The following is a 54,496-nucleotide window of genomic DNA, read 5'->3' as shown; positions in this document are numbered from 1 at the left end:
ATCGTGGTGATGGCGCTGGTCATCGCCGACGTCGAGGAGTACGGCGACGCCATCCCGGTGTGGGTCAAGATCGCCTGTGCGCTGATGCTGTCCCTCGGCACCTACGCGGGCGGCTGGCGCATCATGCGCACCCTGGGCCGGAAGATCATCGAGCTGGACCCGCCGCAGGGCTTCGCCGCCGAGACCACCGGCGCCTCGATCATGTTCGGCTCGGCGTTCATCTTCCACGCGCCGATCTCCACCACCCACGTGATCACCTCCGCGATCATGGGTGTGGGGGCGACGAAGCGGGTCAACGCCGTGCGTTGGGGCGTCGCCAAGAACATCGTCCTCGGCTGGTTCATCACCATGCCGGCCGCCGCGCTGGTGGCCGCGGCCTGCTACGGGCTGGTCTACCTGTTCGCGTTGTAGACGCCGTCCCCGTGTGACAGCACATGGAAAGGGCCCGCCCCCCGTTGAGTGGGGTCGGGCCCTTCCTGCCTCGCGGCGGCACCGCCATGCAGCGCCGCGAGGGGCATCGGTCAGCCGAAGCGGCCGGAGATGTAGTCCTCGGTGGCCTGGACCGACGGGTTGGAGAAGATCCGCTCGGTGTCGTCGATCTCTATGAGCTTGCCGGGCTTGCCGACCGCCGCCAGGTTGAAGAACGCCGTGCGGTCCGAGACACGCGCCGCCTGCTGCATGTTGTGCGTCACGATGACGATCGTGAAGCGCTCCTTCAGCTCGCCGATCAGGTCCTCGATGGCGAGGGTGGAGATCGGGTCCAGGGCGGAGCAGGGCTCGTCCATCAGCAGCACGTTCGGCTCGACGGCGATGGCCCGCGCGATGCACAGGCGCTGCTGCTGGCCGCCGGAGAGGCCCGAGCCGGGCTTGTTCAGCCGGTCCTTGACCTCGTTCCACAGGTTGGCGCCCCTGAGCGACCGCTCGACGATGTCGTCCAGCTGGGACTTCTTGTACGTGCCGTTGAGGCGCAGGCCCGCCGCCACGTTGTCGTACACCGACATGGTGGGGAACGGGTTCGGGCGCTGGAAGACCATGCCGACCTCGCGCCGCACCGCCACCGGGTCGATGCCCGGGCCGTAGAGGTTCTCGTCGTCGAGCATGACCTTGCCGTCGACCCGGCCGCCGGGGGTCACCTCGTGCATGCGGTTGAGGGTGCGCAGGAAGGTCGACTTGCCGCAGCCGGAGGGGCCGATGAAGGCGGTCACGGAGCGGGGTTCGACGGTCATCGAGATGTCCTCGATGGCCAGGAAGGATCCGTAGTAGGCGTTGAGGCCGCTGACGTCGATGCGCTTGGCCATGGGTATCACTGCTTCTTTCGGGTCGCCGACGACTGTGTGGGGGGCCGGTCAGCGACCGGTCTGCGGGGCTTTCCAGCGGGCGATGCCGCGGGCCACCAGGTTGAGGATCATGATGAACGCGATGAGCGTCAGGGCCGCTGCCCAGGCACGGTCGTACGCCGCCTCGGAGCCGTTGGTGTACTGCAGGTAGATGTACATCGGCAGCGACGCCTGCGGGTCCTGGAACGGGTTGGCGTTGATGAAGTTCGTGCCCCAGACCAGCAGCAGCACGGGCGCGGTCTCACCGGTGATGCGGGCGATCGCGAGCATCACGCCGGTGGTGATGCCGCCGACGGACGTCGGCAGGACCACCTTGAGGATGGTGCGCCACTTCGGGACACCGAGGGCGAGGGACGCCTCGCGCAGCTCGTTCGGGACGAGCTTGAGCATCTCCTCCGTGGACCGCACGACCACCGGGATCATCAGGATGGCCAGCGCCATCGAGCCGGCGAAGCCCGAGTAGCCCATGTCGAGGATGAGGATCCACAGGCTGAGGACGAACAGGCCCGCGACGATGGACGGGATGCCCGTCATGACGTCGACGAAGAAGGTCACGGCCTGGGCGAGCCGGCCGCGGCCGTACTCGACGAGGTAGATCGCGGTGAGCACGCCGACCGGCACCGAGATCAGGGTGGCGAGGCCGACCTGCTCCAGCGTGCCCAGCAGGGCGTGGTAGATGCCGCCGCCGGGTTCGGTGTCGGCGACGACGCCCATGGAGTGGGTGAGGAAGTAGCCGTCGAGGACCTTGATGCCCCGCTTGACGGTCTCCCAGGTCAGCGACGCGAGCGGGATGACGGCCAGCAGGAAGGCGACCCAGACCAGGCTGGTCGCGGTGCGGTCCCGGGCCTGCCGGCGCCCCTCGACCTTGGCGGAGACGGCGTACGAGCCGACGACGAACAGCAGCGCGGCGATCAGCGCCCACTGGATGTCGCTGTGCAGCCCGGCCGCGGTGCTGACGCCGAACCCGAGGGCGGTGGAGGCGGCGGCGACCGCCCAGGGGAACCACTTCGGGAGGGTGGCCCCGCGCAGCGAACCGGACGGGCGGGTGTCGTGGACGGCGTGGCTCATGCGTTGGCCCCCGAGTACTCCTTGCGGCGGGCGATGATCAGCCGGGCCGCGCCGTTGACCAGCAGGGTGATGACGAACAGCACCAGACCGGAGGCGATCAGCGCGTCCCGGCCCGTCTCGGTGGCCTCGTTGAACTTGCTGGCGATGTTCTGCGCGAAGGTGCCGCCGCCCGGGTCGAGCAGGCTGGCGTCGATGGTGAAGCTCGGGGAGAGCACCATGGCGACGGCCATCGTCTCGCCGAGCGCGCGGCCGAGGCCCAGCATCGAGGCGGAGATGACGCCGGAGCGGCCGAACGGCAGCACCGACATGCGGACGACCTCCCAGCGGGTGGCGCCGAGGGCCAGGGCGGCCTCCTCGTGCGTCCGCGGTACCTGGCGGAAGACCTCACGGCTGACGTTGGTGATGATCGGCAGGATCATCACCGCCAGCAGGATGCCGACCGTGAACAGCGAGCGCGGGGCGCCGTCGTTCCAGTCGAGGATCCCGGTCCAGCCCAGGTAGTCGTCGAGCCAGCCGTAGAGGCCGTCCAGGTGCGGCACGAGGACGAGGGCACCCCACAGGCCGTAGACGATGGACGGGACGGCGGCGAGCAGATCGATCACGTACGCGACGGGGCCCGCGAGGCGGCGCGGTGCGTAGTGGGTGATGAAGAGGGCGATGGCGACGGCGACCGGCACCGCGACGACCATGGCGATCACCGACGACACGACCGTGCCGAAGGCCAGGACCGCGATGCCGAACTCCGGCGGGGAGCCGCTGGGGTTCCACTCGAAGGTGGTGAAGAAGTTGGCCTCGTCCGCGGCGATCGCGAGTGAGGCGCGGTAGGTCAGGAAGGCCGCGATGGCGGCCATCAGGACCAGGACGAGGATGCCGGACCCCCGGGACAGCCCGAGGAAGATCCGGTCGCCGGGGCGGGTGGCGCCGCGCGCGGCACGGGTGTCGGGGGGCGCGGCCGGGCCGGGTGCCGGCGGCGCGGCGGGTTTCTGCGTGGTGGTGTCCATCGGGTTCTCCGGTCTGCGGAGCCGCCGGGTCGGGCGGCTCGGTCGGAGCCGCCCGGGGGCCGGGGGCTCCTGTTGGCGGTGCACCGGACGGTGCGGCCCGGCCCGGGTGGGGTGCGGGCCGCACACTCGGGTCAGCTGAGGCCGGCGACGGTCTCGCGGACCTTGGTGATGATCTCCGTCGGCATCGGGGCGTAGCCCGCGTCGGCGAGCTGGCCCTGACCCTGCTCGGAGGCCATGTAGCCCAGGAAGGACTTGGTGGCGGGCAGGGTCTCGGCCTTGTTGCCGGTGTCGCAGACGATCTCGTACGTCACCAGGACGATCGGGTAGGCGTTCGCGGCGGTCGGGGTGTAGTCGAGCTTCAGGGCGAGGTCCTTGCCGGTGCCGACCACCTTGGCGGCGCCGATGGCGGCGGTGGCGTTCTCGATGGTCGCCTTGACCGGCTCGGCGGCCTCGGTCTTGATGTCGACGGTCTTGACGCCGTCGGCGGCGTAGGACAGCTCGAAGTACGAGATCGCACCCGAGGTCTGCTTCACCTGCTGGGCCACGCCGGAGGAGCCCTGCGCGGACTGGCCGCCCTCGGCCGCCCAGGACTTGGCCGGCTCGTACTTCCAGTCCTTGGGCGCGGCGGCCTTCAGGTACTTGGTGAAGTTGTCCGTGGTGCCGGACTCGTCGGAGCGGTGGAAGGCCTGGATCTTCAGGTCGGGGAGGTCGGCGTCGGCGTTGAGCTTGGCGATCGCCGGGTCGTTCCACTTGGTGATCTTGTTGTCGAAGATCTTCGCGAGGGTGGGGGCGTCCAGGGCGAGGGTGTCGACGCCGGGGACGTTGAAGCCGACCGCGATCGGGCCGCCGACCATCGGCAGGTCGATGCCCTGGCCGTCGGCGCAGATCTTCTTCGACGCCTCGACCTCTTCGGGCTTCAGCGCGGAGTCCGAGCCGGCGAACGCGGTCTGGCCCTGCGTGAACGCGGTGATGCCGGCGCCCGAACCGGTCGGGTTGTAGTTGATCTGCACGTCCTTGCAGGCCGCGGTGTACTGCCGCACCCAGGCGTCGATCGCGTTCTTCTGGGCGGAGGAGCCGGAGGCCTGGAGCTGGCCCTTGGCGTCGCCGCAGTCGATGGTGCCGGCCTGCGCGGTCGCCGAGGCGTCGGTGCCGCCGCCGTTGCCGCCGGTGTCGTCGGAGCCGCACGCCGTGAGCGCCAGGGCGCCGGAGACGGCGAGAGCACCGAGAGCGAGGGCCCGCCGGTTCATGCGCTGAAGCTTCACTTGTGTTCCTTCCAGTGGCCGCCGTCCTGAATTCGGCGGCGTGCGAAGTGTGGGGAGGCGGTCGCCTCCTCTGTCAAAGCGTTCGTGTACGGGCGAACCGCACCGCGTAAGGCCGAAATTAGGCAGAAGAGGTGAAGCGGCCGATGGCCGTACATGAACGAGGGGTGAACCCCTGAGGACGGTGCGGTGAGGTCGCGGCGCGTGGGGCCGCAGGGGTGTGTTCCGTGGTCAGCGGGCCGGGCGGAGGACGGCGAGCAGGGCGTCCACCAGACCGGCGTCCATCGGTGAGGTGAGACGGCGGCGCGCGGCGTCCGGGGGGAGCCAGAGGATCCGGTCGACCTCGTCGCTCGGGACGAAGGCGCCGGACACGGCCTCGGCCGCCCAGTAGCGGACCCGCTTCGGGCGGCCCCGCGCGAGGTAGCGGGTGCCGGGCAGCTCGGCGGACGGCGCGGCGGTGTGGCCGGTCTCCTCGGCGACCTCGCGCAGCGCGCCGGCCAGCGGGTCCTCGCCGCGCTTCAGTTTGCCCTTGGGCCAGGACCAGTCGTCGTACTTGGGGCGGTGCACCAGGCACAGCTCCAGCTCGCCGGTGACGGGGGAGGGGCGCCACAGGACACAGCCGGCGGCCTGGACGACGAGGGTGCCGCTCCGGGCGGGACGGGGTGTGCGCACCGGGTGCCTCCTGGGGGTCGTGGCGGTGGCCTTACGGCGAGTCCCCGGCCGGCTTCTGCCAGGCCCGCTGGAACGCGTACCGGGCCGCCTCCACCTCGTGCCGCTGGTCGGCGTGGAGCACGCCCAGGGCGTACGCGGTGGCCGGCGCGATCCGCGGGGTACGGGCCGCCTGCGCGGCGGCCGCCGCGGCCTCGGCGGCGTCGCGGTGCCGGTCCAGCGCCTCGCCTGCCGCGAGCAGCCGGGGGCTGTCGCCGGGGCCGTCGCCGGGGCCGTCGCCGGACCCGTGCAGCACCTCGCGGGCGTAGCGGTGCAGGCGCAGCAGCAGGCGGACCTGGTGCCAGGGGGCGTCCTGGGGGTGTGGCGCGAGGTCCGGGGACAGTCCGTGGACCAGCGCCTCGGCGTTGTACGGGCTGCCCGCGGTGAGCAGGGGCAGCGCGGCGACGGCGTCGGCGAGCCGCTCGCGCGCGGCGTCCGCCAGCGGGCGCAGGTCGGCGCCGTCGGCCGCCGGGGCCAGCGGTACCTCGCTGGCGAGCACGGCCACCTGGTCGGCGAGGGCGTGGAACCGGGACGACCCGAGCGCCTGCAGCGCGGTGGAGTGCGCCCGCGTCCGGGCCAGCGTGAGCTGCCGGTCCAGCAGCGCCCCGGCCTTGGCCGCCCCGACCGTGAGGTTGCCCCGGCCGGGGGAGGGCCGGGGGGCGCGGGAGTCCCCGGGACGCGCGTTCCCTTCGGGACGCCGGTCGGCGGCGTGACGGTCGTCCGGGGCCGGGACGGTGGCGGTCACGGTGCCGGTGCGGCGGGCCGCGGCGGGCTGGGTCCCGGTCGCGCGGGGGGCGGGGGCGCCGGATGCCGAAGAGGCGGTACGGGGCACGTCGGGCGGGGTGCCGTCGGCGGGCGTGGGCGCGCCGGAGGCGTGGGGTGCGGGCGGGGCGGCGGATGTGCCGGTGCGGCGGGCCGCGGCGGGCTGGGTCCCGGTCGCGCGGGGGCGGGGGCGCCGGATGCCGAAGAGGCGGTACGGGGCACGTCGGGCGGGGTGCCGTCGGCGGCGTGGGTGTGGGAGCGCCGGCCGGGACCGGGGGTCCTCGGGGGTGGCCGTGGACGTGGGTGTTCGGCGTGTGGGCCGGGGCGGGGGAGCCGGACGCCGGGCGGGGTGTCCGGGGTGCCCGAGAGGCGGTGGAGGGCGAGGAGGAGCTGGTCCAGGCGGGACGCGCAGGCGTCCTCCAGGGACAGCGTGCCGGACACCCACGCCAGTTCGGGCCCCAGCGCCTGCGACCAGGCGGGGTCCAGCACCGGCTGGAAGGTGTACAGCCCGGCGCTGATGCGGCGGGCCGCACGCCGCAGCGCGCGGGCCGCCTCGGCGGAGTCCTCCGACGCCGCGCCCGCACCGGACTCCCGGTGGAGGCGCAGCGCGCGGAGGAACTCGGTCGCCCGGTCCCGCAGATGGCGGGCCAGGACGTCCGCCGGTACCGGACCGGCCGTCGGATCATGGTGCTGCTGTGCCACGCCGGCGCCTCCGGGCGTCTATGAGCATCTCCTGGATGTTGCGCAGCGGCTGGCCGTCCGCGTCGGTCGAGTGCCGGGTCCACTCGCCGTCCGCACCGAGGTGCCAGGACGACGTGGTGTCCGACATCCCCGTCTCCAGCAGCCGGTTCAGCGCGGCCCGGTGTGCCGGGTCGGTGACCCGCACCAGCGCCTCGATCCTGCGGTCGAGGTTGCGGTGCATCATGTCGGCGCTGCCGATCCATACCTCCGGCTCACCGCCGTTGCCGAAGGCGAACACCCGGGAGTGCTCCAGGAAGCGGCCGAGCACGGACCGCACCCGCACGTTCTCCGACAGGCCCGGCACCCCGGGCCGGATCGCGCAGATGCCGCGCACCCAGATGTCGACGGGGACGCCCGCCTGGGAGGCCCGGTAGCAGGCGTCGATGACGGCCTCGTCGACCATCGAGTTGACCTTGATGCGGACGTAGGCGGGCCGCCCGGCACGGTGGTGCTGGGCCTCCTTGTCGATCCGCGAGATCAGGCCGTCGCGCAGCGACTTGGGGGCGACCAGCAGCCGGCGGTAGGTCTCGCGGCGGGAGTAGCCGGAGAGCCGGTTGAACAGGTCGGAGAGGTCCGCGCCGACCTGCGGGTCGGCGGTGAGCACGCCGAGGTCCTCGTAGAGCCGGGCCGTCTTCGGGTGGTAGTTGCCGGTGCCGACGTGGCTGTAGCGCCGTAGCGTCTCGCCCTCCTGCCGGACCACCAGCGACAGCTTGCAGTGGGTCTTCAGGCCGACCAGGCCGTAGACGACGTGGCAGCCCGCCTCCTCCAGCTTGCGCGCCCACTTGATGTTGGCGTGCTCGTCGAAGCGGGCCTTGATCTCGACCAGCACCAGGACCTGCTTGCCGGACTCGGCGGCGTCGATGAGCGCGTCGACTATCGGGGAGTCGCCGGAGGTCCGGTACAGGGTCTGCTTGATGGCCAGCACGTCCGGGTCGGCCGCCGCCTGCTCCAGGAACGCCTGCACCGACGTCGAGAAGGAGTCGTACGGGTGGTGCAGCAGCACGTCCCGGCCGCGCAGCGCGGCGAAGATGTCCGGCGCGGAGGCCGACTCCACCTCGGCCAGGTCGCGGTGGGTGCCCGCGACGAACTTCGGGTACTTCAGCTCCGGCCGGTCCAGGCTGTGGATGCGGAACAGGCCGGTGAGGTCGAGCGGGCCGGGCAGCGGGTACACCTCGGCCTCGCCGATCTTCAGCTCCCGCACCAGCAGGTCCAGGACCTCCCGGTCGACGGACTCCTCGACCTCCAGGCGCACCGGCGGGCCGAAGCGGCGCCGCATGAGCTCCTTCTCCAGCGCCTGGAGCAGGTTCTCCGCGTCGTCCTCCTCGACCTCCAGGTCCTCGTTGCGGGTGAGCCGGAAGGCATGGTGCTCCAGCACCTCCATCCCCGGGAACAGCTCCTCCAGGTGGGCGGCGATGACGTCCTCGATGGGGACGTAGCGGCCGGGGGAGCTCTCCAGGAAGCGGGACAGCAGCGGCGGGACCTTCACCCGGGCGAAGTGCCGGTGCCCGGTGACCGGGTTGCGCACCACGACGGCCAGGTTCAGCGACAGGCCCGAGATGTAGGGGAAGGGGTGCGCAGGGTCGACCGCGAGGGGGGTCAGCACCGGGAAGATCTGGTGCCGGAACAGGGTGAACAGGCGGGCCTGCTCCTTCTCCGTGAGCTCGTTCCAGCGGACCAGGTGGATGCCCTCCTCCGCGAGTGCCGGGGCGACGTCCTCGTGGTAGCAGGCGGCGTGCCGGGCCATCAGCTCGCGGGAGCGGGCCCAGATCATCTCCAGCACCTCGCGCGGCTGGAGGCCGGAGGCGGAGCGGGTGGCGACGCCGGTGGCTATGCGGCGTTTGAGTCCGGCCACCCGGACCATGAAGAACTCGTCCAGGTTGCTGGCGAAGATCGCGAGGAAGTTCGCCCGCTCCAGCAGCGGGGTCTCGGGATCCTCGGCCAGTTCGAGCACGCGCTCGTTGAACGCCAGCCAACTGCGCTCACGGTCGAGGAAACGGCCCTGCGGCAGCGGGGCGGCACCGTCGGTGTGCGCCTCCTCGTAGCCGTCCAGGTCGGCGTCGATGTCGGGTTCCAGGTCGGAGACCACTCCGGCCACGGTGTGCGGCCGGTGCGCGGCGATGGAGCCCACGGAGGGCTGCGAGTGCTGTACCTGTGCCTGGGCGTTGGGCTGGCTCATGACCCCATTCTTCCGCGCGAGGGGCGTCCCGGGCGCGTCGGAGAGCGCGGGTGGGAGCGGTGGTGGCCCTGAGGCGTTCCCGTTCCTCCCGTTCACCCGGCGGGGTGAGGGCTGGGGTGCGGCGGGATGCATTCACCGAGCGTGGCAGCGCCGTCTGAATCCGTGGTTACGGCGACATGACGTCCAAGGCAGCGGGGGGTGGCCCGCGGGGGCACGGCGGAGGGGGCGTACCCCGTGCGGGCACGCCCCCTCCGGCTGCCGGAGGACTCAGCCGCGCGCCGTCCCGGTGCTGTGGCGCACCGCCCGGAAGGCTGCGTACGTCAGCAGGCAGGCGACAGCGAGCAGGATGCCCGAGGCGACCAGCTGGAGCGGCCAGTAGTGCGAGGCGGGGTGCAGGTCGCGGTAGAAGGCGGTCGCGCCCATGTCGGCCAGGGTGTCGCGGCAGCCGTACAGCTGGCTGGTGTGGCACGGGGCCGTCGCCCGGCCGCCCCCTGCGGTCAGTACCCCTTCGCCGACCTGGAGGCCCTTGCCGAGCGGCCCCTCTCGCAGGCTGCTGACCCGGGTCACGGACGGCCACAGGTACGGCAGGGCCGCGTGGACGCCCGCCCACAGCACCCCCACGGTGACGGCGGCGGCGGCCAGGGCGGCCATCGCGCGGCGCAGCAGCAGTCCTGCCAGGGCGCCCGCCGCCAGACCGGTCAGGGCGAGTGTCACGGGAACGATGCCGTTGGCGTGGAAGGTGGCCGGGTCGTACCAGAACTTGGTGTTGTCGATGCGCTCCCTGCCGGTCGCCCAGGCCCAGTGGTGCAGTCCCGCCAGCAGTCCGGTCCCGGCGGCGGTGAGCACGGCCGGGAGGACCAGCCGGGAGGCCAGCCAGCGGGCCGGGGACACGCCCTGGGTCCAGGCCAGGCGGGCCGTGCCGGATTCCGTCTCGCGGCCGACGAGCGCGCCGCCGGCCCAGGCGGCCACCAGGAACGGCACGGCCAGCACGGCGAACGTCGTCCAGTTGTAGACGTCCTTGTAGAGGAGGATCGCGCTCTGGTCGTAGGAGCAGACCGGGGTGAACCCGCAGGCGTTGTACGCCTTCCAGGCCGCCGCCGAGCCGTCGGTGAGCGGCCCGCCGAGCCACAGCAGTGCCGCCGCGGTCAGCAGGACGAGTACGCCACCGCAGATCAGGGCCGGGCGGTGCAGCCGGGCCAGCCAGCGCCACTGGCGGGGGGCGCGGGCGGGGCGGCCGGCGGCGGCCGGGGTGGTGAGGGCGGCGGTCACGCGGCGGCCTCCGTGGTCTCGGGCGCGGCGGCCGGGGCCGTGGCCGCCGGGTTGCGCAGGTAGGACAGGACGAGTTCCTCGAGGGACGGGGTGCCGGTGCGCCAGTCGGCGGGCAGCGGGCCGGCCGGGCGGAGCAGCGCGCTGAGCTGGCGTCCGGTGGTGCGGGACTCGACCACCTCGTGCGGTGCGAGGCCGGTTCCGGCGGGGGCCACCACCCGGGTGTGGGCGGCCAGCAGGTCGTCGATCTCACCGGCCAGCCGGACCCGGCCGCCGCCGACCAGCAGCAGGTGGTCGCAGGAGTCCTCCAGTTCGGCGACGACGTGCGAGGACATCACGATGGTGGTGCCGTGGGCGGCGGCCTGGCTCATCAGCACGCCCATCAGCTCGTGCCGGGCCAGCGGGTCGAGGTCGGCCATCGGCTCGTCCAGGAGCAGCAGCTCGGGCCGCTTGCCCAGGGCCAGGGCGAGCGCCACCCGGGTGCGCTGGCCGCCGGAGAGGGAGCGGATCCGCTTGCCCGGGTCCAGGTCCCCGCCGTCCACGACCCGCCGCGCGGTGTCCGGGTCCCAGCGGCCGGGGTTGAGGTCGGCGCCCATGCGCAGCGTCTCGGCGACCGTGAGCTGCGGGTACAGCGGCTTGTCCTGGTCGACGAAGCCCACCCGGGGACGGGCCGTCGCGGGGTCGGTGCCGAGCACGCGGACCGTGCCCTCGGTGGGCGCGAGCAGGCCGGTGGCGAGCGCGAGCAGCGTGGACTTGCCCGCGCCGTTCGGGCCGGCGACGGCGCACACACGGCCGGCGGGCAGCCGGAAGGAACAGTCGCGCAGTGCCCAGTCGGCGCGCCGGCCGAAGCGCTTGCCGAGCGCCTCCGCCTCGAGGGCCGGGACGGTCATGACGGGTCTCCCTGGGGGGTCTTCGAAGGAACGGGGTGCGGGGCCGGGGCGTCGTCCGGCGCGGCCTCGGATGCCCGCGCCGGGTAGTGCGTCTCGAGTACGGCGGTGAACAGCGCGGCGACGTCCTCCCGCTCCAGGCCGGCCGCCCGGGCCCGGGAGGCCCAGTCCTCCAGCTCCGCGCGCAGCGGGGAGTCGGCGGGGGCGGCGCCCAGCGAGCGGCGCACGAAGGTGCCGAGGCCGCGCCTGGCCTCCACCAGGCCCTCGCGCTCCAGCTCCCGGTACGCCTTCAGCACGGTGTTCGGATTGACGGCGGTGGCCTCCACGACCTCGCGGGCCGTGGGCAGTCGGTCGCCCGGGGCCAGCAGCCCCAGACGGAGCGCCTGCTTCGTCTGCTGCACGATCTGGACGTAGGTGGCCACGCCGCTGCGCCGGTCGATGCGGTAGTCGACCACTCGACAACCACCCTTTCACTAATTGAGTAGTGAAAGGGTGGTGCAGGGGGGTGTAAAAGTCAACTCAGGATCCGTGAACCGATCGGCCGGGCCCGTCCGATGAGGAGACGTGAGCGAGAAGAGAAGCGACGGCGAGCTGCTGCGCGCCGTCACGGCCGACGGCGACCGGGGCGCCTTCGAGGAGCTGTACCGGAGGTACGCGCCGTGGCTGACCGCGCGCATGCGCGGCCGGTGCGCCGACGCGGCCCTCGTCGACGACGTCGTGCAGGAGACCTTCCTCGCCGTGTGGCGCGGCACCGCCCGCCACCGCGAGGACACGGCGGGCGCGGACGCCGCCGGCTGGCTGTGGCGGATCGCCTCACGCCGGCTGGTCGACGCCCTGCGCGGCGCCGGTGCACGGGGGCGGCTGCGGCAGGCGCTGGCACGGCTGCGGCACCGCGACGAGGTGTCGGCGGAGGAGCGCGTGCTCGCGGGGGTCGAGCACGGGGACCTCGCCGGCGCCCTGGTCCGGCTGTCGCCGGAACTGCGCGCGGTGCTCCAGGCGACCGTGGTCGACGGGCTGACCACGCGCGAGGCCGCGGTCCTGCTCGGCATCCCGCCGGGCACGGTCAAGACGCGGGCGATGAGGGCCCGCAGGCAACTCCGGGAGGCGCTGGCATGACGTACGAGGACAAGCGCTGGCACGTCCCCGAGGACGACCTGCGGGCCTACGCGCGGGCCGAGCTGGAGCCGCCCGCGCTGTGGTCGGCCGACACCCACCTGACGGCCTGCGCGCACTGCCGTGCCGTCCTCGCGGCCCTCGGCGACCCCGTCTCCCTCGACACGGCCTGGGAGCGGCTGGACGCCGAACTCGACGCGCCCCGGCCGGGCCTGCTGGAGTCGCTGCTGCTGCGGATCGGCGTGGCCGACCACACCGCGCGGCTGCTGGTCGCCACCCCGGCGCTGCGCCGCTCCTGGCTGGGCGCGGTGGCCGCCGTGCTGGTGCTCACCGTGGCCGTCGCGGTCGGCAACGCCGGAGGCGGCCGGGTCATGCTGTTCCTCGCCCTCGCGCCGCTGCTGCCGCTCGTCGGGGTCGCGCTGTCGTACGGGCCGGCGGTCGACCCGACGTACGAGATGGCCGTGGTCGCCCCGATGCACGGCTTCCGGCTGCTGATGATCCGCACGGTGGCGGTGCTGACCGCCGGGCTCGGTCTCAACGGCCTGGCCACCCTCGCCCTCCCCGGGTACGGGCTGCTCGCCCTGAGCTGGCTGCTGCCCGCGCTCGCGCTCATCACCACGGCACTCGCGCTGTCGGCCCGGCTCGGACCCGTCCTGGCGCCCTCGCTCGTCGGCGGCGGCTGGATCGCGCTGCTGCTCACGGCGGACGCCGTCCGGGACGGCGGACAGCAGACGCTCGCCCCCTTCACCGCGGCCGGACAAGGCGTTTCGGCGGCCGTCGCCGTACTCGCCGCCGGACTGCTGGTCCTGCTCCGGGACCGCTTCGACCTGCACCGGGACCCCGCGGTCTGACCGCGCCCGGCTCCTCACCGGCCGGGGCGCTTCACCGCCCCGGCCCCCACCACCTGCCACGGGAGTTCCCCATGTCCCCCACCGTCTCGGCCTCCGGGCTGAGCCTCCACTACGGCCGCACGCGCGCCCTGGACGACGTGTCGCTGCGGCTGTCCCCCGGCGTCACCGGGCTGCTCGGCCCCAACGGCGCGGGCAAGACGACCCTGCTGCGGGTCCTCGCCACCGCCGTACCCGCCGACCGGGGCGCGTTCACCGTGCTCGGCCACGACCCGGGCACCGCACGCGGCCGTCAGGAGGTCCGGCGCCGGCTCGGCTACCTGCCGCAGACGCCGGGCTTCCACCCCGACTTCACCGCCTTCGAGTTCGTCGACTACGTGGCGATCCTCAAGGAGCTGACCGACCGCACCGCCCGCCACACCGAGGTGCGGCGGGTGCTGGAGGAGGTCGGACTCGGCGACGTGCGCGGCAAGCGCATCCGCAAGCTGTCCGGCGGCATGCGGCAACGGGTGGCGCTGGCGGCGGCACTGGCCGGCGACCCGGCGTTCCTCGTCCTCGACGAGCCCACCGTCGGTCTCGACCCCGAACAGCGCATGCGGTTCCGTGAGCTGATCGCGACCGCCGGCGAGGGCCGCACCGTGCTGCTGTCCACGCACCAGACCGAGGACGTGGCGATGCTCTGTCACCGGGTGGTCGTGCTCGCGGGCGGCACCGTCCGCTTCGACGGCACCCCCGCCGAGCTGACCGCACGGGCCGCCGGACGCGTGTGGAGCAGCGACGGGCGCGACCCCGGGGCCAAGGCCGGCTGGCGCACGGGCCTCGGCACCTTCCGCAACGTGGGCGACCCGCCCGCCGGCGCGGATCTCCTCGAACCGACGCTGGAGGACGGCTACCTGCTCACCCTGGACGGCGCGGGCGCGGAGGTGACCGCATGAGCACGACCACCACCACGGCCCCCGCCCCGGCCCCCGTGACACAGGCGCCCGGCGCCTCCTCGGCGGCCGTTCTCGCCCTGGCCCGCTTCGAGACCCGCAGGCTCCTGACCCGCGTGCCGGTGCTGGTCGCCTTCGCGGCGTACCTCGCCTGGATCGTGTGGCACACCCGCGACTCCTTCGACGGCTTCCCCGCGCTGCAGGACGCCGACCGGGCCACGCAGGACGGCCCGCTGCTGGTCGGCCTCGCGGTGCTGCTGAGCGCCAACCAGGCCGTGCTGCGCTCCCGGCGCCACGACACCGAACGGCACCTCGCCGTGCTGGTGCTCCCCCGGTGGCAGCGCACGGTCGCGCATCTGCTGTCCGTCGTCTCGGCGGCGCTCCTGACCGGGGCGTGCGTGGGCGCGCAGTTCGCCTGGGAGGCGCTCAAGCCGGGTGCCGTCGGGCACGGCTCACCGGGTGAACTCCTCGTCGGCCCGCTGTCGGTGCTTCTCCTGGGCGGGTTCGGAGTGCTGCTGGCCCGCCTGCTCGCCGCGCCCTTCGCGGCACCGCTGCTGATCGTCCTCCTGCTCTTCCTCGCCATGTTCCTCACCGGCTCCGCCACCGACGGCTGGACCCGGTGGCTGGTGCCGTCCGTCACCGAGTACAGCCTCATCACCCTCCCCTCCGACCTGATCGGCCGCCCCGCCGCCTGGCACGCGCTGTACCTGGGCGGGCTCGCGCTGACGCTGATGCTCGCGGCGCTGCTGCTGTCCGGCGGCGCCCGGCTGCGGACCGTGCAGGCGGCCGCCGCCGGCGCGGTGGCGCTGACCGTGGTCGGCGCGGTGGGACAGTCCCGCGGGGTGCCGGAGGCGACGACCGAGGCGCGGGTCCGGGCCACGGTCACCCCGGAGAAGCTCCAGACCTGCGCCGAGCGGGACACCACGACCTACTGCGCCTTCCCCGAGTGGGAGTCGCGCACCGGCGACTGGGCGGAGACCGTCGACGAGGTGCGCGCCCTGGCCGGGGGCGACGCGCGGGAGCGGCCGCTGCTCGTGCGGCAGCGGGTCGAGGCGCGCTACGGCCTGGACTCCGACGGGCCGATCCCGCCGGCCACCCGCCCCGGCGAGGTCACCGTCGGCACGGCCTGGGGCGGCAACCGTGTCCCGGAGTTCACGGTCGCCGTCGCCGGGGTGCTGGTCGCCGGCACGGAGACGGAGATGGGCGAGATGTGCGACGGCCGGATGGTCACCGTCATGTGGCTGGCCCTCGCCGGCCGCCCCGACCCGGTGGCGGACCTGCGCCGGGTGCGGATCGACGACAGCGACACCGGCTCGGCGATCGTCATCTCGCAGACCGAGCCGCTGCAGATGACCGCCGCCCACACCGAGGTGCTGCGGGAACTGCTGGCGCTGCCCCGCCAGGAGGCCGAGGCCAAGGTGCGGTCCGGCTGGAAGGAACTGACCGCGCCCAAGGTGTCGACGGACCGCGTGGCGCAGGTGCTGGGCCTGCCGAAGCCGGAAGGTGACGACACGTGCGGGTGACCGGATCCCGGGCGGGTGACGCCCCGGTGGGTGAGGCGCGGGCGGCGGGCACCGTCCTTCAGTTGCTGCGGCCCGTCGCCCGCACCGTCCCCTGGCGGGCGGTGGCCGCGGCGAGCGGCCTGGGGCTGCTGGCGGCCGCGCTGCCGAGGCTGTCGGGCGGCGAGGTCACCGCGTGGGCCGCCATCACCGCGCTGCGGGCCGCCGCCCTGTCCTTCGCGCTGGGCGCGGCGTTCCTGCTGGACGACCCGGCCCGGCACACCACGGCCGCCGTGCCCGTCCGGCGCGGCCTGCGGCTCGCGCTGCGCTGCGCGCCGCTGGTGCCGTTCGCCGCCCTGTGGTGGACCGCGGCGCTGCTGCTGGTCCCCGAGGACGCGCGTCCCCCGGCCGGGGACGTCACCGTGGAGGCGGCGACGGCCCTCGTACTCGCCCTGGCCGGCGCGGCGTTCGCGGTGCGCCGGGACAGCGCGCGGCCGGGACAGGGGGTCGCCGCGCTCCTGCTCGTGTGCGCGGTCCTGGCGCCGCTGCTGAGCCCCGCCGACTGGGGGATGTTCACCGAGCCGGCCGACCCCCACTGGGCGGCCGCCCACGACCGCTGGGCGGTGCTGCTGTGCGCCCTGCTCGTGGCGCTGGCGGTGAGCTGCGCCGAACCGGTCCGGCGCCGCACGCTCCGGGCGCTCAGGTCTCCGTCCGGTACATCAGGTCCGTCTCGTGGGTGACGAAGCCCAGCCGCTCGTAGACGGACACGGCCGCCTTGTTGTCGGCGTCGACGTACAGCATGGCGGTGGGCAGGCCCTGGTCCGCGAGGTGGCGCAGCCCGATCGTGGTCAGTGACTTGCCGAGCCCGCCGCCCTGGGCGTCGGGGCTGACCCCGAGGACGTACACCTCGCCGAGGCCCTCCCGCCGGTGCACCTTGGTCCAGTGGAAGCCGACGAGCCGGCCGTCTCGCTCCGCGAGGAAGAAGCCCTCCGGGTCGAACCACGGCTCGGCCTTGCGGTCGTCGAGGTCGCGCTGGGTGAGGGAGCCCTGTTCGGGGTGGTGGGCGAAGGCGGCGGCGTTCAACGCCAGCCAGGCCGCGTCGTCCCGGCCGGGCTCGAAGGCGCGCACCTCCACACCCTCCGGCAGCACCGGGTCGGGCAGGTCCAGCCCGGACAACGGCCGCCGCATCTGCCGCAGTTCACGGAACAGCGTCAGCCCGAGCACCTGGGCCAGGTGCCGGGCGGCGGAGTGGCCGCCGTGCGCCCACACCCGCAGCCGCTTGCCCGACGCGGCGAGCAGCGCGGTGCCGAGGGCCCGCCCGTGGCCCTGGCCCCGGTAGGAGGGGTGCACCACCAGCTCGGCGGCCGGCGGCTCCACCGGGTCGGTGTCCTCCAACTGGGCGTAGCCGACGAGCTCGTCGTCGACGGTGAGCAGCAGGTGCGAGACACCGTCCCGCTCCCCGCCGCGCAGGCTCAGCCGGCCCTGCTCGGACACGGCCTGCTGCCCGTCGGCGCGCGCGGCGTCGGCGAGCAGGGCGAGGACCGCCTCGACCTGGTCGGTGTCGAGCACGGTGTACGTCTGGAGCGAACGGGGGCGGCCGGGCCGGGAGAAGGCGTCGCTGGTCATGCGTACGAGGGTAAGGGGACGGCCGGGTGAGGAGGCGGCAGCGTGCCGCGCGCACCCCGCCGCGACGGCACCGGCGAAAGATAAACCAGGTCGTAACCCGGAAGCCCCTGTCGCGCTACGCGCGTTGACTCTAGGCTGCGCCGGTACCCACTCGCACCGACAGGGGGGCGTATGCCAGCCACATCCCCGGCGCACCCGCGCCGCAGACGCCGTACGAACCGTCTCCTCGCGACCGCCGCCGGTGTCCTCACCGTCGGTGCGCTGGCCGCCGCGGCCCTGCCCGGGTCGGCGAACGCGGGCGAGCAGCACGACAAGGGCAAGGGCCACCAGCACGGCCGCTACCAGGACGTGCAGCTGCTGTCCTTCAACGACCTGCACGGCAACCTCGAACCGCCCACCGGTTCCTCCGGCCGGGTCACCGAGGTCCAGCCGGACGGCACGGTGAAGACGATCGACGCGGGCGGCGCGGAGTACCTGGCCACGCATCTGCGCCAGGCCCGCAAGGGCAACCCGTACTCCATCACCGCGGCCGGCGGCGACATGGTCGGCGCCTCCCCGCTGATCTCGGGCCTGTTCCACGACGAGCCCACCATCGAGGCGCTGAACAAGCTCGAACTGGACGTCACCTCGGTCGGCAACCACGAGTTCGACGAGGGTGCCAAGGAACTGAGCCGCCTGCAGAACGGCGGCTGCCACCCGACGGACGGCTGCTACACGGACAAGAAGTTCGCGGGCGCCGACTTCCCGTACCTGACGGCCAACGTGCTGAACGAGAAGACCAAGAAGCCCCTTCTCAAGCCGTACTGGGTGTGGAAGAAGAAGGACGTCAAGGTCGGCTTCATCGGTGTGACCCTCGAGGGCACCCCGGACATCGTGTCCGCCGAGGGCGTGAAGGGCCTCGTCTTCAAGGACGAGGTGGAGACGATCAACAAGTACGCCAAGGAACTGCGCCGCAAGGGCGTGAAGTCCATCGTGGCGCTGATCCACGAGGGCGGTTTCCCGGCCTCGCAGAACTACAACTACGACTGCGACTCCCCGGGCGCCGGCGACGGCATCTCCGGCCCGATCGCGGACATCGCCAAGAACGTCTCGCCCGACGTGGACGCGCTGGTCACCGGCCACACCCACAACGCGTACGTCTGCACCATCCCGGACCCGGCGGGCAAGCCCCGCATGGTCACCTCGGCCGCGTCCTTCGGCCGCCTCTACACGGACACCACGCTGACGTACGACCGTTGGACCGGCGACATCGCCCGTACGGCCGTGAAGTCCGCGAACCACGTGGTCTCGCGGGACGTCCCCAAGGCGTCCGACATCACCGGCCTGATCGGCAAGTGGAACACCCTCGCCGCCCCGATCGGCAACCGCCCGATCGGCTACATCTCCGGCGACGTCGTCAAGGACGGCACCGAGTCCCCGCTGGGCGACCTCATCGCCGACGCGCAGCTCGAGTACGCCCGCACGCTCGACCCGGAGGCCGACCTGGCCCTGATGAACCCGGGCGGCATCCGCGCCTCGCTCACCTACGCGGCGAGCGGCGGCGAGGGCGACGGCGTGGTGACCTACGCGGAGGCGTTCACGGTCCAGCCGTTCGCCAACACGGTCAACCTGCAGACCTTCACCGGAGCTCAGGTGATCCAGGCCCTGAAGGAGCAGGTCAGCGGCTCCAACGAGGCGGCCCCGAAGATCCTCCAGGTGTCCGACGGACTCACCTACACGCTGGACCTGACGAAGACCGGCGCCGACCGGGTCGTCACGGACTCCGTCCGGCTGAACGGTGAGGCGATCGACCCGTCGGCGAGCTACCGCGTCGCGACGAACAGCTTCCTCGCGGGCGGCGGCGACGGCTTCACCACCCTGGGCCAGGGCACCGACGACCTGGTCGGTGACGACGACCTGGCGGCCCTGGAGCAGTACCTGACCGCCAACTCCTCGGCCGGCTCCCCGCTGGCCCCGCCGGCGGCGGACCGCATCACCATCGTGAAGTGACCCGCATCACCGTAGTGAAGTAACCCGCAGCACGAAAAGGGCCGGTGCCGAGCACCGGCCCTTTTCGCCTGTCAGCCCTCGACGTCCCACACGACCGCCTGGGCGACGATCACCCGCTCCCCGTCGAAGGTCACGGCCGGCCCCTCGTGCAGCCGGTACCCCAGCGCCAGCGCCTCGCTGACCCGCCGGCAGAACGCGGAGTCGTCGGGCCCGGTCAGTACGCGGTAGACGGGCAGCCCGTCCGGGGGATTCGCCATGCGCCCCAGCGTGTCACGGGGTTCCGGGGACCTCCGGGGGCGGGGTGGGGGCGCCCGGGAGGCGGACGGTGGCGGTGGTGCCGCCGCCCTCGGCCGGGGTCAGGGCGACGGTGCCGCCCGCCTGCTGCACCGTCCGCGCCACGATCGACAGGCCGAGTCCGGAGCCGGGCAGGGCGCGGGCGCCCGGGGAGCGCCAGAAACGGTCGAAGACGTGCGGGAGTTCGTCGGCGGCGATCCCGGGGCCGTGGTCCCGGACGGTGAGGACGCCGTCGGCGAGGCGCACCTCGACGGTGGAGCCGGGCGGGCTGAACTTCACCGCGTTGTCCAGCACGTTGACCACCGCCCGCTCCAGCGCCGCCGGTTCCGCCCGCACGTACCAGGGGCGCACGTCGGCCGTGACGGTCAGCTCCGGGCCGCGCAGCCGGGCCCGGCGCACGGCCGACTCGACGGCGTCGTGCCAGGGGACGATCCCGGTACGGCCCGCCTGGTGGTCAGGGTCCGGGCGGGACAGCTCCTGGAGGTCCCCGATGAGCGCGGCCAGCTCCGTCATCTGCGCCTTCACCGAGGCGAGCAGGGCCTTGCGGTCGGCCGGCGGGATGGGGCGGCCGGTGTCCTCGCTACGGGTCAGCAGCTCGATGTTGGTGCGCAGCGAGGTGAGCGGGGTGCGCAGTTCGTGCCCGGCGTCCGCGATGAGCTGCTGCTGGAGGTCACGGGAGCTGGCGAGCGCGGACGTCATGGAGTTGAAGGACCGTGACAGGCGGGCGACCTCGTCCTCCGACTCGTCCTCCACCGGGATGCGGATGCTCAGGTCCTCGGTGCGGGCGACGTGCTCGACGGCCTCGGTGAGCTTGTCCACCGGGCGCAGACCCGCCCGGGCGACGGCCAGCCCCGCGGCGGCCGAGCCGAGCACCCCGATGCCGGAGACGAGCAGCAGGATCAGCGCGAGGTCGTTGAGGGTGGACTGGGTGCCCTTCAGCGGGACCGCCACGATGACGGCCGCGTGGGTGCTGGTCAGGGTGGAAGGGTCGTTGATGACCAGGGGCAGTGTCAGCACCCGGACGTCGTCGCCGTCCTCGTCCGTGCCGTCGCGGAAGATGCCCCGCGAGCCTTCGCCCGCGTTCTCGATCACCCGCCGGTCCGACGCGGTGACTTTGACGTTCCCCACCGAGCTGGGGAACAGACAGACCGTGCCGTCCTCCTTGACCACCTGCGAGTACGTGTACTGGAAACCGCCCGCGCCCTCGTCCCGGGGCGTCTCCGTGCAGTCGGTGAGGGCGCTGCGGATCTCGTCCACCCGCTGCGGGCCCTGCAGCACCGTCGCCTTCTTCAGATCCTCGTCGACCTGCTCGTACAGCTTGCCCTGCACGATGAACCAGCAGGTCACCGACACCGCGGCCACCGCGAACGCCACGGCCGCGGCCACCAGCAGCGACAGGCGCGCCCGGATCGGCAGGGCGCGGAATCGGCGCACCGGTCCGGTCACTCCGCGCCGCCCTGCCGCAGCACGTACCCCACCCCCCGCACCGTGTGCACCAGGCGCGGCTCGCCGCCCGCCTCGGTCTTGCGGCGCAGGTACATGACGTACACGTCGAGCGAGTTGGACGAGGGCTCGAAGTCGAAGCCCCAGACCGACTTGAGGATCTGCTCACGGGTGAGCACCTGGCGCGGGTGCGCCATGAACATCTCCAGCAGGGTGAACTCCGTGCGGGTCAGCTCCACCGGGCGCCCGGCCCGGGACACCTCCCGCGTGGCCAGGTTCATGCTCAGGTCGGCGAAGGTGAGGACGTCGCCGGACTCGGCGGAGGCGGCCACCGCCGCCGCGTACGTACTCCGGCGCAGCAGGGCGCGGATCCGCGCGAACAGCTCGTCCAGCTCGAACGGCTTGACCAGGTAGTCGTCCGCGCCGGCGTCCAGCCCGGTCACCCGGTCGCCCACGGTGTCCCGGGCCGTCAGCATCAGGATCGGCGTGGTGTCGCCGGTGGCGCGGATCCGGCGGGCGGCGGTCAGTCCGTCCATCCGGGGCATCTGGATGTCGAGGACGAGGAGGTCGGGACGGTAGGCCGCCGCCTTGTCCAGGGCGTCCACGCCGTCGACGGCCTCCTCGGTGTCGTAGCCCTCGAAGGCCAGGCTGCGCCGGAGTGCTTCGCGCACCGCCGGCTCGTCGTCGACGATCAGGATGCGCTGGGGGGCACGGTCGCCGTCTGCGGGGCTCATCGGGTGGCGGGTCCTTCGGCTGCGCGCCGCGCGGCCGGCGCGGCGGGGGAGGGGACGGTTCGTCGGATCTTCAGCGTCGCACGTTTCCCGTCCGGTGCGTCAGTTCGTCGCACCGGCCCGCAGGTCCGGCAGGTCCGCCTTGACGGTGTTGACCGGGATGGAGAAGCCCAGGCCCACGCTGCCCGCGGCGGAGGACTCGGCGCCGCTGGGCGCGAACATCGCGGAGTTGATGCCGATGATGTTGCCGTTCATGTCGATCAGCGCGCCGCCGGAGTTGCCGGGGTTCAGCGAGGCGTCGGTCTGCAGCGCCTTGTACGTCGTCGTGGAGCCGCCTGTGTCGCCGTTGAACTGCCGGCCGCCGAACTCGAACGGCCAGCCGTCGCCGCGCTGCCACTGCTGCTGACCCTGGCTGTCGTCCCTGGGTACCGTGACGTCGCGGTCGAGGGCGGAGACGATGCCGCTGGTCACCGTGCCGGTCAGGCCCTCGGGGGAGCCGATGGCGACGACCTGGTCGCCGACCTGCACGCCGTCGGAGTTGCCGAGGGTGGCGGCCTTCAGACCGGAGGCGTTCTCCAGCTTGATCAGGGCCAGGTCCTTGCGGCTGTCGGTGCCGACGACCCGCGCGCCGAACGTCTTGCCGTCGTGGGTGCGCACCTGGATCTTGTTCGCCCCGGCGACCACGTGGTTGTTGGTGACGATCTCGCCGTCGTCGGTGATGATCACGCCCGACCCGGTGGCGGAACCGGACGACGTGGCGGCCTTGATCTCCACGATGCTGGGGCTCACCGCCTTGGCGACCCCGGCCACCGTGCCCTTCAGGGAGGCCGGCACCACGTCGGTCTCGGCGGCGGACGCGGCGGCGACGCTGCTGCCGCCGGTGCCGGTCAGCTCCTGCACCCCGTAGGCGGTCGTCCCGCCGACGGCGGCCGCGACGATCGCCACGGCCACGAGCAGTTTGGCCGGGCCCCGGGCGCGCCGGTGCGCGGACTGCGGGGCCGGGGGAGCGTAGGCCGGCGGGGGCGGCCACTCGGGGTTCACGTGGTACGGGTTGTTCTCGGGGGCGCCGCTCGGGCGGGAGTTCTCGCTCATGTTCCCGAGCGTCCCGCCCGACGATGAGAGCATCCTGAGTGCCCGCTGAGAAGCCCGACAGAAGTACGTATGCCCGAAATAAGGCCCGGCGCGGCCGGTCGGCGGTCCAGCGCTCCGGGTGGAGCCGGGGCGGGTGGAGCCGCGGGCTCCAGGGGGCCGGGACGGCGGGGCCGGACAGGGCCGGGGGTACGAGCGGATCCGAGGGCTGCGGGCCACGGGCGGCCCGGTCGCTCCGGGTGGCGGGGTGGGGAGGGCCGGGGCTGTCAGTGGAGCCGGGCTGCGGGGCTGAGCGCTGCGGCGGAGCCGGTTGCGGGTGGTAGCTGCGGGCTCCGGGTGGGGCCGCCCAGGGCCCCGGTAGGGGCCGGGGATCCGGGCGGGTGCCGGTGGGCCGGGGGTCAGGCGCAGCCGCAGGACTGGCGGGTCACCAGGCGGGACGGGAAGATCTTCAGGCGTTCGCGGCGCGAGCCCGCCACCCGCAGGCCGTCGTCCAGGACCAGGTCGACCGCCGCGCGGGCCATCGCCGGACGGTCGGAGGCGACCGTGGTCAGCGGCGGGTCGGCGAGCGCCGCCTCCTTGATGTCGTCGAACCCGGCGACCGCCAGCTTCCCGGGCACGTCGATACGCAGCTCCCGGGCGGCGCGCAGCACACCGATGGCCTGGTCGTCGGTGGAGCAGAAGATCGCGGGCGGCCGCTGCGGCCCGGACAGGATGTCCAGGGCGACGCGGTAGGCGTCGTAACGGTTGTACGGGGCCTCGAAGAGCCGTCCCTCGGTGGGTATGCCGGCCTCGTCCATCGCGCGCCGCCAGCCCTCGACGTGGTCGGAGACCGGGTCGCCGACGGCGGGGGTCTCCGCGGTGCCGCCGACACAGGCGACGTACTCGTAGCCGTGCTCCAGCAGGTGCCGCACGGCGAGCTGGGCACCGCCGAGGTCGTCCGTGACGACGGCGACGTCGTCGATCGCCTCCGGCCGCTCGTGCAGCAGTACCACCCGGGCGTCCCAGGCATCGATCTCCGCCGCGGCCAGGTCGTTCAGCGCGTGGCTGACCAGGATCAGGCCCGAGACCCGCATGCCGAGGAAGGCGCGCAGATAGTGGACCTCGCGCTCGCCGATGTAGTCGGAGTTCCCGACCAGCACCATCTTCCCGCGCTCGGACGCGGCCTGTTCGACCGCGTGCGCCATCTCCCCGAAGAACGGCTGGCGGGCGTCCGGCACGATCAGACCTATGAGGTCCGTGCGCCGGGACGCCATCGCCTGGGCGACGCGGTCGGGCCGGTACCCCAGCTCCTTGATCGCTGCGAGCACCCGCTCGCGCGTGGCCGGGGCGACCGGCCGGGGTCCGTTGTTGATGACATAGCTCACGACGGCGGTGGACGTCCCCGCCAGCCGCGCCACATCATCCCTGGTTACCTTGGCCACGCGCGGAGTCTACGCGGATATATCCCCTCCGGGCAGGGCGTGCCGGAGGTTGTGAACAGGAGGAAAACGGCTCGTATGGGCGAGCGCGATGCTCATGCGTGCGCCCTCAGGCCTTGGCCCGGACCCCGTTGGTCTCCCGCGCGGCCGTCTCGTCCGCTTCCGCCGCCTTTAGCCGGGCGTCCTTCGCCTTCGCCTCCTCGGCGGCCCGCTCCACCTTCTCCGGCGTAACGAATCGATAACCGACGTTCCGCACGGTGCCGATCAGCGACTCGTGCTCCGGGCCGAGCTTGGCGCGCAGACGGCGTACGTGCACGTCGACCGTGCGGGTGCCGCCGAAGTAGTCGTAGCCCCAGACCTCCTGGAGCAGCTGGGCGCGGGTGAACACCCGGCCGGGGTGCTGCGCGAGGTACTTGAGCAGCTCGAACTCCTTGAAGGTCAGGTCCAGGATTCGGCCCTTGAGCTTCGCGGAGTAGGTCGCCTCGTCCACGGAGAGATCGCCGTTGCGGATCTCCATCGGGGAGTCGTCGTTGACGATCTGCTGGCGGCCCATGGCCAGGCGCAGCCGCGCCTCGACCTCCGCGGGGCCCGCGGTGTCCAGCAGTACGTCGTCGATGCCCCAGTCCGCGGTGACCGCGGCGAGACCGCCCTCGGTCACCACCAGGACCAGCGGGCAGCCGGGTCCCGTGGAGCGCAGCAGCTGGCACAGGCTGCGGACCTGCGGCAGGTCACGGCGGCCGTCGATCAGGATGACGTCGGCGCCCGGGGTGTCGACGAGGGCCGGACCTTCCGCGGGTGCCACGCGGACGTTGTGCAGGAGCAGACCGAGGGCGGGGAGCACCTCCGTCGACGGCTGGAGTGCGTTGGTCAGGAGAAGGAGTGCACTCATCGCGTCTCCTCACCTGCCCGCATCGGGGCCACCCGGAACACGGCCGGCCTGCGTTCGTGCGCGGTTCGCTCGCCCATAACGTCTGGTTCCTCCTCGGTCCCTGTGACGGGGCACCTCCCGCGCCGTCGAGGCAGCGGGGGAGTTCTACGGCACTGCTGGCGTGCGTTCGAGCCCCGTACACCGGCGGTTTCCCGCGTTCGTATACAACGCTTCCGAAAGCACAAAAGGACCCGGGGGCTTCGCTGCCCGAGTCCTCTTCGCTGAAGAATAGCCGACATGGGTACCGATCCGGCAGGTCATGTGGCGCGATCCACCATTCGTCCATATTCCGAGACGCGGAATGTAACGCGAGAGGGCGGGCCAATACGGACGTTCTTGCGCACGGCGGACGGTGTGGCGATCGATTCCGTATACGAACCGGGAAGGGCCGTATACGACCCGGGGGCGGCCGTATACGAACGGGGCGGGGAGAACGCCGGGAACGCCTCTGGGACCGGCGTCGACCGGGGCCTTGTGTTTGTCGTCGCGCACGGTTTCACCGGGGACGTGGACCGGCCGCACGTACGGCGGGTCGCGCGGGTGCTCGCCGGGTACGGCGCCGTCCTGACGTTCTCCTTCCGGGGACACGGGGCCTCGGGCGGGCGGTCCACCGTGGGGGACCGGGAGGTGCTCGACCTCGCGGCGGCCGTGGAATGGGCGCGGGAACTGGGGCACACGCGCGTGGTCACCGTGGGGTTCTCCATGGGCGGCTCGGTGGTACTGCGCCACGCGGCGGTCGGCGGCGCCGGCGGGAGCGCCGCCGAGGTGGACGCCGTCGTCTCGGTCAGCGCGCCGGCGCGGTGGTTCTACCGGGGGACCGCGCCCATGCGGCGGCTGCACTGGCTCGTGACGCGGCCCTCCGGGCGGCTCGTCGGGCGGTACGGGCTGCGCACCCGCATCCACCACCGGCAGTGGGACCCCGTACCGCTGTCGCCCGTGGAGGCCGTGCCGCGGATCGCGCCCACGCCGCTGCTGGTCGTGCACGGGGACAGTGACGCGTACTTCCCGCTCGACCACCCGCGGATGCTCGCGGACGCCGCCGGTGAGCACGGGGAGCTGTGGGTCGAGCACGGCATGGGGCACGCCGAGAACGCGGCGCCCGAGCCGCTGTTGAGGCGCATCGGGGACTGGGCGGCCGGCCGGGCGGGCTAGCCTGACCGTGTTCACCGTCAACCGATTGAGGAACCAGCAGATGGCAAAGGTCACGGTGCGGTACTGGGCCGCCGCCAAGGCCGCGGCGGGGGTGGCCGAGGAGCCGTACGAGGCTGCCACGCTCGCGGACGCGCTCGACGCCGTGCGCGGGCGGCATCCCGGCGAGCTCACGCGTGTGCTGCTGAGGTGCTCGTTCCTCGTCGACGGTGATCCCGTGGGTAAGCGCGCGCACGAGACGGTACGGCTGGCCGACGGCGGCACGGTCGAGGTGCTTCCGCCGTTCGCAGGAGGGTGAGGGATGACGAACCAGCCGTATGGGCCGTACGGGGCGTACGGGCCGGACGGGTCGGGCGGTGGGTCCTGGGGGCACGGTGCCCAGGAGCCGCAGGCGCAGGTGCCGTATCAGCAGCCGCAGTCGCAGCCTCATGCGCAGCCGCAGGCGTGGCCCGGGCAGCAGTACGAGGATCCGTACGCGGACCAGCAGTACACGCAGCAGTGGCAGGGGCAGACGTGGGAGACGCAGATGCAGCCGCCGGTGCCGCCGGTGGCCGCGGCTGAGGAGACGTCCTATCTGCCTCCCCAGGGGGTGGGCCCGGCGGTTCCGCAGGGGCACCCGCATCCGCACCCGCAGGCTCAGGCGCCGGTGAGTGCGCCTGTCGCGCCCGCGCCGGAGACCGCGGGAGGTGCGGGGCCCGGGTACGGGCCGGCCACCCTCGCGGGGAACTCCCGGATCACCGACGCGCAGCGGGCGCGGGCGGAGGGGCGGTCGCCGATCATCGAGCCCGGGATGCAGCCCGCCGTGCTCACGGCCGTGCTGGGGCTGTTGCTGGCCGGCGGTGCCGCGCTCGGCACGTACGCGTTGCTCGTGCCGCTGGTGGTGCTGCAGGGGCTGACCGCGGCGGGGTGGTTCCGGCTCAACGGGATGTGGCCGGCGCGGCAGGGCATCGCGCTCGGGTTCCTGGGGGCGCTGGCGGCGGACGCGGCGATGCTGCTGTCCGACCGGTCGCCGGCGGCGATTCTGGGGACGCTGGGGGTGTGGGTGCTGCTGTCGCTGATGCTGCAGCTGCGGTCGCACGCCGATCCGGACGAGCGGATGTACGGGCTGACGGCGACCGTCGTGGCGGCGGCGCTGGCGATCGCGGCGGGCGGGTATCTCGCGGCCGACGCGGACGCGGTGGTCGTGGGGGCGGTCGCGGTGGCCGCGGCGGTCGTCGCCCGGGCGCTGCCCGTGGGGACGGCGGCGTCGGTGGTGCTCGCGCTGGTGGTGGCGGGCGGGGCCGGGTTCGCGGTCGGGGGGATGGAGACGGACGGGGCGCTGTTGGGGGCCGGTGCTGCGGTCTGCGCGCTGATCGGCCACCGGGTGGCCGCCTACGACTACCCGTCCCGCTTCGTCCACTTCACGGCCGGCATCGCCCTCCCTCTGGCCGCGGCGGGCCCCGCGGTCCACGTCCTGGGCCGCGTCTTCGGATGAGGCCCGCACCGGTGCCGTCCGCCCGCCGGGGCGGGGGGTGTGCCGCACACCCCCCGGTCCGCAACGGCGGCGGCATGGCGGGCGCCGTACGTGGAGCGTCTGCGCGGCCTCCCCTGTCACAGGTGATCCACAATCCCCCGCCCGCCTCACGGACCCGCACTACTCTCGCGTAGGGACGACCGCCCGGTCGTCGGGGGGCGTCTTACGTCAGGTGGGGGACACCGCATGCGCGCACTGCGAATACTGCTGATCATCGCCGTGATACTCGGCGCCGTCTTCGTCGCCGTCGACCGCGTCGCGGTGCACTTCGCCGAGGGCGAGGCCGCCGACCGCCTCCGGGCCACGGAGAACCTCTCGTCCACCCCCGACGTCGACATCAAGGGCTTCCCCTTCCTCACCCAGGTGCTCGACGGCACCTTCGACGAGGTGCAGGTCGGCATCCATGACTACGAGGCCGGCACCGGCGACGGCAACGGCACCATCCGCATCGCCGACCTGCGCGCCGACATGAAGGGCGTCGACTTCTCCGGCGACTTCAGCTCCGCCGTCGCCGACAGCGCCACGGGTACCGCGACGGTCGCGTACGACGAGCTGCTCAAGACCGCCAAGTCCGAGTCCACCCAGGTGGCGCCCGGCATCACCGCCGAGGTCGTGGGGCTGTCCGACGGGGGGAACGGGAAGATCAAGGTCGCGCTGGAGACCAGCGTGTTCGGCAAGAAGCTGCCCGAGCCGGTCTCCGTGCTCAGCTCGGTGACCGTCGTGGACGGCAACACCGTGCGCGTACGGGCGGACGCGCTGCCGGTGCTCGGCGGCGTGGAGATCGCCGAGACGCGGGTGCGCCGCATCACCGACTTCGAGCAGAAGATCGACGGACTGCCCGGCGGCATCCGTCTGGAGAAGGTGCAGGCGGCGCAGGACGGCGTGGACGTCACGGTCACGGGGACCGACGTGCGGCTGGTCGGCTAGCGCGCTGTCCGGTGGGCGAGACGGTGACGTCCGCCGAACAGATGGCACGGCCGGGCGGGCGGGTGCCCGGGCGTCGAGGTGGGCGGTTTTCCGGGTTCTCGTATCGAAGTTCGGACGATCTCGTCTCAGAATGCGACACGGCGGTGACAGGGCCGCCTGTCCGTCCCTACGATCGACCCCATGCAGTGTCAGGCGAGCGTCCTCCGGTCGAGGGGACAGGCGGATCTCACGAAGCGGCGGGCAGTGGACCTGTGCCGTGTCGCCGCCATGCTCTGTCGCACTTTCTGAGCGGGCGCGTCTTTCCGTCCGCATTCCCGTCCCCGTCGAGGGGATCCGTGCGCCGGCCCGGCCCGGGCGTGTGCGCACCCGTATACCTGCACGCCCCCCGCAACTGCCCCGGAGGAGAACAGCATGGCTCGCAGTGACGTCCTGGTCGACGCCGATTGGGTCCAGGAGCACCTGGACGACCCGAGCATCGCGATCGTCGAGGTGGACGAGGACACGTCCGCCTACGAGAAGAACCACATCAAGAACGCCATCCGGATCGACTGGACCACGGACCTGCAGGACCCGGTCCGCCGTGACTTCGTCGACCAGGAGGGCTTCGAGAAGCTCCTGTCCGACAAGGGCATCTCCAACGACCACACGGTCGTCCTGTACGGCGGCAACAACAACTGGTTCGCCTCGTACGCGTACTGGTACTTCAAGTTGTACGGCCACGAGAACGTCAAGCTCCTCGACGGCGGCCGCAAGAAGTGGGAGCTCGACGCCCGCGAGCTGGTCCCCGGCGACGAGGTGCCCGAGCGCCCGAAGACCGACTACAAGGCCAAGCCGCAGGACACCTCCATCCGCGCCTTCCGCGACGACGTCGTGGCCGCCATCGGCACGCAGAACCTGGTCGACGTGCGGTCGCCCGACGAGTTCTCCGGCAAGCTGCTCGCCCCGGCCCACCTGCCGCAGGAGCAGTCGCAGCGCCCGGGTCACGTCCCGACGGCCGCCAACATCCCGTGGTCGAAGAACGCCAACGACGACGGCACCTTCAAGTCGGAGGAGGAGCTCAAGGAGCTCTACGCCGCCGAGGACGTGGACCTGGCGAAGGACACCATCGCCTACTGCCGCATCGGTGAGCGTTCCGCGCTGACCTGGTTCGTGCTGCACGAGCTGCTCGGCGTGGAGAACGTCAAGAACTACGACGGCTCCTGGACCGAGTACGGCTCCCTCGTGGGCGTGCCGATCGAGCTCGGCTCCGGCAAGTAATCCCTCTCCGACCGACCTCTCAGGAGTAAGACATGTGCGGTGCGAAGGCCGGCGGCCCGGACGCCTCGACGATCAAGCCCGGTGAGACCACCATCCAGGGCCAGGTGACCCGCGACGGCGAGCCGGTGACGGGCTACGTCCGTCTGCTGGACTCGACCGGCGAGTTCACCGCGGAGGTCCCGACCTCCGCGACCGGGCAGTTCCGCTTCTACGCGGCGGAGGGCACCTGGACCGTCCGCGCCCTGGTGCCCGGCGGCACCGCCGACCGCACGGTCGTCGCCCAGCAGGGCGGCCTGGCCGAGGTCGCGATCGCGGTCTGAGCAGGGTTCGTACGAAGGGCCGCGTCCTCGGGGGCGCGGCCCTTCGGCCTGCCCGGACCTACGCTGGAGACATGTACGCGCGCAGGCGGCATGTCTACTTCGCCCTGATGGGGGGCTGCATCGGGCTGTTCGTCCTGGCCTGGGGCGTCGTGCGGCTCTGGTCGGTGCCGGCCGCGGTGGCGATGTGCCTGGTCGCCATGGTGATCCCGCCGGTCGCCGCGGTGGTCGCCAACCGGCGGGGCCCCGAGGACCGCTGGTGGGACGACCCCTCGGGCGACCCGCAGTCCGACGAGTGGTGGGACGAGCTGGACGGGAAGAAGAAGGGGCCCCGATAGGCCCGTCAGTACACCAGTGCCTGGGTGCCGTCCGTCATGGCCTCCTGCACGAACACCTGCGCGCCCGCGATCCGCACGCCTTCGAGGACGTCCTTCTCCGTGATGTCCCGGCGGGCCGCGCACTGCGTGCACAGCGTGACCCGGCCGGTCGCGAGGACGGAGTCCAGCAGGTCGGGCAGCGGAGCGGCGTGCGGGAGGTCGAACTCGGCAGCCCGGCCGGGGAGCGCGAACCACGCGGACTCCCCGGTGAGCCACAGGGACACCTCGACGCCGCTGGCCGCCGCCACCGCGGCCACCGTGAACGCCTGCGAGCAGCGCTCGGGAGCGTCGGTCCCGGCGGTCACCTTGATCACGAGCTTCTTCGCCATGACCGCATGGTAGTCAGGCGCCCACCTCGCACGACGGGGGCCGCACCCGGCCGCGTAAGCTGGATGCCGGCCCTGTGCACACCCCCGCACCCCGCTCAAGGAGCACTCCGTGATCTTCTTCTTCGAAATCCTGCTGGTCCTGGTCTGCGTCGGCGTCCTCGCCTTCGCCGGACTGACCGTGAAGAAGCTGTACCAGGGCCAGCGCTGATCACCGACGCCAGGAAGTTCCGCTCATGATCGAGATTCCGTCCGACCTCCACAAGGACCTCGTCCCGCTCGCGTTCCTGCTCGGCAACTGGGCAGGCGCCGGCGTGCACGACTTCCCCGGCGCCGAGAAGTGCAACTTCGGCCAAGAGGTCACCTTCACCCATGACGGCAGGGACTTCCTGGAGTACTCCTCGCACAGCTGGGTGCTGGACGGCGACGGCAACAAGGTCCGCCCGCTGGAGTCGGAGCACGGCTTCTGGCGGATCGACGCCGACCGCAAGGTCGAGGTGACCATGGTCCGCGACGACGGCGTCGTCGAGGTCTGGTACGGCGAGATGGCCGACAAGAAGCCGCAGATCGACCTGGTGACCGACGCCGTGGCGCGCACGGCCGCCTCCGGCCCCTACTCCGGCGGCAAGAGGCTGTACGGCTACGTGAAGAGCGACCTGATGTGGGTCGGCGAGAAGCAGACCCCCGAGGTCGAGCTGCGCCCCTACATGTCGGCGCACCTGAAGAAGGTCGTCACCCCGGAGGAGGTCGAGCGCTGGGCCAAGGCCCTGCCCGACGACATGCCCGACGACGGCATCGCGTTCTTCAAGTAGGCGGCACCGGCCGCGCACGGCGGCCCGGTCCGCCCGGCTCGGGGCCCGGACGGTTCACGGGCCAGGCCCTAGACTCGTGGTGTGGTGAGCACCGACTGGAAGAGCGACCTCAGGCAGCGCGGGTACCGGCTGACGCCCCAGCGCCAGCTCGTGCTCGAAGCTGTCGACACCCTTGAACACGCGACCCCCGACGACATCCTCGTGGAAGTGAGGAGGACGGCGTCGGGGGTCAACATCTCCACCGTCTACCGCACGCTGGAGCTGCTGGAGGAGCTGGGCCTGGTCAGCCACGCCCACCTCGGTCACGGCGCCCCGACCTACCACCTCGCCGACCGGCACCACCATCTGCACCTGGTCTGCCGCGACTGCACCAACGTCATCGAGGCGGACGTGGAGGTGGCCGCCGAGTTCACGGCCAAGCTGCGGGACACCTTCGGCTTCGACACCGACATGAAGCACTTCGCGATCTTCGGCCGGTGCAAGGACTGTTCCCTCAAGGCTTCCCCTGCCGAGTCGTAGGCTAGGCGTATGAAAAGCCCTCTGCTGACCCTGCCCGGCGCCGTCCCCGCCGAGGGCGTGGACGAAGGCGTGGCCGCCCACTACGGCGACCTGTTCCGCGAGCAGCGCGCCCTGGCCGACGGCACCGGCTTCGTCGACCTGTCCCACCGCGGGGTCGTCACCGTCTCCGGACCGGAGCGGCTCACCTGGCTGCACCTGCTGCTCACCCAGCACGTCCAGGACCTCCCGCCGCACCGCGCGACCGAGGCGCTGATCCTCTCCGCCAACGGCCACATCGAGCACGCGCTCTATCTGGTCGACGACGGCGAGACGGTCTGGGCGCACGTCGAGCCCGGCACCCAGGAGGCGCTGATCGCGTACCTGGAGTCGATGAAGTTCTTCTACCGGGTCGAGGTCGCCGACCGCACCGCCGACATCGCGGTGGTCCACCTGCCGGCCGGGTCCATCACCGAGGTGCCGGAGGGCGTCGCGGTGCGCGAGACACCGTACGGCAGGGACCTGTTCCTGCCGCGCGGCGACCTGGAGGCGTACGCGGACAAGGCGGGCCCCGCCGCCGGGCTCCTCGCGCACGAGGCGCTACGGGTCGAGCAGCACCGGCCGCGCCTCGGCTTCGAGACCGACCACCGCACCATCCCGCACGAGCTGGGCTGGATCGGCAGCGCGGTGCACCTGCAGAAGGGCTGCTACCGGGGCCAGGAGACGGTCGCCCGGGTGCAGAACCTGGGCAAGCCGCCGCGCCGGCTGGTCTTCCTGCACCTGGACGGCAGCGAGGTGCACCTGCCCGTGCCGGGCACCGAACTGCGGCTCGCGGGTGGGGAAGGCCCGGACGGGCGGAAGATCGGGTTCATCACCACGTCCGTCCGCCACCACGAGCTGGGCCCGGTCGCCCTGGCGCTGGTGAAGCGGAACGTCCCGGCGGACGCCCCGCTGCTCGCCGGTGACACGGCCGCCGCCCAGGAGACCGTCGTCGAGCCCTGAGCACCGTACGGCCCGCGAGGCCCGTCGGGTCCGTGAGGCTCACATCTCCAGCAGCACGGTGAACGGGCCGTCGTTGGTGAGCGACACCCGCATCCGCGCGCCGAAGCGGCCCGTCGCCACCGTCGCGCCCAGCGCGCGCAGCTGCGCCACGACCTCGTCGACCAGCGGCTCGGCGAGATCGCCGGGGGCCGCCGTGTTCCAGGTGGGGCGGCGGCCCTTGCGGGCGTCGCCGTAGAGGGTGAACTGGCTGATCACCAGGAGCGGGGCGCCGACGTCGCTGCAGGACTTCTCGTCCTGCAGCATCCGGATCGACCAGAGCTTGCGGGCGAGCTGCGCCGCCTTCTCCTTGGTGTCGTCGTGGGTGACGCCGACCAGGACGCACAGGCCCTCGCCTTCGACGGCCCCCACCGTCTCGCCGTCCACCACGACGCTCGCGCCGTCGACCCTCTGCACCACTGCACGCATACGCCCATGATGCCGGTCCGCGAACAGGTGGCCGACGGCGGCCCACGGAACACCCCGGTCGGGCTATTTTACTCCTTAGCGCCCATCTGGGGCGGATCGGGGCCACTCGCTCACATTGCGGCCGCTCAGGGTGGCACGATGCTGGCACATGCCGGTCGAGGGGACGGTTGAGGCACATGAGCACACCGGGGATCGGGCAGTCGCGTGCGGCTGTCGTGCTGACCCACGGGGGCGCCGGGGAACGGGAGTTCCGCCGGCCGCCCACGCAACGTACGGACAGCCCCGTGCTGCCGGAGGAGCGGGCGGAGGACGAACTGACCGGGCTGAGCCTGGACGACCTGCGCGCGACGCGGCGGGACGCGCGGCGCGACGAGGCCGACCTCAGCTACGTACGCCGGCTCCTTCAGGGGCGGATCGACATCCTGCGCGCGGAGCTGGCGCGGCGCGACCTGCCGCAGGGGGTGCCCGCGGCCTTCGCGCCGGGGGAGGCCTCCGTCGTCGACCGGCTGCCGGAGATCCTCCGGGACACCCCGGCCCGGCAGCGGTCCTCGGCCCGCCACCTGACGCTGGGGACACCGCGGAGCGAGGAGTACCGGCGGCTGGCCGCCGAGATGCTCTCCGAGGTGGAGCTCTCCGACCTGGCGGCGCGCACCGACGGCGAACTGCACACGGCCATGGGCCGGCTGGTGGGGTACGAGCAGCAGGTGTCGCGGCGGCGGCAGCGGCTGCAGCGCACGGCCGACGCGTGCGGCGCGGAGATCACCCGCCGGTACCGGGAAGGGGAGGCGCAGGTCGACGACCTGCTGGTGTGAGGAGGGCCGGGGGGAAACCGCGTCGACACCCGTCGGGGGACCGACCTAACGTGACGTCCATGACCTCCCGTGCCGCCATAGACGTACGTCCCATCACCGAGGCCGAGTTCGCCGACTGGAACCGGGCCATGAACATCGGCTTCCTGCGGGAGCCCAGCATGTCCGAGGAGGTCATCGACGCGCGCCGGGCGCAGTTCACGCCCGGCCGCTCGGTGGGCGCCTTCGACGCGGGGCGGTGCGTCGCGACGTTCCGTTCCTTCGCGCAGGAGCTGACCGTGGTCGGCGGGGCGGCCGTGCAGGCCGACGCGGTCACCAACGTCACCGTCTCCCCGACGCACCGCCGGCGCGGGCTGCTGACCCGGATGATGACCGAGGAGCTCGCCGCCGCGAAGGGGCGCGGGGACGTCGTCGCCACGCTGATCGCCGCCGAGTACCCGATCTACGGGCGGTACGGCTTCGGCCCGGCCACCTGGGCCACCGAGTGGACGATCGACGTGCCGCGCACCGGTCTCGACCCGCGCTGGGCCGGACCGGAGGACGGCGGCCGGGTCGACCTGGTGGACGCCGAGGACGTCCGCAAGCTCGGCCCCGAACTGCACGAGCGGCTGCGCCGGGTCCGGCCGGGCGTGGTGAGCCGCGACGAGCTGTGGTGGCGCACCACCACCGGCGCCGTGCGCTTCCACGCCACCTTCCACGAGCCCTTCTACGTGGTGTACCGCTCGGCCGCCGGCGAGGTCGAGGGCATGGCCGCCTACACCACGGACGACCGGTGGGGCGACGGCAAGCAGCCGTTGAACACGGCGCGGGTGAAGTGGCTGACCGGGGTGACCCCGGCCGCCGAGCGGGCGCTGTGGCACTACCTGTGCTCGGTCGACTGGGTGGTCCGGGTCAGGAGCGGTTACCGGGCCCCCGACGACCTGCTCCCGCTCCTCCTGCCCGACCCGCGTGCCGCCGCCGTGACGACGCACGCCGACTTCCTGTGGGTGCGCGTCCTCGACGTCGTACGGGCGCTGGAGGCGCGGACGTACGAGGGGGCCGGGTCGCTGGTGCTGGAGGTGGCCGACGCGGACGGACCGGCCGGCGGGCGGTACCGGCTGGAGGTGTCGGAGGACGGCACCGGGACCTGCGCGCCGACCACGGAGAACGCCGACATCGCCCTGGACGTGTCCGACCTGGGGGCGCTGTACCTCGGGGACGAGTCGGCGGTGCGGCTGGTGGCGCTGGGCCGGGTCCGGGAAGAACGAGCGGGCGCCGCCCGTACGGCCGACGCCCTGCTGCGTACGTCCAGGCGACCGTGGTGCCCGGACGTGTTCTGAGCGCTGTCACGCTCCGGGGCGCGGCCACGCGCGCGCCCCTGCTGCCTCCTCCTTCCGCCGACGACGGGTGATCCGTATCCGTAGCGTGCTGTTCAGTTGTGGTTGTGGTTGTGGTGGTGCCTGCCGTCGACGGGCTCCCGGCTCCCCTCCGGAAGGGAGCCCGGTCGGCGGCGCGTGCGGAGTGCCGTCAGCCGGACTGGGCGAACAGCATCACGAGGATGACGGCGCCGATGCCGCTGATCATGGTGCTCCGCGCCTTGATGCCCACGGTGAGGGCGACGAAGGCGATGATCCCCATCGGGCCGTACTTCCACTGGACGAGTTGCTCGAACCCGATGGCCAGGGCGGCGATGACGATGGCGATGAGCGGCATGACGGTCCCCTGTCTCCGGTGGCCTCCCCCGCGCCTCCTGGTGAGCCAACCCCTGTCTGGGTCGACCAGGTTGGGCGAGTTGGTGACCAACTTGTTCTTAGTTATCTCCGCTTGGAACAGTCTTATAACCACCCTCCGGTGAACTGCCCGAAGATGGCGGGAAGTTGTAGTGTTTGGCCGTGGAGACGGAACACGCCTCCGTCAATGGACGGAAGAAGCCTCAGCGGCCCCAGAGGACGCATCGTGAGGTGGCCGACGAGCTGCGCGCCCGGATCCGGTCCGGAGCGCTGCGGCCGGGCCAGCGCATGCCCACACAGGCCCAGTTGGCCGCCGAGTTCGGCGTCGAACGCCAGGCCGTGCGCGGCGCGTTGCGCATTTTGCAGTCCGAACAGCTGCTGACCAACGTCTCCAAAGGGGCGCCGGCGACCGTCGCCGACCGGTCCGAACGGCCTCCGGCCGGCCCCGCCGCACCTCCGCTGCCCACCACGGTGGCCCTCGCGCCCCGGATAGCCGCCGCCTTCGAGTCGGAGCACGTGGAGATAGACGCCGTCTGCCTGACCGCCGTCTCGCTCACGCTCGCCATCGGTGAACCGCTTCGGCAGATCCACGCGGGGCGGCTGAAACCGGCCAAGGTCGATGTCCGCGTCCTGCTGCCCAGCCGGAGCATCGACCTCGCCTTCCCGGTCCCGGTCGCGGGCCGCCGCGGGGACGGCGACCCGGTGCACGAGCGCTGGCTGGCCCAGCGCAACGCCCAGGGCCAGGTGCTCCGCCACAACCTGCTGGCCCTGCGCGCCACGCACGGCATCGACGTGCGGGTGTCCTTCCGGGCGCTGCCCTTCACCCCGCCGGTGAAGCTGTACCTGCTCAACCGCGAGGAGGCGCTGTTCGCCTACTACACGGTGACCCGCAGCGAGGCGCAGATCGGCCAGGAGAGCCTGGAGACGTACGACGCGCAGGGCGTACGGTCGATGCTGTTCGCCTTCGAGCAGGGCACCGGCCTGCGGGACACGAGCTTCGTGGAGCAGTCCCGCCTGTGGTTCAACGCACTGTGGGAGACGATCAGTTCGGAGCTGGAGCTCACGGACTGACGTCTCCCACGGGGTTCGGTCCGGGCCGGCCGGGCACGCTGCCGGGTGGTCCGGTCACAGGGCGGGGCGGGCCACGAGCAGCGCGAGCAGCACCGCTCCGGCCGAGCTGACGCCGGGCCGTCTGGCGTGGATGCCGACGGTGACCAGCAGCAGCCCGAGGAGGCCGGCGGCGCCGTACCTCCACTGCGCGAGCTGCTCGACGGTGACGACGACCACGGCGGAGATCAGGGCGATGACGGGCATGGTGTTCCCCCTTCGGGCCAACGGTGGGGCGGGACGGAGGTGCGGTGGTGACGGCGTGGCGGCCCTGCGGCGGTGAAATGAGCGGAACCGTAACCTCCGCCAACTCCACCAAGTTGGCAACCAACTCCATCTATGTTGTCCCCACTTGGTTCCTACTCCAAAACAACTTTCAAACAACTCCCCATAGATGGATCACAGTTGTAGCGTTTGGTCGTGGCCCAGGAGAACGTGTCAGTGAACGGCAGCAGCAGGCTCTCGGCCCAGGAGATCGCCGACATCCTGCGGGAACGCATCCGCGGGGGTGAGCTCAAGGCCGGCGACCGCCTGCCCACGCAGGCCGAGCTGGCCGAGGAGTTCGGCGTGGAGCGCGGCACCGTCCGCCAGGCCCTGCGCGCCCTCCAGGACGACGGCCTGCTCAGCAACGTCAGCAAGGGCAGCCCGCCGCGGATCGCCGCCCCCGCCCCCGCCCGGGAGGAGCCGCAGCCGACCATGGTGGGCCTCGCGCCCCGGCTGACGGACGCCTTCTCCACGGCCCGGGTGCGGATCGACGCGGTGTGCCTGACCGCCGAAAGCTTCATGCTGGCGGTCGGCGAGCCGGTCCGGCAGATCCACGAGGGCCGCATCCGCCCCGAGGTGATCGACGTCCGCATCATGCTGCCGTCCCGCCGGATCAACCTCGCCTTCCCGGTGCCGGTCGACGGCCGCGACGCGGGCGACGAGGACCCGGTGCACGAGCGCTGGCTGGCCCAGCGCAACTCCCAGGCCCGCGTGCTCCAGCACAACCTGCAGGCGCTGCGCGCCACGCACGGCATCGACGTGCGGGTGTCCTTCCGGGCGCTGCCGTTCACCCCGCCGGTGAAGCTGTACCTGCTCAACGGCGAGGAGGCGCTGATCGGCTACTACATGCTGACCCGGCGCGAGGAGGAGTGGGAGAGCCGGACGCTGGAGATGTACGACGCCCTGGGCTCCGCGTCCCTCCTCTTCTCCTTCGCCAAGCGGGGCGGCCAGCGGGACCGGGCGTTCGTGGAGGAATCCCAGAAGTGGTTCGACGCCCTCTGGGAAACCATCACGACGGACCTGACACTCTCCTAGTGACTTCTGAGACGCAGCAGACCGAAGTGGTGACAGCCGAGACCGGGACGGAACCGGACGACCTGCGGGACCTGATCGAAGGTGCCCGGGTCGTGCTGTGGGACTTCGACGGTCCCGTCTGCCGCCTGTTCGCGGGCCACTCCGCGGAACGCGTGGCGCGGGACCTGGTGGAGTGGCTGGAGGGGCAGGGCCTGCACGGCCTGCTCAACGAGACCGAACGTGAGTCCCTCGACCCGCACGCCGTGCTGCGCGCCGTGGACGACCGGCACCCCGGCAGCGACCTGGTCGAGGAGCTCGAGGAGCGGCTCACCAAGGAGGAGCTGAAGGCCACCGCCTCCGCGATGCCCACGCCGTACGCCGATCCGCTGGTCCGTACCTGGACCGCGGTGGGCGCACGGCTGGCCGTCGCCACCAACAACTCACCCCAGGTGGCGCGCGAGTACCTGACCTCGCGCGGCCTGCTGTCCTGCTTCGCCCCCCACATCTACGGCCGGACCCAGGAACTGCGGTACCTCAAGCCGCACCCGCACTGCATCAACCGGGCCCTCAACGCGATGGGCGCCGCCCCGTCGACCGCCCTGATGATCGGCGACACCCCCTCCGACTTCCTGGCCGCCCGGGCCGCCGGTGTCCCGTTCCTCGGCTACGCCCGCAACGAACGCAAGGGCAAGCTGCTGCGGGACGCGGGGGCGAGGACGGTCGTCGACTCGCTGGAGCCGGTGCTGAAGGCGGTGCGGGAGCGGCGTCAGGCCTGAATCATCAGCACGGTGAGCAGCACGGCCGCCCCGACGGCGAGCCCTTCACGGCGGGCGCGGACGCCCACACCGACGAGGAACAGCAGGACCAGACCGGCCATGCCCAGGCGGTCCTCGGTCAGCAGGCTCAACGACAGCTCCCCGAGCGCCGAGAGCAGTTCGAGCCGGGCCATCATCGGACCATCTCCCTTCCACTTTCCGTCAGCGCTCAACTCGTCGTCCAATTGGACTGGTTGGCCTGAGGGGTGTCTGCCCGGCCCGGTTGATCCCTTAACCAACGGTCGTGCGCGACAAGGGAGTTGTGGACGGTTGGTTTGCCGGTGGACCGAAAGCGGTACGTTGTGGGCGTGGCCGGACGGCAGGGCGAGGCAGGCGGCGGCGGGCGGGAGGCCCAGCGGGTCGCCGACGAGCTGCGCGCGCGGATAGGCCACGTCTATCCCCTCGGCTCGTTCCTGCCGGCGCAGCGAGCCCTCGCCGTGGAGCTGGGCGTCTCCCGTGACACGGTGCAGCGGGCGCTGCGGGACCTGGTGAGCGAGGGCTGGATCCAGTCCCGTCGGGGCAGCGGCTCGCGGGTGGTCAAGACGCAGCGCATCCAGTCCTCGGCGCCCAAGGCGACCCGGCTGCACGGCCAGGTGACGCTGGCCCCCTTCATCAGCGAGGCCTTCGAACAGCCCGAGGTCACGCTCGACGTCTACACGCTGACCTCGGAATCGCTGGACGCGCACATCCGGCTCCAGTCGGAGCGCATCCGCGGTGGCTTCATCTCGCCCCAGCGCATCACTCTCCGTATGCTCCTGCCGGACCCGTCGCTGCCGCTGCCGTATCCGAGGGTCAAGGACGACCGGGACGACCCCCGGCTGCGGGAGCGGCTGCGGATCATCACCGAGTCGCACACCACCTCCCTGGTGGGGGCACTCAGGGATCTGCAGACCGAGCAGCTGGTCCCGTCCGTCGACGTACGGATCCGGCACACCCCGCTGACGCCGACCTTCAAGCTGTACCTGTTCAACGCGGTCGAGGTGCTGCACGGCATGTACGAGATCATCGAGCGGCCGCTGGAGCTGGAGCGGGGCGAGGTGGTGACCGCCCTGGACGTGCTGGGACTGGGCGCCACGCTCACCCATCACGTGAAGGAACCGGGAGATTCCGCCGCTCCGGGAGCCGTGTTCGTCGACAGCATGCAGCAGTGGTTCGACTCGGTCTGGAACCTCCTCTCGGAGTGACCGCCGTGCTGTAGCATTCCGGCCACCGATTGAGCATCGCTCTCCCCCTGTTCGTACCAGGGAGCACATCCGCCACTGGGACGGGCTTCCGCGATTCGGGCACACGGGTGACACCCTGTCCGGCGCATGCCTTTCCGGCATGCGGAAGCGGAGGCGGCATGCCTACCGTCAGTTGTGGACTCCCTCGTACCTCACGGAGCGGCCAGTGGGCGCACCACCCCTTCCCCGACCGGTTCGCGGGGTGCCCACCACGCCGGACGACCGGCTCCGGGACTTCGTGGAGCACGCCACCCGGTGCGGGGCGGTCAGCAGCGGCCACCACAACCAGAACTTCGTGCTGGAGCTGCGTGAGGCGGAGGCGCGTCTGCTGGGCCGGGAGCCCGGGACGTCGGTGACGGTACGCGTCCGCCGGGCCGAGGCGCTGCCGGTGGTGATCAGGACCTGGGAGAACGAGGACGAGATCCTCGGGGCGGTCAAGGGTGTCCTGCCGCATGTGCCGCAGTGCCTCGCCAAGGGGCCGGGGTTCGCCGTCCACAGCTATGTGGAGGGCGTGCCCCTCTCCAGCGTCTGCGGCAACGGCAAACCGCTCGACACCCTGATCATCAGGGCGCTGACCGGGCTGCTCGCCCAGATGGCCCAGGTGCGGCGCAGCAGTCTGCCGCCGCTGCCTGCCTGCTGGCCCCGCAACGACACCGACAGCCAGGGGTTCCTGCGTACGCTGGCGGACCTCGCGGACCGGCAGATCCGCCGGCCCAACTGGACCGTGTTCGGTGGGCTGTTCGCGGCGCTGGGCATCCCGGAGGACGCCCTGGTCCGGCTCGCCGGGCGGACCCCCGTCATGGCCCGCCGGCCGTACAGCCTGCTCCACGCCGACCTGCACCGGGACAACGTGATCGTCTCCTACGGCGGTTCGCTCCCGCTGATCTGCGTCGACTGGGAGCTGGCGACCTACGGCGACCCCCTCCACGACCTGGCGACCCACCTGGTGCGCATGCGGTACCCGGAGCACCAGTGGCCGGAGGTGATCGCCGCCTGGGAGGGAGCCATGCGCGGGATCCGGCCCGCCGCGGTGAACGGGCTGGCGAAGGACCTGCAGCACTACCTCGACTTCGAGCGCGCGCAGTCGGTCTTCCCCGACGTGATGCGGGCCGCGCAGTCCCTGGAGCAGGCGTTCTCCCAGAAGACCCTGGACGAGGCGACGGCGGAGGTGGACCGGGCGCTGCAGGCGGCGGCGGGACCGCTCCACCTGCGGAACGTGCCCGGGCCCCGGGAGATCGAGCGCGCCCTGTTCCGCTGGCTGACCTCGCGCCGGGGCGGGCACGGCGGGCACGGCGGCCAGACGTTCGGCTGGAAGCCCGACCCGCGTCTGCCGTTACCGGAGGACTTCGGCGAGGCCGCCGTGCCGGCCGCGCTGTCCGTGGAGGGCGCGGCCCCCGCCCGTCTGGTGTTCAAGGGCACCGCCCACCTCAACACCGTGGTGCGCGTCCCGGGCGTGGACTACCCCGTCGTCGTACGGCGCAGGCTGCCCGACGTCACCCGGCGCGAGCCGCACTTCCTCAGCGAGCACGCCGTGCTGCGCGGCATCGAGGAGGCCAGGGTCGCCGTGCACGCGCCCCGGGCCCTGGCGCTGGGCGAGACCTATCCGGACGACACCTTCGCCATCCACACCTACGTGGGCCCGCGGGACGTGGACAGCCCCCCGGACCACCCCGTGAACGGCCTGCTGCCGCACGAGGCCGACGGGCTGGTGGACCAGCTGTGCGCGCTGACCGGGGTGGACTACACGCACCTCGACCCGACGGCGGGCGAACCCGGCTTCCACCGCTGGCTCAAGGACGAGCTGGTCCGCCTGGTCGGCGCGCTGCCCAGGGAGACGCAGCAGCTCGCCCGGCAGCTGGGCCTCCCGGACGCCGTACGGCTGAACCAGATCCTCTCGCGGCAGGAGGTCAGCCACCGGGAGCCCTCCCTGCTGCACGGCGACCTCAACCCGTGGAACCTGGTACGCCGGGACGACTCCGGCGGGCTGACCATCATCGACTGGGAGATGGCCCTGATCGGCGATCCCCTGTACGACCTGGTCCGGCACATGCACCTCACGCCGACCCGCCCGGAGATCCGCGTCCGCATGTTCCGCCGCTGGGAACGCGTGCTGCCGTCCGCGTACACGCGTGACTGGCGCAAGGACTGGCAGGTCTACCGCCGGCTGGAGACCGTCCGCTCCGCGTACATCGACCTCGACCGGATCGTCACGGGAGCGAGCCTGGACGCCCCCAACGTCCGCCGCGCGGTGGCCTCGTACGCGGTCACCCTGGCGGTGGCCAACGGCGCCCTCGGCCTCCCGGTCCGCGCCACGGCGAACCCGTACCTGCTCCGCGCCCTGATCTGAGACGCGGGTCAGACCTCGTCGTCCTCCACCGGCGGCATCAGTGCCCGAAGCCACCGTTCCGTCTGGGCGACATGGGCCTCCGCCGCGCCGGCGGCCTGGCCCGGGTCGCGGTCGGCGATCGCGGTGGCCAGGACGCGGTGGTCGGCGTCGCTCCTGCGGCGCAGCTCGGGACCCTCGGGGAGGGTGAACACCTGGTACTTGCGGGAGCGGGCACGGAACACCGCGAGCAGGGAGGCCAGCGTGGGGTTGCCGCCCGCGCGGGCGATCTCCGCGTGGAAGCGGTGGTCGAGGTCGGACGCCTCGGCGGGGTCGTCCGTCGCCTCCATCGCCTCGATGAGGGAGAACAGGGTCGCGACCGTCTCGGGGGTGGCGCGGGCGGCGGCCTTCGCCGCGACGTGCGCCTCCAGCACCCGGCGGATCTCGTAGACCTCCAGCAGTCCCGGCAGCGGCAGCAGTTGCAGGGTCAGGGAGAGGCTGCCGATGAGGTCCTCGGGGCGCAGTTGCGAGACGTAGGTGCCCGAGCCGTGACGCGGCTCGATCACGCCCAGCGCCGCGAGCATGCGTACCGCCTCACGCAACGAGCCGCGGGAGACGCCGAGTTCCTCGCAGAGGTCCGCCTCGGGCGGTATCCGCTCCCCGGCGCCGAGCCGCCCCGTGGCGATCATGTGCCGCAGGCCGTGGAACGCCTTGTCGACTGCCGACATCCGATGCCTCCCCATGACGGGCCGCGTCCGGCGCCCCCGCCCGAGTGCACTGTAGCGGGCCGAGAGATCAGATGTCTTCGGTGAAACATTTCTGAGTCATCTGATTTCTAGGCGGTCACAGGTCTTGTCATGGCCGAAAACACCATGCCAACATCCCGAGTCATCATACGTCTTGGCCTTCGGGGTCCCCGAGGGTCTGATGTCCCCCGCGGATGGGAGTCATGTGAGCGAGACCGACGTCAGCACCGCCCCCCGCCCCCTGCTGCTGTCCGACGGCCGGCCGGCGGCTCAGGCGTGGTCGCTGGATCCCGCCCTGCGCCATCTCAACCACGGTTCCTTCGGCGCCGTTCCGCTGGTCGCCCAGGAGCGGCAGAACGAGCTGCGGGCGGAGATGGAGCGGGCGCCGGTGGTGTGGTTCCCCGAGCTGCCGGGGCGGCTCGCGGCGGCCCGGACCGGTCTCGCGGCCTTCCTCGGCGTGGACGCGGGCGACCTCGCCCTGGTGCCCAACGCGAGCGCCGGGGCGAGCGTCGTGTACGCCTCCCTGGAGCGCCGGGCCGGCGGTGAGATCGTCGTCACCGACCACGGCTACGGCGCCGTGACGATGGGCGCCGAACGCCTCGCCCGCCGCTGGGGCGGCCGGGTACGCACCGCGCACGTCCCGCTGGACGCGGACGAGCAGCAGGCGTACGAGGCCGTCATGGCCGAGGTGGGCGACGCCACCGACCTCCTGGTCGTCGACCAGATCACCTCGGCCACCGCCCGCCGGCTGCCGGTGGAACCGATCGGCGCGGAGGCGGCGCGGCGCGGAGTCCCGCTGCTCGTCGACGGCGCCCACGCGCCCGGCCTGCTCGCCACCCCCCTCGACGGCCTGACCTGCGACTTCTGGGCCGGCAACCTGCACAAATGGGCCTGTGCCCCACGCGGCACCGCGGGGCTGGTGGCCCGCGGCCCGCTGCGGGACGGCCTTCACCCGCTGATCGACTCCTGGGGCGCGCCCGACCCGTACCCGGACCGCTTCGACCAGCAGGGCACGGTCGACGCGACCAACTACCTCGCCACGCAGACCGCGCTGGACTTCGTCGACCGCACCTGGGGCTGGGACGCCGCCCGCCGCCACATGGACGAGCTGGCGGGCTACGCGGAGCGCGTCGTGGGCGCCGCCGTCGCCGAACTGACCGGTGAGGACGCCCTTGTGGACGTCGGCATGCCGGTGCCCGGCATGCGGCTGGTGCGGCTGCCGGACGGTCTGGCCGACAGCCGGATCGCCGCGGACGCCCTGCGCGACCGGGTGGCCGCCGAGCTGGGCGTCGAGGCCGCGTTCACCGCCTTCGACGGCATCGGCTACGTACGGCTGTCCGCGCACGTCTACAACACCGCCGAGGACTACGAGTACTTCGCCGAGCGGTGCGTCCCCGTGCTCGGCGCGTGGGCCCGGGCCGCGCGCACCTGACCGGCCGCCCCGCACACCCCTCCCCACGCCCCTTCCCCCACGCAAGGCCCCGCCCGTCCCCCGTTCACCCAAGGAAGAGGTCAGCACGATGAGAAGAAGGACGGCAGCTCTCGCGCTCGGCACCGCCGCCGCGATGGTCCTGACCGGCTGCTCCACGATGAGCCCCGGTGAGAGCGGAACGGTCACCCTCAACATGGTGGAGAGCCTGACCAACCCCGCCCGCACCGACCTGCTCAAGGAGCTGATAGCCGACTTCGAGAAGCAGAACGCGAAGGTCAAGGTCAACCTGGTCTCGCCGCCCACCGAGCAGGCCGACCAGAAGCTCCAGCAGATGCTGCAGTCGGGCAGCGGCGTGGACGTCCTCGAGGTCCGCGACATCACCGTCGGACCCTGGTCGAACAACGGCTGGCTGTACGACATGAAGAAGGACCTGGCCGGCTGGAAGGGCTGGGACGCGCTCACCGACAACGCTGTCGCGGCCGCCGAGGACGCCGAGCACCGCACCTACTTCGTCCCCTACGGCTTCTACGGGCTGAGCCTTTTCCACCGCACCGACCTGATCAAGGAAGCCGGCTTCGACAAGCCCCCGGCCACCTGGGACGAGCTGCTGGAGCAGGCATCCACGATCCACGACCCGTCGTCGCGCCGCTACGGCTACGCCTTCCGCGGCGCGGCCAACGCGCACAGCAACGCCACGGCCGCCATCGAGGCGTACGTCGCCGACGACATCGACCCCGCCAACGGCTACCTGCTGAAGAACGGCAGCACCATCTTCTCGGCGCCCGAGGCGCTGGACGCGATGGAGACGTACCTGAAGCTGTTCCAGAAGGCGTCGCCGAAGTCGTCCGTGGCCTGGGGCTACCCGGAGATGGTGGAGGGCTTCACCAACGGCTCGACCGCGTTCCTCCTCCAGGACCCCGAGGTCATCGCCACCGTCTCGGAGTCGAAGTCGATCGACGAGAACCAGTGGAGCACCGCGCCGCTGATGGCCGGGCCCAGCGGGAAGACCGTGCAGCCGCTGGCGACCGCCGGATGGGGCGTGGCGGAGGGCAGCAAGCACAAGGCCGAGGCCGTGAAGCTGGTGCAGTTCCTCTCCGAGGGTGAGGCGTCCACACGCTTCAGCAAGGAGAACAGCCTGGTGCCGATCCTGAAGTCGGCGGCCGACGACGCGTTCTACCGCACCGGCCCGTGGGCCAGCTACGTCACCATGACGGAGAACCCGGACAAGTACCTGGTCGTCACCCAGCCGCGCGGTGTCGCGTGGTGGACGGAATGGCAGCAGCGTGCCGACACGGACGTGCAGAAGATGATCCTCGGGAAGCTGACGCCGAAGGACCTGCTGGCCGGCTGGGACGCCTACTGGACCGAGAAGTGGAAGAAGTGACGATGTCCGGTACGTCCACGTCCGGTACGTCCGGCACGTCGCCGGCGTCCGGCGCGCCGGTGGCGCCCTCCGTCCGCAAGGAGGGCGCCCCGCCCCCGCGAAGGGGCGCGGGAGGCCGCAGGCGGGAGTTCACCACCCGGCGCGGCCTGGTCATCGCCGCCTTCATGGCACCGGCGGCGGTCTTCGTGGCGCTGTTCACGTACTACCCGATGATCGCCGGCAGCCAGATGGCCTTCCGGAACTGGAACCTGACCGACCTCACGGACACCTCGTGGGTGGGGGTCAAGAACTTCCGGGAGGTCTTCACCGACCCCGTGTGGGGGACGGTACTGAGCAACACCGCGCTGTGGGTGGTCGGTTCGATCGTGCCGCAGCTGGTGATCGGGTTCGCGATCGCGCTGTGGCTGCGCCGCCGGTTCCGCCTCCGCGGGCTCTACCAGGCGCTGATCTTCTTCCCGTGGGCGATCTCCGGGTTCCTCATCGGCATCCTGTTCCGCTGGATGTTCAACAGCGAGTTCGGTGTCGTCAACGACCTGCTGCAGCGGGCCGGGCTGATCGATGAGCCGATCGCCTGGCTCGCCGACCCGGACACCGCGATGATCGCCGTGCTGATCGCCAACATCTGGTACGGGGTCACCTTCTTCGCGATCATGATCCTGGCCGCGCTGCAGTCGATCCCGGACGAGCTGTACGAGGCGGCGGCGCTGGACGGCGCGGGCAAGGCCCGGACGCTGTTCCAGATCACCATCCCCTACATCCGGGTGACGCTGGCCCTCACGGTGCTGCTGCGGGTCATCTGGATCTTCAACTTCCCCGACCTGATCTTCGGTATGACCGGGGGCGGCCCGAACAACGAGACGCACATCGTGACCACCTGGATGATCAAGATCACGCAGCAGGGCGACTACGGCAAGGCGTCCGCGCTCGGCCTGATCGTCGTCGCGGTCCTGCTGGTGTTCGCCGTGTTCTTCCTGCTGGCGACGCGGGAGCGTGGGGCGGGACGCCGCGGCGGCGGGCGGCCCGGGAAGTCCGGGAAATTCGGGAAGCGAGGGGTACGGGCGTGATCGGCAAGGAAACCACGGCCGGCCGGGCCACCAAGTTCACGTTCCTCGGCCTCTGGCTCGTCTTCTCCCTCTTCCCGCTCTACTGGATCGTCGTCACGTCCCTCAAGGACCCGGGCGACATCTTCTCCTTCCCGATCGCCTACTGGCCCGAGCGGTTCTCCCTGGAGAACTACCAGGGACTCTTCGGCAAGGCGGACTTCGGCACGTATCTGGTGAACAGCCTGGTCGTGGCGACCGTCGCGGGCGCGGTGGCCACCGCCATCTCGACGCTCTCGGCGTACGTCCTCGCCCGGTTCGAGTTCCGCAGCAAGTCGGCGCTGCTGATGGCGGCCCTGGTGACGCAGATGATCCCGTCGTTCATCGCGCTCGGTCCGCTGTACCTGCTGATGACCGACCTCCAACTGGTCGACAACCGCCTTGGGTTGATGCTCGTCTACATCGCGGTGTGCATCCCCTTCTGCACGGTGATGCTGCGCGGCTTCTTCGAGAACATCCCGGACGCGCTGGAGGAGGCCGCGATGATCGACGGCCTGTCCCGGTTCGGGGCGCTGGTCCGGGTGCTGCTGCCGGTGATGCGCCCCGGGATCGTCGCCGCGTTCATCTTCAACTTCGTCAACTGCTGGAACGAGCTGTTCCTGTCGGTGACGCTGATGAACAGCGACGAGAACAAGACGGTGCCGACCGCGCTGAACGGCTTCATCTCCAGCTTCAACATCGACTGGGGTTCGATGTCCGCGGCGGCGGTGCTGACGATCCTGCCGACGATGGTGCTGTTCGCCTTCGCCAGCCGTCACATCGTGCAGGGCCTCACGGCCGGCGCGGTGAAGGGGTGAGCCTGGCGGCCCGCTCACGGGGTGCCGTCGGGCCCGCCCCCGGGCCCGACGGCGTCCCGGGCGGCCTGCTCCAGACGGTCGCGGTAGGCCTTCCACCACGCCGGGTCCGACGACGGCAGGCTGTTGCTCCCGGCCCGCTCGCCCGCCGCGCCGTCCATGAGCTCACGCAGGATGTCGGCGTGGCCGGCGTGCCGCTGGGTGTCGGCGATCACGCGGACCACGGCGTGGTGGAGGGTCAGCTCGGCCCTGTCGTCCGGCCACCACGGCACCCGGCCGGTCGTGTCCAGCGGCAGGGCGTCGATCGTGGCGTCCGCGTGCGCCCAGGCCCGGCGGTACAGCCCGACGACGTCGGTGCGTGTCTCGTCGGCGGTGGCCCACATGTCGTCGTTGAGATCCGCCCCGTCCGCGAGCCAGGGGAGCGGTTCACCGGACGGCCGCCCGAAGGTGTCACCGAGGTACCCGAGTTCGACACCGGCCACGTGCTTCACCAGCCCGAGCAGATTGGTCCCGGTCGGTGTCATCGGCCGCCGCGCGTCGTACTCCGTCAGCCCGTCCAGCTTCCACAACAGCGCGTCCCGGGCCTCCTGGAGATAGCGGTGCAGGTCGGCCTTGGCGGTATCGGTGAGTGTCATGGCGTCAGTCTGTCGTCACCGGCGGCCACCGCCCCCGGAAACGGGTCGACAGCGTCCGCACGGCACGCCGAGGTGTCCGGCCGGCGCGTTGCCGCGTCCGTGAGGATCGCCCGCAGGCGGGAGCGGCACTCGGCGGCGAAGGACGGGAACGTGTGCCAGTAGTACGGGATGCCGGCGACGCCCACCGCGATGGCCCAGGCGCGGGCGCGGAGCCAGGTGAGGTCGTCGAGGGACAGGGTGTCCCAGTAGGCCCGGCGCGCCTCGGGCGGGAGGTCCCAGACGGGGGCGTGCTCGGCGTCGGGGTGGCCGACCGAGAGGGCGCCGAAGTCGATCACCGCGTGGAACGCGCCGTCCCGGGCCAGGAGGTTGGCCGGCCTGAGGTCGCCGTGCAGCCATACGTGGGGCCCCGAGGGCTCGGGCAGTTCGAGCGCCGCCAGCCACAGCCGCTCCAGCGTGTCGATGTCGAGGTCCAGCCCCGCGAGGGTCCGGCAGGCGTCGAGGCTCGTGCCGACCCACTCGTCGCACGGGACGAGGCTTCCGCCCCGGTACCAGGAGAGACCGTCCGCGCGCGTCGCGCCCATCAGGTCGACGCGGTGCAGGTCCCGTACGACCGCCGCCAGGCCGGCGCCGAACGCCGCCCAGTCCCGGACGGTGTCCGGACCGGGCTCCTCACCGTCGATCCAGCGGTGGACCGACCAGGGCACCGGGTAGGCGTCGGTCGGTGCTCCGGCGTGGACGGGCTCGGGGACGGGGCACGGCAGGTGGGGCGCCAGCCGGGGCAGCCACTCCTGCTCCTTCCGCAGGGACGGCGCGCCGTCCGCCGTCCGCGGCAGGCGCACCACCAGGTCGTCGCCCAGCCGGTACATGGTGTTGTCCGTGCCCGCGCCCGCGGGAGCCAGGGGCAGGCCGGCCCACTCCGGCCGCTGCTCCCGCAGCAGCGACCGGACGAACGCCTCGTCGACGGGGATCTCGTTCTCGTGGAGCGTCACCCGGGAAGTCTCGACGCCGTGCCGATCCGGAGGCCAACGCTTTTTCCCCGTCCCTAGGGGGTACGACCCCGCCCGGCGGCCGGTCCGCCGTACGCGAACCGGTGTCCGGCGAAGTCGGCCAGGTGGACGTAGCCGATGCGCCGGTAGAGGGCGTTGCTGGTGGGGTTGGCCGGGTCGGCGAACAGGACGACGTCCGTGGCGCCCGCTCTCAGCGCCGCCCGGCTCACCTCGACCGTCACGGCGCCCGCGTAGCCGCGCCCACGCCGGCGGGCCGGGGTGTAGACGGGGTCCACCCGGACCATCCCGCCGACGACCGGGGTCACGGCCGCCAGGGAGACGGGCGTGCCGCCCGGGGTCTCCCAGAACGTGAAGTGCCGGTCGCCGAAGCGCGAGCTGCCCCACCGGCCGGCGTCGATCAGCTCGATGGACGGCCGTTCACCGACCTCCACGCAGAACTCGCGGCACCAGCGCACCACGTGCTCATGGTCGCCCGCTCCCGCGCGGCGACCGCGCCCCTGCGGGGACGGCCGCGGCGGGGTGAGCGTGCCGAGACGGTAGAGGTGCGTCCGCCAGAACGGCGTCGGTGCGGCGCCGCCGTGCCACTGCCACGACGCGGCGAAGGCACCGGCGGTGTCGTGGTCCGCGACGACCTGGGCGGGGGAGTGACCGAGGCCGGCCAGGCGGGCGGCGAGCACGTCGGTCCGTTCGGCGGAGAGCGGGGTGAGACCCAGACGTCCGCGCGGGGTGAGGTAGAAGACCGCGCGGACCTCGCCGTCCGTCTCCAGCCGGCCGAGGAGCGAGGCCCCGGTGCCGGGAGCGCGCAGCTTCTCGATGTCCGTCAGCGCGGTGTTGTGGAGGGCGGGCCGCGAGCGCAGGAAGCCTCCGGCCCGGGCGAGGAAGTCCTCGACGTCGTCGGTGAGGTGCCAGTCGTCCGGTCGCATGCCGCATCCTCCCGGACGAACGGGCCCCGCCGGAACCGCCGGCGCACGTCCAGGACGCTCTCCTGGCCGCCGGGCAGGGCGCGGTGCAGGACCACGGGCGGCCAGGCGTGATCGCACACGCCCCGCCACGGGCGGCGAGCCACTCGTGTCTGCCGGTGAGGCCGGCCCCGCCGCGCCCGCGGGCGTGCTCGTCGTGGCCGGTCAGGAACACGGCCGCCATGAGGGGCGATCCCTTTGGACGCCGGCGCGTGCGCCCAGGCCCGCCCTGCACCGGCGGTAGCGCACTCTTGCAAGCAGGGTGCTTGCAATTGTTAGCGGGGTGCGTCATGGTGGGAGGCATGGCATCCCTGAACGTCGGCGGTCTCGGTGAGTATCTGCGCGAGCAGCGGCGCACCGCGCAGCTGTCGCTGCGGCAGCTCGCCGACGCCGCCGGGGTGTCCAATCCGTACCTGAGCCAGATCGAGCGCGGGCTGCGCAAGCCCAGCGCGGAGGTGCTCCAGCAGGTCGCCAAGGCGCTGCGCATCTCCGCCGAGACCCTGTACGTGCGCGCCGGCATCCTCGACGCCGAGCGCGACCGGGACGAGGTCGAGACGCGTGCCGTCATCCTCGCCGACCCCACGCTCAACGAGCGCCAGAAGCAGGTGCTCCTGCAGATCTACGAGTCCTTCCGCAAGGAGAACGGATTCGGGGGCACCGAAGAGGACGGGGAGGCGGTTGCCGCCGGGCCCGAGCCGGGTACGGAGGCCTCCACCAGCAAGGGCGGCGAAGCCGCCGGACGCCGCGGCGGCGAGGCAGCCGTCGGCGACGACAGCGACCCGCGGCGGACGGCCGGCTGAGCCGGACCAGGGCACCGGCCACCCACCGCGGACCACACAGACCCTCAGCCGAAACGACATCCGGGAGGACCATCACCATGGCCATCACCGACGACCTGCGCAAGACCTTCAGCGACCCGAAGCCGCTCTACTTCGCCGCCGGCACCGCCGACCTGGCGCTGCAGCAGGCCAGGAAGGTGCCGGCTCTGGTGGAGCAGCTGCGCACCGAGGCCCCGGCCCGCATCGAGGCCGTGCGCAACACCGACCCCAAGGCCGTCCAGGAGCGGGTGACCGTCCGGGTCCGCGAGACGCAGGAGACCCTGCAGACCAAGGCCAACGAGCTGTTCGGCTCGCTGGACACCGACCTGAAGAAGCTCGGCGAGAACGCCCAGGACCTCGCGCTGCGCAGCGTGGGCGTCGCGGCCGAGTACGCGGTCAAGGCCCGCGAGGCCTACGAGAAGCTCGCCGAGCAGGGCGAGCAGGCCGTGAAGACCTGGCGCGGTGAGGCCGCCGAGGGCATCGAGGACATCGCCGTGGCCGTCGAGCCGCCGGTCGAGCCCAAGCCCGCGACCCGTCCGGCTCCGGCCCCGGCCAAGCCCGCGACCGCTCCCGCCCCGGCGGAGGCCAAGAAGGACGTGTCCGCGGCCCCGGAGCCCGGGAAGCCCGCCGCCGCCAAGAAGGCTCCGGCGGCCCGCAAGCCCACGACGAAGAAGACGACCCCGCCCGCGAAGTGAGCCGCACGCGGACGACGTGAGCGGGACGAAGCCGCACGGGCCGGGCACTTACGCGGTGCCCGGTCCGTTTCTCCGGGTAGCCGACCGGCGGATGCGGGTACGGTGACGACGGAAGGCGGCGCAGCGCGTACCGGCGCGGTGCGTGACGACGGCGTGGTGGACGAGCCGAGTACGGGTGGTGGACGTAGTGCTGATGCAGGGCTTCGCCAATTTCATGTGGCTGTTGAGCATGGCTCTGATCGTGTTCAGCGGCTTCGCGCTGATCGACGCCGCCATCCGCCGTGAGGACGCCTACCGCGCGGCGGACAAGAAGACCAAGCCGTTCTGGCTGATCATCCTGGGCATCGCCTTCGTGGTGAACCTGATCTTCAACATCCTGTCGTTCCTGCCGATCATCGGCCTGATCGCGACGATCGTGTACATGGTCGACGTGCGCCCGGCGCTGCGCGGCCTGCCCGGCGGCGGACGCTCCCGCCGGGGCTCCAGCAGTGACGGCCCCTACGGCCCGTACAACGGCGGCCGCTGACCGGGGCCGGAGGGGCGCTCAGCGCGTCCGGTCGAGCAGCAGCACCGCCACGTCGTCCGTCAGTTCCCCGCCGTTGAGGTCCCGCACCTCGTTCACGGCGGTGCGCAGCAGCTCCTCGCCGCTCAGGCCCTCGGCCAGCCGTCGGCGGATCATCTCCACCATGCCGTCCTGCCCCAGCCGCTCGCCCGTGTCGCCGACGCGGCCCTCGATCAGGCCGTCGGTGTAGAGCATCAGGCTCCATTCGGCGCCCAGCTCCACCTGCATCCGCGGCCAGCGGGCGTTCGGCAGCAGCCCGAGCGCCGGGCCGTTGTTGTCGTAGGGCAGCAGCCGCGCGGGCGTGCCCGGCCCGGCCAGCAGCGGGGACGGGTGCCCGGCCAGGCACAGGCCCGCCCGGCGGCCGTCCGGCGCGATGTCCACCGTGCACAGCGTCGCGAAGATCTCGTCGTCCGGGCGTTCGTGCTCCAGCACCTGCTGCAGCGTGCTCAGCAGCTGGTCCCCGCACAGGCCGGCCAGGGTCAGCGCCCGCCAGGCGATGCGCAGCTCCACGCCGAGGGCGGCCTCGTCCGGGCCGTGCCCGCAGACGTCGCCGATCATGGCGTGCACCGTGCCGTCGGGCGTGCGGACCACGTCGTAGAAGTCGCCGCCGAGCAGGGCGCGCGAGCGGCCGGGGCGGTAGCGGGCGGCGAAGCGCAACGGCGAGCCGTCCAGCAGCGGCGTGGGCAGCAGGCCGCGCTCCAGCCGGCGGTTCTCCTGGGCGCGCAGCCGGCCCTCGGCGAGCCGCCGCTCGGCGGAGTCGGACCGCTTGCGCTCCACCGCGTAGCGGATGGCGCGGCTCAGCAGCCGGCTGTCCAGCTCGTCGCGGACCAGGTAGTCCTGCGCACCGACGCGCACCGCCTCCGCGCCGCGCTCGGTGTCGTCCGCGCCGGTGAGGGCGAGGACGGCGTGCCGGGGCGCGAGCTCCAGGACGTGCCGGAGCACGGCGAGCTCGTCGTCGTCGGCGCCGCGGCCCGGCGCGGGCAGCGCCAGGTCCAGCAGGATGCAGTGGACGTCGTCGGTCAGCAGCCGCTCGGCCTCGGTGAGGTTGCGGGCGGTGCGGACGCGCATCGGCCGGCCGGACTGGTCGACCAGGTCCGGCACGATCGGCGAGCCGCCCGGGTCGTTCTCGATGAGCAGCAGCGTCAGGTTGGTGTGGCTGGTCGTCTCGGCCTTGTCCGGCGTGGCGCCGGTCCGGGCCGGGGCGTCGTCGGACGGGGTGGCCGCACGGGGGGCCGCCGTCCGGTTCTCTTGCAACTCCAGTGCGGACTCGTTCTGTGCGGCGGCCTGCGCCTGACCACTTTCCGCGGCCGGGATCGCTCTCTGCCGCGGTACGGGTGCGGGCATG

Annotated in this window: 59 protein-coding genes and 1 pseudogene (1 of these 60 only partly in view); 32 read left to right on the top strand and 28 right to left on the bottom strand. The window is 72.4% G+C overall.

The window, feature by feature from the left end:
• A protein-coding gene (locus tag F3L20_RS30580; RefSeq protein ID WP_150157033.1) for an inorganic phosphate transporter crosses the window boundary here: on the top strand, positions 1-411 show its final stretch. Its footprint begins 588 nt before the window's first position; the window shows 411 of its 999 coding nt (coding positions 589-999); its start codon lies beyond the left edge, outside the window; its stop codon occupies positions 409-411.
• Between the two features lie 110 nt (positions 412-521).
• On the opposite strand, the gene pstB is transcribed toward F3L20_RS30580, so the two are convergent.
• From pstB to F3L20_RS30525, 11 genes and pseudogenes are all read right to left on the bottom strand, one after another.
• Positions 522-1,298, bottom strand: coding sequence for a phosphate ABC transporter ATP-binding protein PstB (gene pstB, locus F3L20_RS30575; protein WP_150157032.1), 777 nt, complete (start codon positions 1,296-1,298; stop codon positions 522-524).
• A gap of 48 nt (positions 1,299-1,346) precedes the next feature.
• The gene (gene pstA, locus F3L20_RS30570; protein WP_150157031.1) at positions 1,347-2,405 is read right to left on the bottom strand and encodes a phosphate ABC transporter permease PstA; all 1,059 of its coding nucleotides are present in this window, start codon (positions 2,403-2,405) and stop codon (positions 1,347-1,349) included.
• On the bottom strand, positions 2,402-3,406 hold the full coding sequence (pstC, locus tag F3L20_RS30565; protein ID WP_150157030.1) for a phosphate ABC transporter permease subunit PstC: 1,005 nt from the start codon (positions 3,404-3,406) through the stop codon (positions 2,402-2,404). Before pstC ends, pstA begins: the two co-directional genes overlap by 4 nt.
• A gap of 131 nt (positions 3,407-3,537) precedes the next feature.
• Positions 3,538-4,668, bottom strand: coding sequence for a phosphate ABC transporter substrate-binding protein PstS (gene pstS, locus F3L20_RS30560; RefSeq protein WP_206338838.1), 1,131 nt, complete (start codon positions 4,666-4,668; stop codon positions 3,538-3,540).
• A 228-nt stretch (positions 4,669-4,896) separates the two neighbouring features.
• Positions 4,897-5,337: an NUDIX hydrolase gene (locus tag F3L20_RS30555; RefSeq protein WP_150157029.1), complete on the bottom strand. Its 441-nt coding sequence runs from the start codon at positions 5,335-5,337 to the stop codon at positions 4,897-4,899.
• A gap of 31 nt (positions 5,338-5,368) precedes the next feature.
• Positions 5,369-6,013, bottom strand: a pseudogene (locus tag F3L20_RS35765) (CHAD domain-containing protein); the annotation flags it as partial.
• Positions 6,014-6,114: 101 nt separating this feature from the next.
• Positions 6,115-6,837: a CHAD domain-containing protein gene (locus F3L20_RS35760; RefSeq protein WP_150157028.1), complete on the bottom strand. Its 723-nt coding sequence runs from the start codon at positions 6,835-6,837 to the stop codon at positions 6,115-6,117.
• Entirely contained in the window at positions 6,818-9,184 is a 2,367-nt protein-coding gene (locus tag F3L20_RS30540; protein WP_382685433.1) for an RNA degradosome polyphosphate kinase, read from the bottom strand. Before F3L20_RS30540 ends, F3L20_RS35760 begins: the two co-directional genes overlap by 20 nt.
• 135 nt (positions 9,185-9,319) lie before the next feature.
• Complete coding sequence (locus tag F3L20_RS30535; protein WP_150157027.1) at positions 9,320-10,321, bottom strand: ABC transporter permease; 1,002 nt, start codon at positions 10,319-10,321, stop codon at positions 9,320-9,322.
• Positions 10,318-11,208, bottom strand: a complete 891-nt coding sequence (locus F3L20_RS30530) for an ABC transporter ATP-binding protein (RefSeq protein WP_150157026.1) — start codon at positions 11,206-11,208, stop codon at positions 10,318-10,320. The genes F3L20_RS30535 and F3L20_RS30530 overlap by 4 nt, the downstream gene beginning before the upstream one ends.
• On the bottom strand, positions 11,205-11,660 hold the full coding sequence (locus F3L20_RS30525) for a GntR family transcriptional regulator (protein ID WP_240810794.1): 456 nt from the start codon (positions 11,658-11,660) through the stop codon (positions 11,205-11,207). Before F3L20_RS30525 ends, F3L20_RS30530 begins: the two co-directional genes overlap by 4 nt.
• 109 nt (positions 11,661-11,769) lie before the next feature.
• Here F3L20_RS30525 and F3L20_RS30520 point away from each other — a divergent pair, with 109 nt between their 5' ends.
• The 5 genes from F3L20_RS30520 to F3L20_RS30500 all read left to right on the top strand — a co-directional run bounded on the left by F3L20_RS30520 (position 11,770) and on the right by F3L20_RS30500 (position 16,337).
• Entirely contained in the window at positions 11,770-12,321 is a 552-nt protein-coding gene (locus F3L20_RS30520) for an RNA polymerase sigma factor (protein WP_150157025.1), read from the top strand.
• Positions 12,318-13,169: a zf-HC2 domain-containing protein gene (locus F3L20_RS30515; protein ID WP_150157024.1), complete on the top strand. Its 852-nt coding sequence runs from the start codon at positions 12,318-12,320 to the stop codon at positions 13,167-13,169. The genes F3L20_RS30520 and F3L20_RS30515 overlap by 4 nt, the downstream gene beginning before the upstream one ends.
• 71 nt (positions 13,170-13,240) lie before the next feature.
• Positions 13,241-14,101: an ABC transporter ATP-binding protein gene (locus tag F3L20_RS30510; protein ID WP_150157023.1), complete on the top strand. Its 861-nt coding sequence runs from the start codon at positions 13,241-13,243 to the stop codon at positions 14,099-14,101.
• Positions 14,098-15,621: an ABC transporter permease gene (locus F3L20_RS30505; RefSeq protein ID WP_150157022.1), complete on the top strand. Its 1,524-nt coding sequence runs from the start codon at positions 14,098-14,100 to the stop codon at positions 15,619-15,621. The genes F3L20_RS30510 and F3L20_RS30505 overlap by 4 nt, the downstream gene beginning before the upstream one ends.
• Positions 15,618-16,337, top strand: a complete 720-nt coding sequence (locus F3L20_RS30500) for an ABC transporter (RefSeq protein WP_150157551.1) — start codon at positions 15,618-15,620, stop codon at positions 16,335-16,337. The genes F3L20_RS30505 and F3L20_RS30500 overlap by 4 nt, the downstream gene beginning before the upstream one ends.
• Here F3L20_RS30500 and mshD read toward each other — a convergent pair.
• Positions 16,297-17,223, bottom strand: a complete 927-nt coding sequence (mshD, locus tag F3L20_RS30495) for a mycothiol synthase (protein WP_150157021.1) — start codon at positions 17,221-17,223, stop codon at positions 16,297-16,299. The two genes, F3L20_RS30500 and mshD, sit on opposite strands and share 41 nt — an antisense overlap.
• Positions 17,224-17,394: 171 nt before the next feature.
• Here mshD and F3L20_RS30490 point away from each other — a divergent pair, with 171 nt between their 5' ends.
• Positions 17,395-19,212, top strand: a complete 1,818-nt coding sequence (locus tag F3L20_RS30490) for a bifunctional metallophosphatase/5'-nucleotidase (protein WP_150157020.1) — start codon at positions 17,395-17,397, stop codon at positions 19,210-19,212.
• A gap of 71 nt (positions 19,213-19,283) precedes the next feature.
• On the opposite strand, the gene F3L20_RS30485 is transcribed toward F3L20_RS30490, so the two are convergent.
• From F3L20_RS30485 to F3L20_RS30460, 6 genes are all read right to left on the bottom strand, one after another.
• On the bottom strand, positions 19,284-19,469 hold the full coding sequence (locus F3L20_RS30485) for a DUF1737 domain-containing protein (RefSeq protein ID WP_145826645.1): 186 nt from the start codon (positions 19,467-19,469) through the stop codon (positions 19,284-19,286).
• A gap of 13 nt (positions 19,470-19,482) precedes the next feature.
• The gene (locus tag F3L20_RS30480; RefSeq protein ID WP_150157019.1) at positions 19,483-20,952 is read right to left on the bottom strand and encodes a sensor histidine kinase; all 1,470 of its coding nucleotides are present in this window, start codon (positions 20,950-20,952) and stop codon (positions 19,483-19,485) included.
• Positions 20,949-21,683, bottom strand: a complete 735-nt coding sequence (locus F3L20_RS30475; protein ID WP_145826647.1) for a response regulator transcription factor — start codon at positions 21,681-21,683, stop codon at positions 20,949-20,951. Before F3L20_RS30475 ends, F3L20_RS30480 begins: the two co-directional genes overlap by 4 nt.
• Positions 21,684-21,782: 99 nt before the next feature.
• Complete coding sequence (locus F3L20_RS30470; protein WP_206338837.1) at positions 21,783-22,772, bottom strand: S1C family serine protease; 990 nt, start codon at positions 22,770-22,772, stop codon at positions 21,783-21,785.
• A gap of 395 nt (positions 22,773-23,167) precedes the next feature.
• Positions 23,168-24,190 carry a LacI family DNA-binding transcriptional regulator gene (locus F3L20_RS30465; protein WP_145826649.1) on the bottom strand — a complete coding sequence of 341 codons (1,023 nt, stop codon included), beginning with the start codon at positions 24,188-24,190 and terminating at the stop codon, positions 23,168-23,170.
• Between the two features lie 106 nt (positions 24,191-24,296).
• Complete coding sequence (locus tag F3L20_RS30460) at positions 24,297-25,076, bottom strand: winged helix-turn-helix transcriptional regulator (protein ID WP_150157017.1); 780 nt, start codon at positions 25,074-25,076, stop codon at positions 24,297-24,299.
• Between the two features lie 276 nt (positions 25,077-25,352).
• On the opposite strand from F3L20_RS30460, the gene F3L20_RS30455 reads away from it, so the two are divergent.
• From F3L20_RS30455 to F3L20_RS30425, 8 genes are all read left to right on the top strand, one after another.
• Positions 25,353-26,267 carry an alpha/beta hydrolase gene (locus F3L20_RS30455; protein ID WP_150157016.1) on the top strand — a complete coding sequence of 305 codons (915 nt, stop codon included), beginning with the start codon at positions 25,353-25,355 and terminating at the stop codon, positions 26,265-26,267.
• Positions 26,268-26,307: 40 nt separating this feature from the next.
• A complete protein-coding gene (locus tag F3L20_RS30450) occupies positions 26,308-26,562 on the top strand; it encodes a MoaD/ThiS family protein (protein ID WP_145826652.1) in 255 nt (84 codons plus the stop codon).
• Between the two features lie 3 nt (positions 26,563-26,565).
• Entirely contained in the window at positions 26,566-27,738 is a 1,173-nt protein-coding gene (locus F3L20_RS30445; RefSeq protein ID WP_150157015.1) for a hypothetical protein, read from the top strand.
• Positions 27,739-27,963: 225 nt separating this feature from the next.
• Positions 27,964-28,704: an LmeA family phospholipid-binding protein gene (locus tag F3L20_RS30440; RefSeq protein ID WP_150157014.1), complete on the top strand. Its 741-nt coding sequence runs from the start codon at positions 27,964-27,966 to the stop codon at positions 28,702-28,704.
• Between the two features lie 180 nt (positions 28,705-28,884).
• Positions 28,885-28,992, top strand: a complete 108-nt coding sequence (locus tag F3L20_RS35755) for a putative leader peptide (RefSeq protein ID WP_356788782.1) — start codon at positions 28,885-28,887, stop codon at positions 28,990-28,992.
• 123 nt (positions 28,993-29,115) lie between these two features.
• A complete protein-coding gene (locus F3L20_RS30435; RefSeq protein ID WP_150157013.1) occupies positions 29,116-29,961 on the top strand; it encodes a sulfurtransferase in 846 nt (281 codons plus the stop codon).
• Positions 29,962-29,993: 32 nt separating this feature from the next.
• Positions 29,994-30,281: a DUF1416 domain-containing protein gene (locus F3L20_RS30430; protein WP_004986406.1), complete on the top strand. Its 288-nt coding sequence runs from the start codon at positions 29,994-29,996 to the stop codon at positions 30,279-30,281.
• A gap of 71 nt (positions 30,282-30,352) precedes the next feature.
• Complete coding sequence (locus tag F3L20_RS30425; RefSeq protein WP_145826656.1) at positions 30,353-30,616, top strand: DUF3099 domain-containing protein; 264 nt, start codon at positions 30,353-30,355, stop codon at positions 30,614-30,616.
• Between the two features lie 5 nt (positions 30,617-30,621).
• Here the strand turns inward: F3L20_RS30425 and F3L20_RS30420 are convergent, their stop codons facing one another.
• Entirely contained in the window at positions 30,622-30,984 is a 363-nt protein-coding gene (locus tag F3L20_RS30420) for a DsrE family protein (RefSeq protein ID WP_150157012.1), read from the bottom strand.
• A gap of 233 nt (positions 30,985-31,217) precedes the next feature.
• Between F3L20_RS30420 and F3L20_RS30410 the strand changes: the two genes are divergently transcribed.
• The 3 genes from F3L20_RS30410 to F3L20_RS30400 all read left to right on the top strand — a co-directional run bounded on the left by F3L20_RS30410 (position 31,218) and on the right by F3L20_RS30400 (position 33,290).
• Positions 31,218-31,793 carry an FABP family protein gene (locus F3L20_RS30410; RefSeq protein ID WP_024884074.1) on the top strand — a complete coding sequence of 192 codons (576 nt, stop codon included), beginning with the start codon at positions 31,218-31,220 and terminating at the stop codon, positions 31,791-31,793.
• A gap of 81 nt (positions 31,794-31,874) precedes the next feature.
• A complete protein-coding gene (locus tag F3L20_RS30405; protein ID WP_150157010.1) occupies positions 31,875-32,312 on the top strand; it encodes a Fur family transcriptional regulator in 438 nt (145 codons plus the stop codon).
• Positions 32,313-32,321: 9 nt separating this feature from the next.
• On the top strand, positions 32,322-33,290 hold the full coding sequence (locus F3L20_RS30400; RefSeq protein WP_150157009.1) for a YgfZ/GcvT domain-containing protein: 969 nt from the start codon (positions 32,322-32,324) through the stop codon (positions 33,288-33,290).
• Between the two features lie 39 nt (positions 33,291-33,329).
• Here the strand turns inward: F3L20_RS30400 and dtd are convergent, their stop codons facing one another.
• On the bottom strand, positions 33,330-33,755 hold the full coding sequence (gene dtd, locus F3L20_RS30395; RefSeq protein WP_150157008.1) for a D-aminoacyl-tRNA deacylase: 426 nt from the start codon (positions 33,753-33,755) through the stop codon (positions 33,330-33,332).
• A gap of 176 nt (positions 33,756-33,931) precedes the next feature.
• On the opposite strand from dtd, the gene F3L20_RS30390 reads away from it, so the two are divergent.
• Complete coding sequence (locus F3L20_RS30390) at positions 33,932-34,567, top strand: aerial mycelium formation protein (protein ID WP_150157007.1); 636 nt, start codon at positions 33,932-33,934, stop codon at positions 34,565-34,567.
• 59 nt (positions 34,568-34,626) lie between these two features.
• Complete coding sequence (locus tag F3L20_RS30385; RefSeq protein ID WP_150157006.1) at positions 34,627-35,883, top strand: GNAT family N-acetyltransferase; 1,257 nt, start codon at positions 34,627-34,629, stop codon at positions 35,881-35,883.
• 187 nt (positions 35,884-36,070) lie between these two features.
• On the opposite strand, the gene F3L20_RS30380 is transcribed toward F3L20_RS30385, so the two are convergent.
• Positions 36,071-36,256, bottom strand: a complete 186-nt coding sequence (locus F3L20_RS30380) for a hypothetical protein (protein WP_024884080.1) — start codon at positions 36,254-36,256, stop codon at positions 36,071-36,073.
• Between the two features lie 173 nt (positions 36,257-36,429).
• On the opposite strand from F3L20_RS30380, the gene F3L20_RS30375 reads away from it, so the two are divergent.
• Entirely contained in the window at positions 36,430-37,344 is a 915-nt protein-coding gene (locus F3L20_RS30375) for a FadR/GntR family transcriptional regulator (RefSeq protein WP_150157005.1), read from the top strand.
• A gap of 54 nt (positions 37,345-37,398) precedes the next feature.
• Here the strand turns inward: F3L20_RS30375 and F3L20_RS30370 are convergent, their stop codons facing one another.
• Complete coding sequence (locus tag F3L20_RS30370) at positions 37,399-37,587, bottom strand: hypothetical protein (protein ID WP_145826665.1); 189 nt, start codon at positions 37,585-37,587, stop codon at positions 37,399-37,401.
• 207 nt (positions 37,588-37,794) lie between these two features.
• Between F3L20_RS30370 and F3L20_RS30365 the strand changes: the two genes are divergently transcribed.
• Together F3L20_RS30365 and F3L20_RS30360 are read left to right on the top strand one after the other, a co-directional pair.
• Positions 37,795-38,679 (top strand): winged helix-turn-helix domain-containing protein, encoded by an 885-nt coding sequence (locus F3L20_RS30365; protein WP_145826666.1) that lies wholly within the window; start codon positions 37,795-37,797, stop codon positions 38,677-38,679.
• Positions 38,679-39,434, top strand: a complete 756-nt coding sequence (locus tag F3L20_RS30360) for an HAD family hydrolase (protein WP_240810793.1) — start codon at positions 38,679-38,681, stop codon at positions 39,432-39,434. The genes F3L20_RS30365 and F3L20_RS30360 overlap by 1 nt, the downstream gene beginning before the upstream one ends.
• Here the strand turns inward: F3L20_RS30360 and F3L20_RS30355 are convergent.
• Positions 39,425-39,610 (bottom strand): hypothetical protein, encoded by a 186-nt coding sequence (locus F3L20_RS30355; RefSeq protein WP_240810792.1) that lies wholly within the window; start codon positions 39,608-39,610, stop codon positions 39,425-39,427. The two genes, F3L20_RS30360 and F3L20_RS30355, sit on opposite strands and share 10 nt — an antisense overlap.
• A gap of 171 nt (positions 39,611-39,781) precedes the next feature.
• Here F3L20_RS30355 and F3L20_RS30350 point away from each other — a divergent pair, with 171 nt between their 5' ends.
• Together F3L20_RS30350 and F3L20_RS30345 are read left to right on the top strand one after the other, a co-directional pair.
• The gene (locus F3L20_RS30350) at positions 39,782-40,657 is read left to right on the top strand and encodes a GntR family transcriptional regulator (protein ID WP_145826668.1); all 876 of its coding nucleotides are present in this window, start codon (positions 39,782-39,784) and stop codon (positions 40,655-40,657) included.
• A 241-nt stretch (positions 40,658-40,898) separates the two neighbouring features.
• The gene (locus F3L20_RS30345) at positions 40,899-43,043 is read left to right on the top strand and encodes an aminoglycoside phosphotransferase family protein (protein ID WP_240810791.1); all 2,145 of its coding nucleotides are present in this window, start codon (positions 40,899-40,901) and stop codon (positions 43,041-43,043) included.
• 8 nt (positions 43,044-43,051) lie between these two features.
• On the opposite strand, the gene F3L20_RS30340 is transcribed toward F3L20_RS30345, so the two are convergent.
• A complete protein-coding gene (locus F3L20_RS30340) occupies positions 43,052-43,747 on the bottom strand; it encodes a FadR/GntR family transcriptional regulator (RefSeq protein WP_150157002.1) in 696 nt (231 codons plus the stop codon).
• 223 nt (positions 43,748-43,970) lie between these two features.
• On the opposite strand from F3L20_RS30340, the gene F3L20_RS30335 reads away from it, so the two are divergent.
• The 4 genes from F3L20_RS30335 to F3L20_RS30320 all read left to right on the top strand — a co-directional run bounded on the left by F3L20_RS30335 (position 43,971) and on the right by F3L20_RS30320 (position 48,478).
• Complete coding sequence (locus F3L20_RS30335; RefSeq protein ID WP_150157001.1) at positions 43,971-45,197, top strand: aminotransferase class V-fold PLP-dependent enzyme; 1,227 nt, start codon at positions 43,971-43,973, stop codon at positions 45,195-45,197.
• A gap of 88 nt (positions 45,198-45,285) precedes the next feature.
• Entirely contained in the window at positions 45,286-46,581 is a 1,296-nt protein-coding gene (locus tag F3L20_RS30330; protein ID WP_150157000.1) for an ABC transporter substrate-binding protein, read from the top strand.
• Positions 46,578-47,645: a carbohydrate ABC transporter permease gene (locus F3L20_RS30325; RefSeq protein ID WP_150156999.1), complete on the top strand. Its 1,068-nt coding sequence runs from the start codon at positions 46,578-46,580 to the stop codon at positions 47,643-47,645. Before F3L20_RS30330 ends, F3L20_RS30325 begins: the two co-directional genes overlap by 4 nt.
• A complete protein-coding gene (locus F3L20_RS30320) occupies positions 47,642-48,478 on the top strand; it encodes a carbohydrate ABC transporter permease (protein ID WP_145826673.1) in 837 nt (278 codons plus the stop codon). The genes F3L20_RS30325 and F3L20_RS30320 overlap by 4 nt, the downstream gene beginning before the upstream one ends.
• Positions 48,479-48,492: 14 nt before the next feature.
• On the opposite strand, the gene F3L20_RS30315 is transcribed toward F3L20_RS30320, so the two are convergent.
• Genes F3L20_RS30315 through F3L20_RS30305 form a run of 3 tightly spaced genes read right to left on the bottom strand, consistent with a single transcriptional unit; the run spans position 48,493 to position 51,040 of the window.
• A complete protein-coding gene (locus F3L20_RS30315) occupies positions 48,493-49,110 on the bottom strand; it encodes a DinB family protein (protein WP_150156998.1) in 618 nt (205 codons plus the stop codon).
• On the bottom strand, positions 49,107-50,099 hold the full coding sequence (locus F3L20_RS30310) for an aminoglycoside phosphotransferase family protein (RefSeq protein WP_150156997.1): 993 nt from the start codon (positions 50,097-50,099) through the stop codon (positions 49,107-49,109). The genes F3L20_RS30315 and F3L20_RS30310 overlap by 4 nt, the downstream gene beginning before the upstream one ends.
• A gap of 53 nt (positions 50,100-50,152) precedes the next feature.
• The gene (locus tag F3L20_RS30305) at positions 50,153-51,040 is read right to left on the bottom strand and encodes a GNAT family N-acetyltransferase (RefSeq protein WP_150156996.1); all 888 of its coding nucleotides are present in this window, start codon (positions 51,038-51,040) and stop codon (positions 50,153-50,155) included.
• A gap of 338 nt (positions 51,041-51,378) precedes the next feature.
• Between F3L20_RS30305 and F3L20_RS30300 the strand changes: the two genes are divergently transcribed.
• The 3 genes from F3L20_RS30300 to F3L20_RS30290 all read left to right on the top strand — a co-directional run bounded on the left by F3L20_RS30300 (position 51,379) and on the right by F3L20_RS30290 (position 53,115).
• A complete protein-coding gene (locus F3L20_RS30300) occupies positions 51,379-51,876 on the top strand; it encodes a helix-turn-helix domain-containing protein (protein ID WP_150156995.1) in 498 nt (165 codons plus the stop codon).
• A 77-nt stretch (positions 51,877-51,953) separates the two neighbouring features.
• Positions 51,954-52,589, top strand: coding sequence for a hypothetical protein (locus F3L20_RS30295; RefSeq protein WP_150156994.1), 636 nt, complete (start codon positions 51,954-51,956; stop codon positions 52,587-52,589).
• Positions 52,590-52,782: 193 nt separating this feature from the next.
• A complete protein-coding gene (locus F3L20_RS30290; RefSeq protein WP_078540800.1) occupies positions 52,783-53,115 on the top strand; it encodes a DUF2516 family protein in 333 nt (110 codons plus the stop codon).
• An 18-nt stretch (positions 53,116-53,133) separates the two neighbouring features.
• Here F3L20_RS30290 and F3L20_RS30285 read toward each other — a convergent pair whose 3' ends face one another.
• Complete coding sequence (locus F3L20_RS30285) at positions 53,134-54,495, bottom strand: PP2C family protein-serine/threonine phosphatase (protein WP_150156993.1); 1,362 nt, start codon at positions 54,493-54,495, stop codon at positions 53,134-53,136.
• Between the last annotated feature and the right edge of the window lies 1 nt (position 54,496).

It is taken from the genome of Streptomyces tendae (genome assembly GCF_008632955.1).
GTDB lineage: Bacteria > Actinomycetota > Actinomycetes > Streptomycetales > Streptomycetaceae > Streptomyces.
Note: the sequence above shows the minus strand (reverse complement) of the source record. Positions and strands in the feature narration are given on the sequence as shown.

Coding starts and splice junctions, on each gene's coding strand:
- F3L20_RS30430 (WP_004986406.1), top strand. CDS start 29,994: ATGTGCGGTGCGAAGGCCGGCGGCCCGGACGCCTCGACGATCAAGCCC.
- F3L20_RS30390 (WP_150157007.1), top strand. CDS start 33,932: ATGAGCACACCGGGGATCGGGCAGTCGCGTGCGGCTGTCGTGCTGACC.
- F3L20_RS30380 (WP_024884080.1), bottom strand. CDS start 36,256: ATGCCGCTCATCGCCATCGTCATCGCCGCCCTGGCCATCGGGTTCGAG.
- F3L20_RS30510 (WP_150157023.1), top strand. CDS start 13,241: ATGTCCCCCACCGTCTCGGCCTCCGGGCTGAGCCTCCACTACGGCCGC.
- dtd (WP_150157008.1), bottom strand. CDS start 33,755: ATGCGTGCAGTGGTGCAGAGGGTCGACGGCGCGAGCGTCGTGGTGGAC.
- F3L20_RS30425 (WP_145826656.1), top strand. CDS start 30,353: ATGTACGCGCGCAGGCGGCATGTCTACTTCGCCCTGATGGGGGGCTGC.
- F3L20_RS30440 (WP_150157014.1), top strand. CDS start 27,964: ATGCGCGCACTGCGAATACTGCTGATCATCGCCGTGATACTCGGCGCC.
- F3L20_RS30470 (WP_206338837.1), bottom strand. CDS start 22,772: ATGAGCGAGAACTCCCGCCCGAGCGGCGCCCCCGAGAACAACCCGTAC.
- F3L20_RS30530 (WP_150157026.1), bottom strand. CDS start 11,208: ATGACCGTCCCGGCCCTCGAGGCGGAGGCGCTCGGCAAGCGCTTCGGC.
- F3L20_RS30475 (WP_145826647.1), bottom strand. CDS start 21,683: ATGAGCCCCGCAGACGGCGACCGTGCCCCCCAGCGCATCCTGATCGTC.
- F3L20_RS35755 (WP_356788782.1), top strand. CDS start 28,885: ATGCAGTGTCAGGCGAGCGTCCTCCGGTCGAGGGGACAGGCGGATCTC.
- F3L20_RS30290 (WP_078540800.1), top strand. CDS start 52,783: ATGCAGGGCTTCGCCAATTTCATGTGGCTGTTGAGCATGGCTCTGATC.
- F3L20_RS30410 (WP_024884074.1), top strand. CDS start 31,218: ATGATCGAGATTCCGTCCGACCTCCACAAGGACCTCGTCCCGCTCGCG.
- F3L20_RS30300 (WP_150156995.1), top strand. CDS start 51,379: ATGGCATCCCTGAACGTCGGCGGTCTCGGTGAGTATCTGCGCGAGCAG.
- mshD (WP_150157021.1), bottom strand. CDS start 17,223: ATGACCAGCGACGCCTTCTCCCGGCCCGGCCGCCCCCGTTCGCTCCAG.
- F3L20_RS30445 (WP_150157015.1), top strand. CDS start 26,566: ATGACGAACCAGCCGTATGGGCCGTACGGGGCGTACGGGCCGGACGGG.
- F3L20_RS30420 (WP_150157012.1), bottom strand. CDS start 30,984: ATGGCGAAGAAGCTCGTGATCAAGGTGACCGCCGGGACCGACGCTCCC.
- F3L20_RS30485 (WP_145826645.1), bottom strand. CDS start 19,469: ATGGCGAATCCCCCGGACGGGCTGCCCGTCTACCGCGTACTGACCGGG.
- F3L20_RS30295 (WP_150156994.1), top strand. CDS start 51,954: ATGGCCATCACCGACGACCTGCGCAAGACCTTCAGCGACCCGAAGCCG.
- F3L20_RS30540 (WP_382685433.1), bottom strand. CDS start 9,184: ATGCATCCCGCCGCACCCCAGCCCTCACCCCGCCGGGTGAACGGGAGG.
- F3L20_RS30330 (WP_150157000.1), top strand. CDS start 45,286: ATGAGAAGAAGGACGGCAGCTCTCGCGCTCGGCACCGCCGCCGCGATG.
- F3L20_RS30355 (WP_240810792.1), bottom strand. CDS start 39,610: ATGATGGCCCGGCTCGAACTGCTCTCGGCGCTCGGGGAGCTGTCGTTG.
- F3L20_RS30305 (WP_150156996.1), bottom strand. CDS start 51,040: ATGCGACCGGACGACTGGCACCTCACCGACGACGTCGAGGACTTCCTC.
- F3L20_RS30315 (WP_150156998.1), bottom strand. CDS start 49,110: ATGACACTCACCGATACCGCCAAGGCCGACCTGCACCGCTATCTCCAG.
- F3L20_RS30490 (WP_150157020.1), top strand. CDS start 17,395: ATGCCAGCCACATCCCCGGCGCACCCGCGCCGCAGACGCCGTACGAAC.
- F3L20_RS30285 (WP_150156993.1), bottom strand. CDS start 54,495: ATGCCCGCACCCGTACCGCGGCAGAGAGCGATCCCGGCCGCGGAAAGT.
- F3L20_RS30505 (WP_150157022.1), top strand. CDS start 14,098: ATGAGCACGACCACCACCACGGCCCCCGCCCCGGCCCCCGTGACACAG.
- F3L20_RS30370 (WP_145826665.1), bottom strand. CDS start 37,587: ATGCCCGTCATCGCCCTGATCTCCGCCGTGGTCGTCGTCACCGTCGAG.
- F3L20_RS30385 (WP_150157006.1), top strand. CDS start 34,627: ATGACCTCCCGTGCCGCCATAGACGTACGTCCCATCACCGAGGCCGAG.
- F3L20_RS30460 (WP_150157017.1), bottom strand. CDS start 25,076: ATGAGTGCACTCCTTCTCCTGACCAACGCACTCCAGCCGTCGACGGAG.
- F3L20_RS30450 (WP_145826652.1), top strand. CDS start 26,308: ATGGCAAAGGTCACGGTGCGGTACTGGGCCGCCGCCAAGGCCGCGGCG.
- F3L20_RS30515 (WP_150157024.1), top strand. CDS start 12,318: ATGACGTACGAGGACAAGCGCTGGCACGTCCCCGAGGACGACCTGCGG.
- pstB (WP_150157032.1), bottom strand. CDS start 1,298: ATGGCCAAGCGCATCGACGTCAGCGGCCTCAACGCCTACTACGGATCC.
- F3L20_RS30400 (WP_150157009.1), top strand. CDS start 32,322: ATGAAAAGCCCTCTGCTGACCCTGCCCGGCGCCGTCCCCGCCGAGGGC.
- F3L20_RS30435 (WP_150157013.1), top strand. CDS start 29,116: ATGGCTCGCAGTGACGTCCTGGTCGACGCCGATTGGGTCCAGGAGCAC.
- pstA (WP_150157031.1), bottom strand. CDS start 2,405: ATGAGCCACGCCGTCCACGACACCCGCCCGTCCGGTTCGCTGCGCGGG.
- F3L20_RS30340 (WP_150157002.1), bottom strand. CDS start 43,747: ATGTCGGCAGTCGACAAGGCGTTCCACGGCCTGCGGCACATGATCGCC.
- F3L20_RS30455 (WP_150157016.1), top strand. CDS start 25,353: ATGGGTACCGATCCGGCAGGTCATGTGGCGCGATCCACCATTCGTCCA.
- pstC (WP_150157030.1), bottom strand. CDS start 3,406: ATGGACACCACCACGCAGAAACCCGCCGCGCCGCCGGCACCCGGCCCG.